Here is a 53,294-nt window from a genome sequence, read left to right on the forward strand (position 1 = left end):
GGAGATGCTCGACGCGATGACCAGCGTGTTCTCCGGCTTCAGCAGGCGCTCGTGGCCGCCGTCGGACAGGCGGGCGCCGTAGGTCTCGTTCAGCACGTAGAACGCGAACTCCACCGCCTGCAGCGTGAAGCTGCCCCAGTCCTTCTCGACGTTTTGACGCGAATGCGCATGCTTGAACGCAAAGCGGTTCGGCGTGGCGGCGTTGAAGGCCGCGAGGTCCGCCGCGGACAGGCCCGCATTGAACTGCGCGTTCTTGCCCGCCGCCGTGGCGCTGCTGCGCGTGCCGTCGATCAGCGGCACGGTGTCGTTGGCCAGGTCGTGCGGCGCGGCGCCGGTGCCCTTGTCGGTGTAGGCCACCGCGCAGCCCTTCTTCAGGCCCCACTCGCCGGTGGAGATGGCCCCGTACACCCCGCGCGAGCCCGAGGAGGTGGCGGTGACGATGCAGGCCGCGTCCGGGTTGAAGCTGGCCGGGATCTGCACCATCAGCGTGACGTTGCGGTTGCCGCTGCCGTCGTCGCTGTAGGCGATGGCCTCGAGGCCGGCGATGCGGCCTTCGCCGCTGCCGGCCACGCCGTTGGCATCGACGTTGGGCCCGAAGAACACGCCGTAGCCACCGGCGGTGGTGGTGTCGACGATGGCGCGGTAGCTGTTGTAGATGGCCAGCCGGCGCAGCTCGGCCGCGGTGGGCGTGGCCGAGGTGGTGGGCGCGGCGGCCGAGGCCAGGCCGGTCTTGCCCAGGCCGGCGGTCAGCAGGTCGTCGCTGACCCCGTCGTAGCGCGTGCTGCTGATGGTGCCGACATAGGCCGGCTTGACGTTGACCTCGATCGGGTCGGTGCCGAGCGAACAGCCGCCGAGCCCCGCCACCAGGGCGGTGGCCAGCGGCAGCGGCAGAACCTTCTTCTTCATCGGGAGCTTCCTCGTTGGAATGTCAACCGCGGCGTACCGCCATCGCGCGCAGGCGACCGACGACACCGCTGGGAAAGTGGTAGACCGACAGCACGAACAGCACGCCCAGCCACAGCAGCCAGCGGTCGGGCGAGACGATGCTGCCGAGCACCGGCACCTCGGCCAGCAGCCCCTGGCCGAGCTTGAGCAGGTCCTGCAGGTAGTTCTGCGCCAGCATGAACAGCGCCGCGCCGATCACCGCGCCATGCATCGTGCCCATGCCGCCGATCACGACGATCAGCAGGATGTCCAGCATGATCTCGAAGCTCAGCGTGGTGTCCGGCCCGGTGTAGCGCAGCCACAGCGCCAGCAGCGCGCCGGCCACGCAGGCGAACAGCGCGGCCAGCACGTTGCTGAGCGTGCGGTACACCACGGTGCGAAAGCCGATGGCCTCGGCCCGGAAGTCGTTCTCGCGGATGGCCTGCAGCACGCGGCCGAACGGCGAGTTGACGATGCGCAGCAGCGCCAGGAACAGCACCAGCACCGCCCCGAACAGCAGGTAGTAGGTGAACAGCTTGCCGTCGACCGTGACGCCGAACAGCGGGTTGTCGAAGGGCTCGAACGAGGGGCTCAGCACCTCCGGGTTCTTGAAGGTCAGCCCGTCCTCGCCGCCGGTGAAGTCCGACAGCTGCGAGGCCAGCGTCTGGAACGCCGCGGCCACCGCCAGCGTGATCATCGCGAAGAAGATCGCCTTCACCCGCAGCGAGAACAGGCCGATCACCAGCGACAGCGCCAGTGAGACCACCAGCGCCAGCGCCAGCCCCAGCAGCACGCCACCGAAGCCCGGCCCCAGCCGCGTGCTGGCAATCGCCACGCCGTAGGCGCCGATGCCGAAGAACATGGTGTGCGCGAAGCTGACGATGCCGGTGTAGCCCAGCAGCAGGTCGTAGCTGGCCACCAGCAGGATGAACACCAGCACCTTGGCCGCCACGCCCAGCGCCTTGCTGCCCGGGAACAGGAAGGGCGCGAAGGCCAGCGCAAAAAGGATCAGCAGCAGCGCGGCGGCCAGCCAGCGGCTGCGCGGCAGGTCATGCGAGAGGAGTCGGTTCATCATGCAAGGGGCTCCACCGTATTGCGCGCACCTCGACGCTTGGAACAGTTGCGCCGCCAAGGGCCTTTGTCAGCGGTAGTTCTCGGCCCGTTGCTGCGTTTCGCCTGCGGAGCTTGGCGCGCGATCAGGCCGCCGGGGCGCTCCACTCCGCTCATGTCCCCCGGGGCGGGCGGCGCCCACCCCTCCTCCTTTACTTCGCTCCGTGAAGCGCCCCACCGTCCTGATCCGAACCACTGTTGGCACGCGCCTGCCAGAGCGCCACGCGAGCCAAGGGCATCGGGTGTCCGGTGGAGCGAAGTAAAGGAGGAGGGCCAGGCGCAGCCTGGACCGGGGGACATGAGCGGAAGCGGACACCCGGTGGCCTTGGCCTGCTCGGTACATGCAAGCAGGGACCGGAACGGGTCGATTCGGTCCACTGCCATTTCGAACAACGGAAGCGCGCTCATCGGTTGGTCACCGGGTACAGACCCTGTGGCCGCCACAGCAGGATGGCGACCATCAGCCCGATGTTCGAGAACAGCGCCACCTTGGGCGCCAGGTAGCCGGTGTAGTTGGCGAGGATGCCCACCAGCAGCGCGCCGACGAAGCAGCCCAGCGTCGAGCCCAGGCCGCCGATGATGATGACGATGAAGATCAGCACGTTGACCTGGCCGCCGATCTGCGGCACCACGTTCTGCTGGAACAGGCCCCACATCACGCCGCCCAGCCCGGCCAGCGCCGAGCCGGCGACGAACACGCCGACGAAGAGGCGGCGGATGCGGTAGCCCAGCGACTCGACCATCTCGCGGTCCTGCACGCCGGCGCGGATCAGCAGGCCGATCTTGGTGCGGTTCAGCGTGTACAGCAGCGCCAGGAACACCAGGCCGCCGATGATCATCGCCAGCACGCGATAACGCTCTATCGCAGCGTCCCCGACGAACCAGGCACCGCGCAGCACGTCGGGCAGCGGCAGCGGAATCTGCTGCGGCCCCCAGATCACCTTGATGATCTCCTCGCCGACGATCATGCCGCCCATCGTGATGAGGATCTGCTTCAGGTGCAGGCCGTAGACCGGCCGCACGATCACGCGCTCGAAGGCCCAGCCGACGGCGCCGGCGGTGGCCATGGCCGCCAGCATCGCCAGGAACACCGCGCCCAGCTGGCCGGCGCCGCTGGTCCAGCCGACGGTGGCCCCCATCACGCTGGTGGCGACGAAGGCGCCCAGCGCGATGAACACGCCATGGCCGAAGTTCAGCACGTCCATCAGGCCGAACACCAGCGTCAGGCCCGAGGCGGTGATGAAGACGATCAGCCCCATCGCCAGGCCGGCGACGGTGAGCGTGAGCCAGGTGCTGCCGCTGTTGATGAGCGGCAGGCCGACGAGCACCAAGGCGGCGAGCAGCGCCAGCGGCTTCCAGTCGAAGCTGGCCTTCGGGATCGCCGTGGCGCTCATTGGTGCGCTCCCAGCGACAGCCCCAGCAGCCGCTGCTGCAGCGCTTCGTCCTCGGCCAGCTCGCGCATCGCGCCGGTGTGCACCACGCGGCCGTTGTCCATCACCGCGACCGAGTCGCCCAGGGCCTTGGCCATCATGAAGTTCTGCTCCACCAGGAGGATGGTCGTGCGCTGGCGCTTGAGTTCGCGGAACGCGGTGACCAGGTTCTGGATGATCGAGGGCGCCAGGCCCTTGCTCGGCTCGTCGATCAGGATCAGCGCGCGCGGCTCGCAGATCGCGCGCGCCACCGCCAGCATCTGCTTCTGCCCGCCCGAGAGCTTGCCGGCCGGGTAGAGCCAGAACTTCTGCAGCGCCGGGAACAGCGAGAAGATCCACTGCAGCCGGGCTTCGTCCAGCTCGCCGGCATGGCGCGCCGCGCGGGCGGCCAGCACCATGTTCTCCTTCACCGTCAGGTCGCTGAAGATGCCCATGTTCTCGGGCACGTAGGCGATGCCGCGGCTGGCGATGTCCGGCGTGGCCAGGCCTTTCAGCGAGCGGCCCTGGAAGCGCACGTCGCCGGCGCTGGCCTGCCACAGGCCCATGATCGTGCGCAGCGTGGTCGTCTTGCCGGCGCCGTTTCGGCCCAGCAGCATCGTCACCTCGCCCTCGGGCACCGCGAAGTCCACGCCATGCAGGATGTGGTACGCGCCGATGTGCGTGTGCACGCCGGTCAGTTCGAGCAACGGCGCGCTCATGCCGCCTCCTCGCTGGCCATGCCCAGGTAGGCCTGCTGCACGACGGGCGAGGCGATCACCGCGGCCGGCTCGCCGTCGGCCACCAGCTGGCCGTTGTGCAGCACGATGATGCGGTCGGACAGCTCGCGCACCACGTCCATCTTGTGCTCGACGAGCAGGATGGTGCAGTCGCGCCGTGTCTTGAGTGCGCGGATGAGGTCCAGGATCACTGGCACCTCGTCCACGCTCATGCCGGCGGTGGGTTCGTCGAACATGAACACCTGGGGGTCCAGCGCGATCAGCAGCGCGACCTCGAGCTTGCGCTGGTCGCCGTGCGGCAGCGCGCTGGCATGCACGTCGTGCTTGTCGGCCAGCCGCACCTGCTGCAGCAGCGCCTGCGCCTCGTCGACCCAGGCCTTGCGGTCCAGCCACACGCGCCACACGTCCAGCCCGCCCAGCGGCCCGCCGCGGCCGCGGCCGGCCTCGCGTGCCTGGATCGCCAGGCGCACGTTCTCGCGCACGGTGAGGTTCGGGAACAGCTGCGTCAGCTGGAAGGCCCGGCCCAGGCCGCGGCGCGTGCGCAGCGGCGCCGGCAGCGCGGTGATGTCCTCGCCACCCAGCAGCACCTGCCCTTCGCTGGCCGGCAGCTGGCCCGAGATCAGGTTGAAGTAGGTGGTCTTGCCGGCGCCGTTGGGGCCGACGATCGCCGTCAGCGTGCCCGGCTGGAAGGCACAGCTGACGTGATCGACGGCCACATGGCCGCCGAAGCGGATGGTGAGGTCGCGGGTTTCGAGCATGGACGATCAATTTGCAAGCTAGGGGCAGGTGCCGATGACGTAGTAGTTCGCCCCGGTCTGCTTCAGCGTGGTGGTGACGAACACGTTCCACAGGCCCATGTTCTGGTTCGAGCCGTTGGCCAGCGCGTAGCCGCCGCTCTGGTGTGCCCGCCCGGCGGTGGTGTGGGCGTAGTTGCTGGCCGTGTAGCAGGTGGCCGCCGCGCCGGTGGTGGTGCCGGTGGCGGGCGCCGAAGCCGCGCTCTCGACGTTGCTGCTGTCCAGGTCGGTGACGGTCCAGCTGTAGCTCGTGGCGGCGGCCAGGCCGCTGTCGACATAGCTGGTGCCGGTGACGGCCGCGGCGTTCACCTTGCTGCCGTTGCGGTAGACGTTGTAGCCGGTGGCGCCGCTCACCGCGTTCCAGCTGATCGTCATGCTGCTGGCGGTGGCGCCCGAGGTGGCGACGCCGGTGGGCGCGGGCAGCGCACCACCACCACCACCGCCGCCGCCACTGCCGGTGCCCGAGGCCACGCGGTCGACCATCGCCTTGATCGCCGCCGCCTGCACGCCGGCCTTCTGCGCGAAGTTGCTGCCGTACCAGCCGATCCAGTCCCAGCAGGCGTTCGGGTTGGCCACGGTGCCGCTGGTGGGCGTGGCATGCGTCGTGTTGTCCACCTTGGTCTGCGGGAACAGCACGATGATGTTGTTGGTGTCGGCCCAGCGCGTGTAGCCGGTGTTCTTGACGAACTTGTCGCCGATCTGGTCCTGGCTCTGCTGGCAGCCGTGCAGTGCGACATGCAGCTTGCACTGCGTGCCGCTGGCACAGCTGGCGGGCACGTAGATCCAGCCGGTGGCGTTCATGCCGGCGTTGCCGGCGGTGTACGGCGTCTGGTCGAACTGGATGTAGTTGGCCGCGGCCGGCGCGTTGTTGCGCGCGGTGAGCGTGCCGTAGAACTGCTGCAGCGCGGCCTTCGCGCCGTCATAGCCGCAGTTGCTGATGTAGGGCGACGCGGTGCTCGCGCAGCTGTTGTTGCCGGTCGAATCGAAGTCGGTCGGGAAGGTGTGCGCGGTGCTGGCGCGCTGCGTGTAGACCAGGTTCGCGCCCGTCACGCCGTTGTTGCCGTACTGCGTGTTCACCGCGTTCATCGGGTTCGGGCCGACCGTGGTGTCGCTGGTGCCGACGAACAGGAAGATCTTCTGGCCGGCCACCAGCGACTTGCTGTCGTTCGCGGTGCCGCTCCAGTTGTTGATGTCGGCCTGCATCGTGTTCAGCATGCCGCTGCTGATCGAGGCGTTGTACATGCAGGCGGTGTAGTTGCTGTGCCCCGCGCACATGTAGGGGCCGCCGGCGAACACGCCCACGCCCATGAAGGTCGACGCATACGCATAGCCCAGCTGGTTGGCCATGAAGCCGCCCGAGGACAGGCCCGACACGCTGATCTTGGTCTTGTCGACGTTCAGCTGCGGCAGCGCAGACGCCGCATGGACGCTGCCTTGGCACGTTATCGCCAGCCCGGCGAGGGCCATCACCATCTTCCAGTTCATCGACTTGTCTCCTGTGGTCGTTTCGAGGACGAACGAAACCCCGCCCCCGTGTGTCCCGGGGGTCGGCCAGTCAATGCGGATGGCGGGCCGGCTGGGCCCGCTTGCCTAGCGCTCGGCTAACGCTTGTTGCGGACGGGGACGTTCATCTCCTCCGCCTTGATCTCGCGCACCAGCTCCGGCACGCCCCACTCGAAGGCCGGGTCGACCTTGATCTTGAAGTGGTACATGTTCTGCATCGCCTGGTGGTCTTCCTTGCGGAAGGTCATCTTGCCCTTCGGCGTCTCGAAGCTCATGCCCTCCATCGTGCTGATGAGCTTGTTGGTGGCGGTGTCGCCCTTGGTCTTGTTCAGCGCGTCGACGATCGCGATCGCCGCGCTCATGCCACCGGCGGTGAAGAAGTCAGGCGGTGCCTTGTACTTCGAGTAGTGGTTGGACACCAGCCATTCGTTGACCGGGTTCTTCGGAATGCCGAAGTAGTAGTAGGTGGCGCCCTCCATGCCGGGGAAGTTGCGGTAGGCCACCATCGCCGGCAGGATGTTGCCGCCGGTGGCGGTCTCGATGCCCTGGCGCTTCAGGAACACCTCGGCCGCCTTCAGCGGATTGCCGGTGCCGGCCCAGATCACGAACAGCACCTTGCGGCCGGGCTTGTCCTTCATCGCGTCGACGATGCGCTGCATGCCGGCGGTGAAGTCGGTGGTGTTGGTCGGCAGGTACTCCTCGTGCACCAGCTTGGCCTTCTTCAGCGCTTCCTTGAAGGCCTTCACGCCGTCGCGGCCGAAGGCGTAGTCCTGCGCCAGCGTCGCGATCGTCACGCCTTCCTTGTCCAGCGCCACCGCGTTGGAAATGGCGTCCTGGCTCGAGTTGCGGCCGGTGCGGAAGATGTACTTGTTCCACTTCTCGCCGGTGATCGCGTCGGCCACGGCGGGCTCGACCAGCAGGATCTTCTTCGCCTCCTCGGCCACCGGCAGCATCGCCAGCGCCACCCCGGAAGAGGTCGGGCCGACGGCGATGTCGGCCTTGTCGTCGTTGTAGGCCGCGGCCAGCAGGCTCTTGCCCAGATCGGGCTTGCCCTGGTCGTCCTTCTCGATCACGACGAGCTTCTTGCCGGCCACCGTCATCGTGCCCTTGGTGGCGTAGTCCAGGCCCATCATGAAACCGATGGCCGTCTGCTTGCCATAGGCTTCGAGCGGGCCGGTCTTGCTGTAGACGTGGGCGATGCGGATCTCGCCGCCATCGGCCGCGGCCACCGGCAGCGCCAGCGCGGCAGCCAGTGCGGCGAGCGGGTACATCAACGAACGACGCTTCATCATGCGAGGGTCTCCTGTGCCTGTGATGTGCTGGGAAAGGGGCCGCGCGGTGGCCGCACGGCGAAGCAAGGCGCACAGGCGCAAAGCCCGTGCCAGGCGCACCAGCTCAGTTCTAACCCTGGGTTTTGGGGCAGATCGGCGGTGAAAACCGGCTGAAGCCGGCTGAATTGACTGACATTCGGACGGCCCGCGACTCGCTGAATGACTGAATCTCAGGCATTCAATGGGGAAATGACTGGATTTCAGTCAATCCGATGGGCCGGCCGGCCTGTCACCTGACGTTTGGCGGGTCATCGCGTCCCTGTCCCGATGGCTTCACCCGCCCTGACCCTGCCGCCGCCGCTTGTGGCATCGTGCCGCCACGATGCCGCGACACCGTATCGCCTCGCGCTGATGGACAGGGCGCACTTCATCACCGCGTGCCGCCGCGGCGGCCAGCCGCTGGCCGACGCGCTGCGCGTGCTGCAGCGCGACTACGGTCGCGCGCTGCTGGCCGAGGCCCACGCGGCACTGGGCGAGCTGGCCGCCGCGCAGGACCTGCTGCAGGACACGCTGATCAAGGCCTGGCAGCGCTGCGCCCAGTACCGCGGTGACGCCGAGCTCTACCCCTGGCTCAAGAGCGTGCTGCGGCACGGCGCGCTGGACCAGCTGCGGCGCCGCCACGACGAACAGCCGGTGAGCGACGCGCAGGGCCGCATCGCCGCGGAGGTCGAGCAGGCGCTGCAGCGCGAACGCGCCAACCCCGGCCCCGAGCAGCAGTCGCAGGCGCGCCAGCTCGAGGCGGTGTACCGCGCCTGCCAGGCCCGCTTCCAGCGCGAGCAGCCGGCCGCCGCCTGCGTCGTGCGCTGGATCGCCGAGGACGGGCTGACGCCCGACGAGCTGTCGCGGCTGCTGCAGCGCAGCCCGGGCGCGACGCGCGAGTACCTCTCGCAATGCCGCAAGAAGGCGCGCGTGTACTTCCATGACTGGTACCTGCTGGCGTCCCAGGCGGCCGAGCCGCCCGCCCCCACCGCGCCCCGCGCGCAGGAGCCCGAGACATGAACCGCCATCGCGAAGACCCGCAGCGCGACGACCTCGACGACTGGCTGCAGGCCCTGGCCGGACGCCCCGCCGCGCACGCCACGGCAGCCACGCGGCGTGAAGCGCAATGGCTGCGCGAGGCGATGCAGCGCTGGCCGACGCCGACGGCGACGCCGCTGCCGCCCGAGGCGGAAGCCGCCTGGCAGGCCCGCCTCGAAGAGACCTGGCATGCGCGGGCGGTGCAAGCCGGCCTGCTGCCGGCCGAAGGCAGCACCGCGCCGCACCGCGGGCAGCGCCCCTGGTGGCGCCGCGCCTGTGCCGGCTGCGCGGCGCGCGGCGAGCGCCTGCGCGCCTGGTTCGGCAGCCGCCCGGCTGCGGCCGGCCTGGCGCTGGCCGCGGTGGCCCTGCTGGTGGTCGGCCTGCTGCAGCTACAACCGCCGGCCGTGCCGCCCGGCGCGCCGCCGCTGCTGCGCGGCGCCCAGCACGACGGCAGCTGGCTGCTGCAGGCCGCCGATGCGCCAGGCCTGCGCGACGAGTGGGCCAGCCGCCTGGAGGCCACCGGCGCCAGCGTGCGCCGCTACCAGCGCCTGGGCCGCTTCGGCCTGGAAGCCGAATGGCCCACCCCAGCGCCCGGGCTCGATGCCCGCCTCGCCGCGCTGGGCCTGCAACGCGGCCCGGACGGCAGCCTGCGCATCGAGGTCGAAGCCGCGGGGAACCCGCAGCGATGAAAGGCCTCGCGCGCGCCGTCGCGCTGGCCGCCTTGACGCTCATGTTGAACGTCAGCACCCGGGCGGCCACCGACCCCTGCGACGGCCGGCCGCCGGCCGATGCCGCGACCCTGGCCGCCGAACCCGAGGCCCTGCTGCGCAACGACCCGGCGGCCGCGGTCGCCCGCGCCTGCAGCCTGCGCGCCGCCCACCCGGGCGTGCGCGCCACGCTGGCGCTGGTGCAGGCGCTGAGCGCCGAGGGGCGATTCGACGAGGCCGGCACGCTGCTGGCCAGCCTGCCCGCACCGCCGGCCGACCAGCCCGCGCTGGCGGCCGAGCAGGCCCTGGCGCACGCCGGGCTGGCCAGCGACCAGAACCGCTATGCCGAGGCCGGGCCGTGGTTCGAGCAGGCGATCGCGGCCCTGCAGCGCGCCGGCCTGACACGCAGCCTGCCCTATGCCCGGGCACTGCTGGGCCGCGAGCAGACCTTGCGCACCCTGCGCCAGACGCCCGATGCGCTGGCGCGCGCCAGCGCGGCGCTGGAGGAAGCCATCGGCGTGCTGGAACAAGGCGGCCACGCCGTCAGCCGCGACATGGGCGACGCGCTGAACCACCGCACGATGCTGGCCTACGCGCAGCAGGACCTGCCCGCGGCCATCGCCCATGCCCGCGCCGAGGTCACGCTGGCGCGCCGCCTCGACGGCCCCGACACGCCCGAGGCCTTCGACGCCCTGGCCAGCCTGGGCGCGATGCTGGCGCAGCTGCGCCGCTTCGACGAAGCCGAGGCCGCGCTCGACGACGGGCTGCGCCTGATGGCGCTGCACCCCGACATCGGCGCCAGCGGCCAGCTCGGCGTGCTGAACAACCTGGCCGCGCTGCAGCTGGACCGCGGCCGCTACGACGCGGCCCTGGCCCGCGCCGACCAGTCCCTCGCGCTGGCGCGCCGCGCCTTCCCCGGCAACGCGCTGCTGCTGCTGGTGCCGATGAGCCACCGCGCGCAGGCGCTGATGAGCCTGTCGCGCCTGGCCGAGGCCCAGGCCCAGTACGAAACCGCGCGCGCGCTGACCGCCGGCGATCCTTCGGTACCGGCGCTGCGCCGGCTGCGGCTGCTGGACAACCTGGCCGACCTGTACCTGCGGCTCAACGATGCCGAGGCTGCGCGCCAGGCCATCGCCGAAGGGCTGCAGGTGGCCGGCACGGACGCTCACTTCGGCTATTGGCGCGGCCGCCTGCTGCGCCAGCAGGCCACGCTGGCCGCGGCGCAGGGACGCTGGGCCGAGGTCGACGCGCTGCATGCCGAAGCCGCGCCGCTGATCGCCGCGGCCATTGGCGAGCAGCACCCGTATGTCGAGGATTCCACCGTCCAGCGCTGCCTGGCCCAGCTGCACGGTCCGCTGCCCGGCAATGCCTGCGCGGTGCTGCAGCAGCGCGCCGCCGCGGCGGACTCGGCGGCACCGGCGCAGCGCTTCCGCGTGCACAACGCGCTGGCGCTGGCCGATGAGCGTGCCGGCCGGCCCGACGGCGCGCTGCAGCACCACCTGCAGGCGCTGGCCGCCGCGCAGAGCGCCGGCACCGCACACCCGCTGTGGGTGGCCTACGACGCGCTGGCGCTGCACCTGCGCCAGGCCGGCACGCCGGGCCGCAAGGCGCTGGCCATCGCCTTCGGCAAGGCCGCGGTCGAGCAGATCGAACGCATGCGCCAGGACTTCCCGCCCGCGGCGCGCGAGAGCGAGCGCGGCTTCGTCGCCGACAAGTTGAGGGTCTACCGCCGCCTGGCCGACTGGCTGGCCGAAGACCAGCGGCTGGACGAAGCGCTGCAGACGTTGCGGCTGCTCAAGCGCGAGGAGTTCCAGGACTTCGTGCGCGGCGAGGGCGTGCCAGCCGTCGCGTTGCCGCGGCGCTGGCTGACGCCTGCGGAAGCGCAGTGGCGCGCACAGGCGCCGGCCGATGCCCCCGAGGCCGCGCAGCCCGCGACCGCACTGCCCTCGACTGCACAGCCCGAGGCTGTGCAACCCGAGGCCGCCCGCGTGGCCGCCTGGCAGGCGCTGCTGCGCGAGGCCAGCGCGGCGCCCGGCCCTGCGCCGCGGGCGGCCATGGCCACGCCCACGCCCCGCGCCGCGCCGGCCGCAGCACCCGTCCGCCGTGGCGAACTGCAGGCCTGGCTGTTCGCGGCCGACGGCCAGCTGCGCCTGCTGCTGGACAGCCGCGCCGGCCGCCGGGCCCAGGTGCTGCCGGTGGACCCGGCGGGCCTGGCGCGCCAGGTCGGCCAGGTGCTGGCACGCATCGCCGCGCGTGAAGACGCGCTGCCGCTGCTGCAGTCGCTGCATGCGCAGCTGGCCGCGCCCCTGGTGCAGGCCGCGCAGGCCGCCGGCGCGCAGCGCCTGGTGCTGCACCTGGACGGCGTGCTGCGCTACCTGCCCTTCGCCGCGCTGCATGACGGCCACCGCTACCTCGGCGAACGCTTCGCGATCGAACAGCGCGTGGCCGGCCTCGCCGACACCGCACCGGCGCTGCCGGCGGCCGACGCCACGCCCTACGTGCAGGCCTTCGGCGTCAGCCAGGCGCTGGCCGGCCTGCCGGCGCTGCAGGCGGTGGCCGACGAGGTCTGCGGCATCGTCGACGGCCAGGTGCAGGGCCTGGCCCCCGGCGACGGCCGCTGCGCCCGCGGTGCCGTGCCCGGCGCGGCCTGGCTCAACCAGGCCTTCACCGCCGAGCGCCTGCGCCGCGCGACCGAGTCCGCGCGCAGCGCGGCGCAGGGCCGGCGCCAGTGGCTGCACCTGGGCACGCACTTCGTGCTGCGGCCCGGCCACATCGGCAAGAGCTGGCTGCTGACCGGCGACGCCGGACGGCTGCAGCTCGACGAGCTGGCCGGCTACGACCTGCACGGCCAGGCGCTTGTCACGCTCTCGGCCTGCGAGACCGGCCTGGGCGGTGCCGAAGGCGCCGACGGCCGCGAGCTCGACGGCCTGGCCGGCGTGCTGGCGCGGCGCGGCGCGGCCGCCGTCGTCGCCAGCCTGTGGCGGGTGGAAGACCGCAGCACCAGCCTGCTGATGCGCAGCCTGTACCGCGCGCTGCGCCAGGGCAGCGACCCCGCGCAGGCGCTGCAGGCCGCCCAGCGCCGCGTGCGCGAGCAGCCCGGCGGCGCCTGGCGGCATCCGTTCTACTGGGCCGGCTTCGCGCTGACCCGCACCGAACCCTGATCGCAGCGGGCCTGATCGCGCCGGGCCCTGACGTTTCGGCGCAGACTGCGTCTCTCCCGCCGTCGGGCTGCGTCAGCCCGCCACGACCCGACCTGGAGCCACCATGCCCTACCTCCGCGCCACCCCCGTGGCCGCCGCCGAAGGCGCGGCTTTCATCGAATTCACCATCACGCTCGACCAGGCCTCGGGCAACGAGATCAAGGTCAACTACGACACGGTGAACGGCATCGCCAACTACAACAGCTCGGCGCCGGACTTCCAGCGCAACTACGGCACCCTGAGCTTCGCGGCCGGCGAGACCAGCAAGACCGTGCGCGTCAACCTGGTCAACAACACCACGCAGGAAGGCACCGAGCTGTTCTGGCTGGACCTGAACACGCCGGTCAATGCCAGCGTCGAGCAGCGCTACACGCCGGCGCTGATCTTCGACAACGACGGCACCGCCGGCACGCCCGCCATCAGCGTCAGCGACGCGGTGGTGGACGAGACCGCCCGTACCGCCAGCTTCTTCGTCTGGCTCAGCCGCCCCGCGACCGGCACCGTCAGCGTCAGCTACGCCAGCGCCGACGACACGGCCCAGGCCGGCAGCGACTACCGCAGCGTGGCCGGCACGCTGAGCTTCGCGCCCGGCGAGGTGGTGAAGACCGTCACCGTCGACATCCTCGACGACAGCCTGGCCGAGGCGGACGAGTTCCTGCAGCTGCGCCTGTCCAGCCCCGCCAATGCCACGCTGCTGGACGGCCTGGGCGTGGCGACGATCGCCGCCAACGACGCCGCGCCGGTGGGCGCGCCCTACGTCAGCGCGCACCCCATCGCCACCGACGAGGCCCAGCCCAGCGCCAGCTTCGTGGTGCAGCTCAGCGCCCCCTCGGGCAACCAGGTGTCGGTGAACTACGACCTGGTCAACGGCACCGCCAACTACAACAGCTCCGCACCGGACTTCCAGCGCAATTACGGCACGCTGGTGTTCGCGCCGGGCGAGACGGCCAAGGTCGTCACCGCGCCGGTGGTGGCCAACACCACGCTGGAAGGCAACGCGCTGTTCTGGCTGGACCTGAACGCGCCGGTCAACGCCATCGTCGAACAGCGCTACACGCCGGCGCTGATGATCGACAACGACGGCATCGCCGGCACGCCCGGGCTGCAGCTGAGCGAGCCGGTGGTCGACGAGAGCGCCGGCACGGCCCGCTTCTTCGTCTGGCTGAACCGGCCCTCGGCCAACGTGGTGACGGTGAACTACGCCACCGCCGACGACAGCGCCACCGCCGGCAGCGACTACCGCGCGGCCAGCGGCAGCCTGAGCTTCGCCCCCGGCGAGATGGTGAAGACCGTCACCGTCGACATCAGCGACGACACCCAGGCCGAAGGCGACGAGTTCTTCCGGCTGCAGCTCTCGGGCCCGGTCAATGCCACGCTGATCGACAGCCAGGGCGTGGCGCAGATCGGCCGCAACGACGGCGACGCGATCGGCGCGCCCTACGTCACGGCCCGCCCGCTGGCGATCGACGAAGCGCAGATGGCCGCTTACTTCGTCGTGCAGCTCGGCGCGCCGTCGAGCAACCAGGTGTCGGTGAACTACGACCTCGTCAACGGCACCGCCAACTACAACAGCTCGGCCCCCGACTTCCAGCGCAACTACGGCACGCTGGTGTTCGCGCCCGGCGAGACGACCCGGGTCGTCACCGCGCCGATCGTCGACAACACGACGGTCGAGACCAACGCGATGTTCTGGCTGGAACTGGACACGCCGGTCAACGCCATCGTCGAGCAGCGCTACACGCCGATCCTGATGATCGACAACGACGCGGTGGCCGGCACGCCGGGGCTGCAGGTCAGCGAGCCGGTGGTCGACGAAAGCACCGGCCAGGCCAGCTTCTTCGTCTGGCTCAACCGGCCGTCGGTGAACGTCGTGACGGTGGCCTACGCCACCGCCGACGGCACGGCGCAGGCCGGCAGCGACTACCGGGCGGCCAGCGGCACCCTGAGCTTCGCGCCCGGCGAGATGGTCAAGACCGTGCTCGTCGACATCGTCGACGACACCGTGCCCGAGGTCGACGAAGCCTTCCGGCTGCAGCTGAGCAACCCGGCCAATGCCACGCTGATCGACAGCGGCGCCCAGGCCCTCATCGGCCGCAACGACGCGCCCCCGGCCGGCGCGCCCTACGTCACGGCGCAGCCGGTGGCCACCGACGAGGCGCAGCCCTTGACCCAGTTCGTGGTGCAGCTCAGCGCGCCCTCGGGCAACCAGGTGTCGGTGAACTACGACCTGGTCAACGCCACCGCCAACTACAACAGCTCCGCGCCCGACTTCCAGCGCAACTACGGCACGCTGGTGTTCGCGCCGGGCGAGACCACCAAGCTGGTGACCGCGCCGGTGGTGGACAACACCACCGCCGAAGCCAACGCGATGTTCTGGCTCGACCTGAACGCGCCGGTCAACGCCGTCGTCGAGCAGCGCTACACGCCGGCGCTGATGATCGACAACGACGGCATCGCCGGCACGCCCGGGCTGCTGGTGAGCGACACGGTGGTCGACGAGACCGGCGGCCGCGCGTCCTTCTTCGTGCAGCTGGACAAGCCCTCGGCCAATGTGGTGACGGTGGCCTGGCGCACCGCCGACGTCAGCGCGCACGCCGGCAGCGACTACCGCGCCGCCAGCGGCACGCTGAGCTTCGCGCCCGGCGAGATGGTCAAGACCGTCGGCGTCGACATCTTCGACGACGCGCTGGCCGAGGGCAACGAGGCCTTCCAGGTGCTGCTGTCCAGCCCGGTCAACGCCACGCTGGTGGACGGCACCGGCGCCGCGCTGATCGGCCGCAACGACGGGCCGCTGGTGAGCCAGCCGCAGGTGCTGTCCTCGCCCGTCACGGCCAGCGAGGACGACGTGGCCGCGTACTTTGTCGTACAGCTCTCGGCGCCCTCGGGCAACGAGGTGCGGGTGAACTACGACTTCGCCAACGGCACCGCCAACTACAACAGCTCGGCACCGGACTTCCAGCGCCATTACGGCACGCTGGTGTTCGCGCCCGGTGAAACCACCAAGCTGCTGACCGCGCCGCTGGTCATCAGCAACAGCGCCGAGGGCAGCGAGACCTTCTCGCTCGAGCTCAGCAGCCCGGTCAACGCCACCGTGCCGCAGCGCTCGACCGGTGCCACCATCCTCGACCCCGACAGCGGCTTCAAGGTCTGGAGCTATGGGCTGGGCGACGACCTGTACACCGTGACCAGCGCGCAGGACCGCATCGCCGAGAGCCCGCTGGGCGGCATCGACACGGTGCGCGCCAGCGTCAGCTACACGCTGCCGGACAACGTGGAGAACCTGGTGCTCACCGGCAGCGCGCTGAACGGCATCGGCAATGCCGGCAACAACGTGTTCCGCGGCACCGCGGCCAACAACAGCTTCGACGGCCAGGCCGGCATCGACACCGCGGTGTTCAGCGGCCCGCGCGCGGCCTACACGCTCGGCGGCAATACCACGCAGCGCACGGTCAGCGGCGGGGCCGACGGCAGCGACACGCTGTACTCGGTGGAGCGGCTGCAGTTCGCCGACACCCTCCTGGCCAGCGACACCGCGCCCGGCGGCCATGTCTACCAGGCCTACGCGCTGTTCAATGCCGCCTTCGACCGCGCGCCCAGCACGGCCGAGCTGAGCCAATGGACCGCCACGCTGGACCGGTTGGGCAGCCTGGAGGACACCGCGGCCGAGTTCATCAACACCTACGCGCCGGGCGTGCCGGACGACGTGCTGGTGGCCTACCTCTGGAGCACGGTGATCGGCGGCGCGGTGCCTGCCGACGCGCTGGCGCTGTACAGCGGGCTGCTGGCCAACGGCAGCTACACGCAGGGCGCGCTGTTCGCGCTGGCCAGCACGCTGGACTTCAACACCGTGGAGATCGCCGGCATCGCCGGCCAGACGCTGGCGCTGGACCCGGCCTTCTTCGCGGTGCCCGCTTGAGCCGGGCTCAGCGCCGGCGCTGTGACAGCTCCGGGTAGCGCGCCAGCTTGTCGTAGAAGGCGGCGCGCGAGATCTGCAGCAGCCGGGCCGCGGCCACCCGGTTGCCGGCGGTGGCGCGCAGCGCCGCGCCGATGGCTGCGCGCTCGAGCTCGGCCACCTGCTCGGGCAGCGGCCGCGGCAGGCCGGGGGCCGCGGGCAGCGCCGGCGCGGCCGATGGCGGCGGCATCGGCTCGCCGGGCCGGGCGGCGGCCTCGGCCGGCGCGGCACGCAGCGCGGCCCGCGCGTCGGCATCCAGCTGCAGCGCGCTGGCGAAATGCTGCGGCGTCAGCTGCATGTCGTCGGTCATCAGCGCCGCCTGTTCGAGCACGTTGCGCAGCTCGCGGATGTTGCCGGGCCAGGGCTGGCGCACCAGCAGGTCCAGCGCGTCGGAGGACAGGCTCTTGTGCGGCAGCGCCCCGCGGCGCGCGATGTCGTCCAGCAGCGCATCGGCCAGCGCCTCGAGGTCGCCGATGCGCTCGCGCAGTGCCGGCAGGCGGATCGGCAGCACGTTGAGCCGGTAGTACAGGTCGGCGCGGAAGCGGCCTTCGGCCACCATGCGGCCGAGGTCGCGGCTGGTCGCGGCGATCACCCGCACGTTGACCTTGAGGACCTGGTTGCTGCCCAGCGGCTCGACCTCCTGCTCCTGCAGCGCGCGCAGCAGCTTGGCCTGCAGCGCCAGCGGCATGTCGCCGATCTCGTCGAGGAACAGCGTGCCGCCGTCGGCGAGCTTGAACTTGCCGTCGCGGCCGCGCCGGTCGGCGCCGGTGTAGGCGCCGGGCGCGACGCCGAAGAACTCGGCCTCCAGCAGCGTGTCGGGCACCGCGGCGATGTTGACGCCGACGAAGGGCCGCGCCGCGCGCGCCGAGGCGGCGTGGATCGCATGCGCCAGCAGTTCCTTGCCGGTGCCGGTCTCGCCCAGCAGCAGCACGGTGGACTCGGTGCCGGCGACGCGCCGCGCGTGGCGCTTGACCTCCATCGCCGCGGCGCTGGCGCCGATGTAGCCGGCGATCGTGTACTTGGGCCGCCGATTGCGCACCTGCTCGGCGGCGAGCTGGCGCTGCGCGTCCTCCAGCTCGTGTTGCAGCCGCACGAACTTGGTCATCAGCGGCTGCATCGTGCTTTCCGGGTGGTCCATCAGCACCATGCCCAGCGCGCCGATCACCTGGCCCGCGGCGTCGCGCAGCGGCACCCGGCTGACCAGGAAAGTACCGGCGCGGTTGGTCAGCAAATCGACCATGATCGGGCGACCCGTTTCGATGACCTGGGCCATCAACGTGTTGGGAACGACCTCCTCGACCCGCTTGCCGACGAAATCGGCCTCGGCTTCGAAGCCGAGCGCCGGCAGGAAGCGCTTGTAGCCTTCGCTGATCCACACGATGCGGTGCTCGCGGTCCACCACCATCATGCCCATCACGGTCTGGGCATACAGGTCGAACATCGACTGCGCCGCCAGCTTCAGCAGGCTGTCGGCATCCTGGGGCAGCTGCGGGTCGAGGGCCATGCGCCAGACTCTAACGCGGGGCAGCGCCCGGCCCCCGAAGGGGCCCTGATGGCCAGCCGCCCCGCCACCACCGGTGAAGCAGCGCTGCGCAGCGACATGCGGCGCGAGGTGGGCGGCCAGGCGGCGCGCGCGTTCTCGCTGTTCGGCGCGCTGGCCATGGCCGTCACGGCGCCGCTGCTGCTGCTGTACGACGGCATTGCGCCGCAGGTGCGCCTGCTGATGCAGGGGCTGCTGCTCGGGCTGGCGCTGGTGCTGCTGGGGCTGTATGGCCTGTCGGTGCGGGGGCACTCGCGGCTGGCCGTGGTGGTGGCCCTGCTGGCCGGCTCGCTGGCCAATGCCGGCCTGGCCGCGGCGATGGGCGTCGGTGTCCAGGGGCAGTCGCTCGGCCTGTTCGCGCTGATGGTGGCCCTGGCCGGCGTGCTGCTGGGCATGCGCGCGGCGGCGGCGCTGGCGCTGCTGTGCCTGGGCCTGGTGGCCGGGCTGTACCAGGCCGAGCTGATCGGCTGGATCCCCGGCCGCACCGCCGCCGCCGCGATGCCCTCGCTCAACCGCGCCTACACGCTGGCGGTGGTGATCCTGATCGGCCTGATCGCGGCGCTGGCGATGTCGCGGCTGTACCTGCGCGCCTACGAGGAGGCGGCGCTGCAGCGCGAACGCCTGCGCGGGCTGCTGCACATCGGCACCGACTGGATCTGGGAACAGGACGCCGCCGGCCGCTTCACCCATGTGTCGGAGGCCTTCCTGCAGCGCAGCGGCCTCGCGCCGGAGCGCCTGCTGGGCCATGCGCTGTGGGAGCTGCCCGACCTGCAGATGCCCGGCCACGACTGGCTGCCGCTGCGCGAGGCCTGCGCGCGCCAACAGCCGATGCGCGACCAGCTGGTGCGGCTGCGCGCCGCCGACGGCCGGCTGCTGCTGATCGCGTTCAATGCCGACCCCTGCCACGACGAACAGGGGCGCCTGACCGGCTGGCGCGGCGTCGGCCACGACGTGACACGGCTGATGCAGGAGGCCCAGCGCCGCCAGGAATCGGAGCAGCTGCTGCTGCGGGTGTTCAACACCTCGCCCGATGCAGTGGTGGTGAGCACGCTGCAGGAGGGCCGCATCGTGATGATCAACCACCAGATGGCGCGCAGCTTCGGGCTCGAGCCCGAGGCGGCGATCGGCCAGGACGTGCTGAGCCTGGGCCTGTGGGCCGACCCGGCCGACCGCGCACGGCTGAGCGAGCAGCTGCGCCGCGACGGCCAGGTGCACAACCTGCCGGTGCGGCTGCGCTCGTACGACGGGCGCGCCCTCTCGGTGCTGATGTCGGCCTCGCTGCTGCAGCTGGACGGCCGCGAGCACATGGTGTCGATCGCGCGCGACATCAGTGCGCTGGAGCAGGAGCGGCTGGACACCGAGAAGCTGCTGCAGCATGCCGCGGTGGGCCTGGCGCTGGTGCGCAACCAGCACTTCGTGCGCGTGAACCCGATGTACGAGCAGCTGCTCGGCTTCGCGGTCGGCTCGCTGGCCGGCCAGCACACCCGGGTGATCTTCACCAGCGACAGCGCCTACGCGCGCTTTCGCGAGCAGATGGCCGCCGGCATCGGCGAGATCGACCAGGAGACCATGGTGCCGCGGCGCGACGGCAGCCGCTTCCCGGGCCGCCTGCGCGGCCGGGCGGTCGATCCACGCCAGCCCACCGAGGCCGGCATGATCTGGGTGCTGGAAGACATCAGCGAACGCCGCCGCAGCGAGCGCGCGCTGGCCGAGGCCAAGCGTCAGGCCGAGGCCGCCAGCCAGGCCAAGAGCGCCTTCCTCGCGACGATGAGCCACGAGATGCGCACGCCGCTGAACGGCGTGCTGGGCATGATCCGCCTGGCGCGCGAGGAGCCGGCCGAATCGGCCCGCCATGCCGAGTACCTGCAGCATGCCCAGGCCAGCGGCGAGACCCTGGCGCAGATCATTTCGGACATCCTCGACCTCTCGCGCGTCGAGGCGGGCCGCCTGCAGCTGGAGAACGCGGTGTTCGACCTGCATGCGCTGGTGCGCGCCCTGCACGAGCTGCACGCGCCGCAGGCCGGCGCGAAGGGCCTGCAGCTGACGCTGGCCATCGGCGACGGCGTGCCGCAGCATGTCGACGGCGATGCGGTGCGGGTGCGGCAGATCCTCGTCAACTACCTCGTCAACGCGATCAAGTTCACCGAGACCGGCCGCGTCGATCTGGTGCTGTCGACCGCGGCCATGTCGGACGCCGGCCCGGCCCGCCTGCGCTTCGAGGTGCGCGACACCGGCGTCGGCATCGCGCCGGAGCAGCAAGCCCGGCTGTTCCAGCCCTTCGTGCAGGCCGACAGCTCGACCACCCGCCGCTTCGGCGGCACGGGCCTGGGGCTGTCGATCTGCCGTGAGCTGGCCCAGCTGATGGGGGGCTCGGTGGGCATGCACAGCACGCCCGGCGGCGGCAGCCGCTTCTGGGCCGAGCTGCCGCTGCGGCCCGCTGCCGACGAGGCCATGGCCCCCGCACCGGCCCCGGCCGCGGCGCAGCCGCTGGCCGGCCTGCGCGTGCTGGTGGCCGAGGACCATCCGGTGAACATGCTGATCGCCGCCGAGATGCTGCGCCGCTGGGGCGCCGAGGTCGACGAGGCCGTCGATGGCGTCGCGGCCATCGCTTGCGTCGAGGCCGCGCAGGCCGCGGGACGGCCCTACGACCGGGTGCTGATGGACATGCACATGCCGCGGCTCAGCGGCCTGGAGGCCACGCGCCAGCTGCGCGCACGGTTCAGCCCGCAGCAGTTGCCGATCATCGCGCTCACCGCCGCCGCGCTGGCCAGCGAACAGCGCCTGGCGCTCGATGCGGGCATGAACGACTTCGTCTCCAAGCCCATCGTCGCGCCGCAATTGCTGGCGGCCCTGTGCCGCACGACGACCCGCACGCCTAGCGCCTGAAGTACGCGTCGTCTTCCGCGGCCCGGCAAGCTGTCGAGAAACTTGACAGTCGGCGCCCTCACGGGTGCACCCCGTCTTCTCAAGCCCTTGATCCACAAGCGATTTCCGCCCACGGCACGAAGCTTGCTCGATCGACGACAGTTTTGCCGTTTCCAATATTTCACGAGGGGTTTCCGATGTTCAAGCCGTTGTCCCACGCCCGCAAGCTGCTGGCCGCCCTGTTCGCCGCCGGCACCGCGCTGTCGGCCCAGGCCGCGTTCGTCACCACCAACGAAGCCGGCATGGACGCGATCTTTTCGCAGTCCACGTTCGACGGCCGCAACATCGACATCCGCTTCAATGCCACCGTCGAAGTGCACAACACGGCGCTGCTGGTGATCGACTCGTCGGCCGAGTTCGATGTCACCTTCCGCCCCAGCACCACCAAGGCGATCGCGATGTACTTCGTCGACGACATCCAGTGGTGCGGCGGCCCGACGACCTCGACCATCGGCTGCGGCTGGATCGGTGCCAACGGCATCGCGGTGAATTCCAGCTGGGCCGGCGACGCCAGCTACGGCGCCAACCTGATGGCGCACGAACTCGGCCACAACCTGGGGCTGGGCCATTCCTCGGGCGACAACCAGAACCTGATGGCGCCGATCATCATGACCGGCATGGGCACGCTGACCAGCGCGCAGGTGTCGAGCATCCTCAGCAGCACCTTCGTGCAGACCGACACCTCGGGCCAGCGCTTCGTCGAAATCACGCCCTACCTCGTGCTGCCCGACCTGGTGATCACCGTGCCCGAGCCGGGCTCGCTGGCCCTGGTCGGTCTGGCGCTGGGCCTGGCCGCATGGCGCGGCCGCCGCGCAAGCCGGGCCTGAGCGCCCGTCCGGCGCGTCGCGCGCTGGCGCTGGGCCTGCTGCTGGCGGCGTTCGTCCCCAGCAGCATGGCCGCCGAAGCTTGCCAGCCGCGCGATTTCGGCGCCTTTTCGCTCTGCATTCCGCCCGCGTGGCGGATCGAAGCCACGGCCGGCACTGCTGTCGATTCAGCAGCCGGCCGTTGGTCCGTCAGCGGCCCGGGCGCGGCGTTGCTGGTCGAGCACGACTACGGCCTCTACAGCGACCCGTTGCAGCAGCTGCCCGATGGCGCGCGCGTGCTCGCCGACACCCCGCTGCAGCTGGACGGCCGCGCCGCGCGCCTGCTGCGCTACACCGTGCCTGGCCGCGACGGCGGCCCGCTGATGCACCAGCTGGGCCTGCATGTGCCGGTGGTCCACCCCGGCGGCCGCATGGGCCCGATCCGCCTGACCTTGCTGGCGCGCAGCGCCGACCCGAAGCGCCTGGCCGAAGCCGACGCTGCGTTCCGCAGCCTGCGCTTCAAGCCGCCGCGCTGAGGCGGACCTCGGTCCCGCCCGCATCGCCCAGCACCACGCAGCTGCCCTCGGCCGGCAGGCGCAGCAGCAAGGCATCGCCCTCGGCGAGCAGGCGGCCGCCTTGCAGGTCGCGCCAGGCACGCACCGGCAACGGCAGCGCGGCCAGCGGGATGCGCGCCTCCGCGGCGGGGCCCCGGTTCACGGCGATCAGGCTCATCGACTCGCCGGTGTAGCGTGCGAAGGCCACCCATTCGTTGCCCTGCGCCAGCCACTGCAGCGCACCGTCGCGCCATTCGGCCCGTTCGCGGCGCAGCGCGGCCAGCGCCTGCACATGGGCCAGCAGATCGTGGTGCCAGCCGGCTTCGGTCCAGTCCATGCAGCGCCGGCAATCGGGGTCGCCGCCGCCTTCCATGCCCACCTCGTCGCCGTAATACAGGCAGGGCACGCCGGGGTAGGCGAACAGCAGCGTCATGCCCAGCCTGGCGCGCGCCACGTTGCCCCGCAGCCGGGTCATGAAGCGCGGCGTGTCGTGGCTGCCGAGCAGGTTGAACTGCACCAGCTGGGTCTCGTGCGCGATGGCCGCGCGCGCGCGGTCGAGCCAGGCGCGGAACTCGGCGGTCGAGAGTTCGGTGGCATGGCCGTTGACGTCCTCGCCGGCCAGCCAGGCCCACACCGGCTGCGCGAAGCCGTAGTAGTTCATCGAGCCGTCTTCCTGGTCGCCCTGCAGCCAGCGCGTGGCTTCGCTGAAGTGCTCGCCCAGCACGTAGGCCTGCTCGTTCACCTGCTTGATGGCCTGGCGCATGCCACGCACATAATGCGCGTTATTGCGGGCGCCCGCGCCTTCGCCGACCATGTGGATCACGTCCAGGCGCCAGCCGTCGATGGCATACGGCGCCCGCAGCCAGCGCTTGAGGATGGCGTCCTCACCCTCGTACACCGCGGCGCGCAGCCCGGGGTTCGAGAAATCCAGCACCGGCAGCGAATCGTGGCCCTTCCAGTACATCGGCTGGCCGTCGCGGTTGAAGGCGTACCAGTCGCGCCAGCGCGAGGCCGGTGACTGCGCGGCGCCGGGCTCGGCATGGCGGCCCCAGCGGTTGAACCACGGGTGGTTGGTGCCGGTGTGGTTGACCACCGCATCGAGCATCAGCCGCATGCCACGGCCGCGCATCTCGGCCGCCAGCCGCTCCAAGGCCGCGTTACCACCGAGGTGCGGATCGACGTTGTCGTAGTCCTCGGTGTCGTAGCGGTGGTTGCTGCCGCTGGTGAACACCGGGTTCAGGTAGATGGCACTGGCGCCGACGCGCTGCTGCACGTGGTCGAGCTGCTCGCGCACGCCATCCAGGTCGCCGCCGTGGAAGCTGGTGTTGGCATGCGCCGGGTCCAGCGCCGCGCCCCAGGGCAGCTGCTGCGCCGGCTGCGGCCGGCTGCCGTACACCGTCTCGCCGTGGCGGTCGGTCGTGCTGCCGGTACCGCGCGCGAAGCGGTCGGGGAACACCTGGTAGAAGACCTGATCGCGCACCCAGGCCGGCGGCGCCTCGCGCGGCACGCGGAAGTGCTGGGCCTCGGGCGGCACGTGGGCATGCGTGCCGTCGGCCGCCAGCCAGTGCTGGCGCCCCTGGTGCAGCAGCTTGAAGGCATACAGCGTGGCCGGGTTGCCGGCGTCCCAGGGCACCAGCAGCTCCCAGCGCTGCAGCGCGCCCCACGCGCCGGCGTGGCGCATCGGCAGCAGCGTCTCCTCGTTGTCCGGCAAGGTGCGCAGGTAGACGGCCGTGGGCTCGGTGCAATCGGTCAGCAGGCTCACGCGGCAGCCCTCGGGCGTGCGGACGAGCCAGGGCGCGACGGGCGGATGCAGCAGCAGCATGGTGTTGTTCGAATCGTTGGCAGGAGTGGCCGCGATTCTTCGCAGCCCGGTCGGGCTTGCCATCCACCGGGGGGGTGGATGCGCGCGGTGGAGCCACCCGCCCGCGGGCTGGGGCTTTCCCTAGCGCAGGTGATGCGCCCGCTGCACCGCCTCGGCCCGCGAGCCGATCGCCAGCTTGCCGTAGATGCGGTTGATGTGCGTCTTGACGGTGGCGATCGAGACGTTCAGCTGCGCGGCGATCTGCTCGTTGGTGAAGTGCTGGCCGATCAGCTGCAGGATCTCCCACTCGCGCTGGGTCAGGTCGGCCGGCGGTGGCGGCGCGGCCTGCGGACTGTCCGCCGGTGCGGCCGCGGGTGCCGCCGGCGCCGCCTGCATGTGCTGGTACAGGCGCTGCGCGAGCTGGCGTTCGGCCGGATGGCGCACGATGGCCACCGAACCCAGCAGGGCCTCGAGCGCGGCGGCGAGCTTGGGCGCGAGCCACAACGCGTCGAGCAACTGGCCGTCCACCGTGGCCAGCGTCAGCCAGGCCAGCAGCGCCTCGGGGTCGACCGGCGGGCCGATGCCGCGCAGCAGCTGCAGGCGCCGCTGCAGCGCGATCAGCCCCCGCGCGGCCAGCTTCTGCTGCAGGCCCAGAAGCAGCGGGGCTGGCCAGGGCTTGCCGGCCAGCACCGCGGCCGCGGCCTGCAGCACGGCCTGGTGCAGCTCCACCAGCGTGGCATCGGCCGCTGGCGCCTGGGCCGGCTGCAGCAGGGCCTGCAGCGCACTGCCATCGGGTCGGCGCGCCAGCCACCACAGGCGTGCATACAGGTGGCTGTTGCGCCACTTCGCGCAATGGAAGGCCAGCGCCAGGCGCTGCGACAGGGCTTCGAGCTGCTCGCCCGCGCGCTCGTGCGCACCCTGCAGCTGCAGCGCCACGGCATCGATCACCAGGCTCGGGAAGGCCTCGTAGGCCTCCGGCGACGGGTCGGGCGCCAGCGGGGCCGCGGGCTCGGCGTCGCTGAACACGCAGCGCAGCTGGCGCAGGCGCTGCAGGCGCTGCAGGCTGGACAGCACCGGCACCAGCGCCACCGGGCACGGCGCTGCCGTGGCCATCAGGCCGCGCGCAGCCTGCAGCGTGGCGTCCAGCGTCGCCGCATCGTCGAGCTCCTCGCAGGCGCGCGCCCGCACGGCCAGCACGTCCAGCGCCAGCAGCGGCAGCTCGTCGCGCGCGGCAGCGCGCACCACGTCGGCCAGCGGCGCCAGCGCCTCGCGGGGCAGGCCGGCGTCGAGCAGCGCGAAGCCCAGCGCGTACTGCGCCATCAGCGCCTGCGGCTGCAGGTCGTTGGCGAAGCCGGCCACCGCCTCGCGCGCCAGCGCCAGCGCGCCGCGCGCGTCGTCGAAGATCTGCGCGATGCGGGCGCGGAACATCGCCTGCTCGGCGGCCGACAGCGGCGTGCCCTGCTGCAGCCGGCGGTCGGCCACATGCGGCACGCGCTCGACCTCGATCCACCAGGCCAGGCGCAACGCCAGCACCGGGGCGCTGTCGGCCTCGGGCTCCATCGCCACGCTGTCCAGCAGCTGGCCCAGCGCGGCGCGCGCCGGCCGCCACAGCAGCGCCCAGCCCGCTTCGCGCAGCAGCGCCAGCCGCTGCGCGGCGCTGCCGAAGCCGAGCGCGATCGGCGCCGCGAGCTCGACGCGGCCATGCTGCAGGTGAAAGGCGATCGCCCGCGCCACCGCGCTGGCGGCGTCCTCGGGCGCCTGCGCGAACCAGGCCGCCACGGGCGCCAGCGGGTCGCGTGCGTCGGCCGCGGGCAGCCCCTCGGCCGGCCAGGCCGCGCGCAGCGCGTGCGCCGGCCAGCCCAGCAGCGCGGCCAGGCGCGCCGGCTCGTCGCTGCCGGCCAGCGCCATCGCGGCCTGCAAGGCCAGCACGCGCAGCGCAGGCGCTGGCGTGGCGGTGGTGGAGGGGTCGGCAGACATGGGCGGCGAACGGAGGACGGCGGCAGGCGCGGCGCCGGGTGCCAAGTCTATCGGGCAGTATGCTCGCCGCATGTACGTGCAACGCTTCGGGCTGGCCAGCGAGCCGTTCTCGATTGCGCCCGATCCCCGCTTCCTGTTCATGAGCGAGCGCCACCGCGAGGCGCTGGCGCACCTGCTCTACGGGCTGCAGGGCGGCGGCGGCTTCGTGCTGCTGACCGGCGAGATCGGCGCGGGCAAGACCACCGTCTGCCGCTGCTTCCTGGAACGCGTGCCGGCCAGCTGCAACGTGGCCTACATCTTCAACCCGCGCCTCACCGACACCGAGCTGCTGAAGACCATCTGCGACGAGTTCCACCTCGCGCTGCCCGAACCCGCCGGCGCGCCGACGGTCAAGCACTACCTCGACCCGCTGAACGCCTTCCTGCTGCAGGCCCATGCGCAGGGCCGCAACAACGTGCTGATCATCGACGAGGCGCAGAACCTCTCGGCCACGCTGCTGGAGCAGTTGCGCCTGCTGACCAACCTGGAGACCGCCGAGCGCAAGCTGCTGCAGATCATCCTGATCGGCCAGCCCGAGCTGCGCGAGATGCTGGCGCGGCCGGAGCTCGAGCCGCTGGCGCAGCGGGTGATCGCGCGCTACCACCTGCAGGCGCTGACGGCCGACGAGGGCGAGGCCTACATCCGCCACCGCCTGGGCGTGGCCGGCCTGCACGGCGAGCTGCCCTTCGAGCCCGCGGCGCTGCGCCGCATCCATGCGCTGGCGCGCGGCGTGCCGCGGCGCATCAACCTGCTGTGCGACCGTGCGCTGCTGGGCGCCTACGCCGGCGGCCATGCGCGGGTGGACCGGCGCATCGTGGCGCAGGCGGCGCGCGAGGTGTTCGACGATGGCGCGGCCAGCGCACAGCGCCTGCCACGCGAACGCCTGCTGCTGGCCGGCGCGGCCGGCGTGCTGCTGGGCGCCTTGGGGCTGGCCGCTGCGGCAGGCTGGTGGCGAGCGCCGGGTGCCACGGCAGTGGCCGGTGCGGCGGCGGCCGCGAGTGCGGCGGCCAGCGCCCCCGCGGGCAGGCCCTTCGCGGCCGCAAGCGCCGGCGCGGCTGCCTCGGTCCCCGCGACGGCCGCCGCCCGGCCGGCGCCGACACCGATCGACCTGGCGGCCTTGCTGCCGCTGCTGTCGCGCGAAGAAGCCCCCGCCTGGCGCGAACTCGCCGCGCTGTGGCCCGAGGGCGCCGCGCTGACGGCTCCGCCCTGCAGCGCCGGCCAGCCCTTGCGCTGCCACCGCGCGACGCTGACCCTGGCGCAGATCCGCCAGCTCGCCCGGCCCGGCCTGCTGCCGCTGCGCGACGACGGCGGTCGGCCGGCTTACGCGCTGCTGCTGGGCCTGGGCGAACGCGATGCACTGCTGCAGGTGGACGGCCGGCCACGCACGCTGCCGCTGGCGGCCCTGGCGCAGCGCTGGCAGGGCGAATTCGCGACGCTGTGGCGGGCGCCCGACGGCCTGCCCGATGGCGGGTCCCCCGAGCGCCGCGACCTGCCCGCCGCCCAGCAGCAGGCGCTGGCCGACTGGCTCGGCGCCCAGCTGCGGAAGCTGTCCGCCGATAGTGCGGAAAATGAGCGGCCACTGCGCCAGCGCATCGCCGCCTTCCAGCTGGCCCAGGGCCTGAAGCCCGACGGCCTGGCCGGCCCGATGACGCTGATGCAGCTGAACCGGGCCGCCGGCATCGACGAGCCGCGGCTGCGGCAGGAGAACTGACAGCGCATGTCCTACGTGCTCGATGCCTTGCGGCGCGCCGACGCCGAACGCAGCCGCGGTGCGGTGCCCGACCTGCATGCGCAGCCGGTGCCGCTGGCGCCGCCATCTGCCGCAGCACCCGGCGCCCGGCGCGGCCTGCGCCTGGTGGGGCTGGCGGTCGCCGCGCTGGCCGCCGGCGCCGCCGGCGCGTGGTGGCTGCTGCGCCCCGCCTCCACTCCCGCAGCCGGCGTCGCGGCCGGCGTCACGGCCGAGGTCGCACCGGCATCGGCTCCCGCCAGCGGGGGGGTGCTGGCGCCGCCCGCGGTCGCAGCGGCCGCGACCAGCGCAGCCGCGGTCCCGTCGGCAGCGGCGCTGTCGCTGCCCCCCGTGCCGGCGCCAGCGCCAGCGCCGGCGCCCGCGCCGGTGGCCGTGCCGGCCGCCGCGCGGCCGGCCGCGTCCGTGGCATCGGCCTCGGCCGCGCCGATGCCGAGGCCGGCCCTGGCCAGCGCGTCGGCGCCGGTGGCCGCCTCGGCGCCAGCCAGCACCGGGGCCGCGCCGGCACGCCTGCCGCAGCTGAAGGAACTGCCCGACGCGCTGCGCCGCGAATTGCCGGCCCTGAGCTTCGGCGGCGCGATGGATTCGCCGCAGCCCGCGGCGCGCATGCTGATCGTCAATGGCCAGTTGCTGCACGAAGGCGAGGCCGCCGCGCCCGGGCTGGTGCTGCAGACGATCCGCCTGCGCAGCGCGGTGTTCGAGTACAAGGGCACCCGCTTCGAAGTGAGCTATTGAGGCCGCCCGCGGCGTGATGCCCGGCTCATGGCGCGGCTCATGGCGCGGTTCAGGACGCGGCCAGCCGGAACCGCTCGCGCCACTGCCGCTCACCCGGCGGCGTGAACACCACCACGCGGGAATCCTTCGCGCGCCGGGCCCAGCCCAGTGCGTACAGGCGTTGCAGCAGGGCCGCGCCGATCGCGCCGCCGAGGTGGTGGCGGCGCTCGCTCCAGTCCAGGCAGCGGCGGCACAGCGGGCGGCGCTGCGTGGCCAGGGTCGCCACGTCGATGCCGAAGTCCTCGAAGAAGCGCGCCCCCGCCCGGGTGGGCTGCAGCGCCTGGGCGTCGTCGCCCGCCGCGGCGACCAGCCGGTGCCTCAGCAGGCTCTCGAACAGCTGCACGCCATGGTCGCCGGCCAGGTGGTCGTAGCAGACGCGGGCGCTGCGCAGCGCCGGCTCGCGCGGGCTCGAACGCAGGCGCAGTGCGCCGGCGCGCCAGGCCACGCCCATCAGGCTTTCGAGCAGGCGCGCCACGTCCTCGTCGGCCAGCTGGTAGTAGCGGTGGCGGCCCTGGGCCTGCAGGGCCAGCAGCCGCGCATCGACCAGCTTGGCCAGGTGCGCGCTGGCGGTCTGTCGGGTGACGCCGGCCACCGCGGCCAGCTCGGTGGCGGTGAGGGCCTGGCCGCCCATCAGCGCCGTCAGCATCTCGGCCCGGGCCAGGTCGCCGATCAGCGCGGCGATGCGCGCGATGTGGGGTCCGTCTTTCATGGTTCGATGGTAGACGAAGCATTGATGGTGGCGCAGGCCCTACGCTGCGTGCGTCGGATCAGCAATTCCAGGACCATGAATCTCACCGTCTTCATCCGCTACCAGATCGACCCGTTCCAGCGCGACGCCTTCCAGTCCTATGCCGAGGCCTGGGGCCGCATCATCCCGCGCTGCGGCGGCGAACTGCTCGGCTACTTCCTGCCGCACGAGGGCACCAACGACATCGCCTGGGGCCTGATCGGCTTCGCCAGCCTGGCCGACTACGAGGCCTACCGCACGCGGCTGAGGGCCGACGCAGAGGGCCAGGCGAACTTCGGCTTCGCGCAGCAGCGGCGCTTCATCCTGCGCGAGGAACGGACGTTCCTGGCCGGCGTCGAAGGCACGCTGAACCGACCGGCGCAGCGCTGAAGCGAAGTTCTGGCGCGGGATCGCGCCCGCCATGCCTCAGGGCGCCGGGTCGCGGCCGAAGGCCGCCGCCAGCAGGTAGCGTTCGGCCTGGCGCCGGCTGCCGAGCTTCAGCGCGCCGCGCTGGGCCAGCAGCAGCAGGCCGTGCGCGGTGGCCCAGCTGCGGATCACGCGGTCGCGCGTCTGCGCCGCGCTGTCGCCGGCATCGGCGAACAGCCGCGCCGCCAGCTTGATCAGGCGCCGCACCTGCAGGCCGACGGCGGTCTCGGCATCGAGGTCGTCGCGCAGCGGCAGCGAGAACACCAGCTCGTACAGGCGCGGCTGGTCGAGCGCATGGCCGATGTAGGCGGCCATCATCGCCTCGCGCTGGCGCAGCGGCTGCGGCTCGGCCTGCGCCGCCTGCTCCATCGCGTCGACCAGGCCGGCCAGCTCGGCGGCGGCCACCTGGTGGATCAGCGCGCCGCGGTCGGGGAAATGCCGGTACAGCGCACGGTGGTTGACCCCCAGCGCCGTGGCCAGCTCGCGCAGCCCCAGGCTGTCGGGTCCCTGCGCGGCCAGCCGTTGGCGCGCCGCCGCCAGCGCCTGCGCCTTCAGGTCGCCGTGGTGGAAGGTGCTGCGCGGCGACGGCGGTGCGGGCATGCGGGCTTCAGCGGGTCATCAGTCGGGCGTGCCACTCTACGGTCATTTCGGCCACCGGCTCGCCGGCCGCGTCGCTCAAGGCCACCTGCACCTCGAAGCGCAGGCGGCCCTGCTCACGCAGCTGCTGCACCAGCGTGTCGGGATCCTGCGGCACCCGGGCCTCGGCCCTTACCAGGCCGCGGGCCGCGTTGAGGTAGCGGATGCGCGCCTCGCTGGCCACCGGGCGCAGCTGCAGGATCAGCGGCGCCAGCGCGCCGGCCATCGCCGCGCCGGAAGCCGCTTCGCCCAGCGCGAACAGCGCCGCGGCGTGCAAGGTGCCGACGTGGTTCGACACCTCGTCGCGCTGCTGCAGCGAGGCGCGGCTGCGGCCGCGGGCCACCTCGTCGATCACCACGCCGGCCAGGCGCGCGAAGGGCACGGCGTCGATCGCCTGCTGCCGGATCTGCTCGAAAACCATGGAATGCTCCTGCTCGGTGCCGAAATGTCTCCATTGGAGACATACCGAGCATAGCACGCCGGGGCGCTCGCATCCGTTTACGGGCGCTTTCCTCCTGTCACCATTCCGTGCTCAGGGCACGGCTGGCGGCGGCCGAAACACCGGACGTCACCCCAGGAGAGTCCGCATGAACGCGCCCGCCCCCAAGTCCGGCTTCAGCACCGCCAACCCGCATGCGCTGGCCACCATCCTCGAGGCCAGCCAGACGAAGAGCATCATCGCGTCGCGCGACATCTTCGACATCACCGGCACCAAGCTGTGGGCGCGCGACATGCCGGTGTCCGGCGCGCTGCAGCGCAAGCTGCTCGACCGCAAGCTGCGCCACCCGCTGGAGAGCTGCCTGGTGGCCGAGGACGGCGTGACGCCGATGGCGCTGGTGCAGGCCACCGAGAAGATGCTGGCCAGGGACACGCCGGTGTCCGCGCTGCTGAGCCGCCATGCCGCGCGCCTGCTGCAGGAGGCCGCCCACCTGCCGCTGCACCCGGTGGCGCAGCTGCTGCTGACGGCCGGCCAGGCCTCGCGGCCCGAGAGCTTCGAGCACGCGCTGCAGGCCATGGCGCTGAACGGCGCGTTGATGATCGCCCACGGCGGCGGCATCGCCGAGCTGCGCGTGGCCATGCTCTGCGGCCTGCTGCACGACCTGGGCGAGATGTACATCGACCCGCTGTACGGCGAGCTGGACGCCGACCGCACGCTGGACTTCCAGAGCTACCAGCAGCTGGTGGTGCACCCGCATGTCGGCAGCCTGCTGATCAGCCAGCTCACCAGCTACCCGGCCACCGTGGCGCGCGCGATCGCCGAGCACCACGAGCGACTGGACGGTTCCGGCTACCCGCATGGGCTGCGCTCGGAGCAGGTGTCGCCGCAGGGCAAGCTGCTGGCGGTGACCGAAGCCGCGCTGGGCGTGCTGCGCGGCGGCCATCCGCAGCTGGCGCGCGCCAGCGTCGCGCTGCGCGTGGTGCCCGGTGAATTCGACCTGAGCTGGGTCGGCCGCATCGCGCAGGCCGCGCGCCAGCAGCCGCTGCCCGAGGCCACGCTGAGCCCCGCCGCCATCCACCACCGACTGATCGCGCTGGACGGCGCGCTGCAGGCGGCCGAGAACAGCGTCAACGAGCTGGCGGAGGCCACGCAGACGCCGACGCTGGTCGACGCCCTGGGCCTGGCCCAGCACCTGCTGCGCCGGCTGCGCACCGGCTGGTACGCCAGCGGCCTGTGGGCGCAGGCCGATGTCAGCGCGCAGGACGCGGCCGAGGTCGAAGCCGTGGAAGACGAGCTGCTGTTCCGCCTGCGCGCGATCCAGCGCGCCACCCTGCTGCGCGCCGGCGAGCTGCCGGCCGACGAGGCCGCCCGGCTGCACGCGCTGTGCGAGGGGCTGGTGGCCGATATCGTCTGATCGACGCGGCCAGCACTCTCCATCGCCCTGGGGATGCCGCCGCCCGGCGGCCCGGCCGATCATCGCTGCCAGCACCGGCCGCTCCGGTGCGCGGGAGACGACGATGGCCACCCCCTATGCCCATGCGATGCCGATGCGCATCCAGGCCCGCCCCGGCTCGAAGGCCGAGGCGCTGTACCGCAAGTATTCGGCGCTGCCCGGCGGCGGCTGGGCACGGCCCAAGGCCATCGCCCCCGGCATCAGCCCGGCGCCGCTGGAGGACCTGGTCTTCCACGGCGGCCGCGTCATCCCGCAGATCGAGTTCCAGAACGTCTACCTGGGCGGGCAGGCTTCGTGGCAGGCCGCCGACGTCGCCTCGATCGACAACGCGATCAACCGGGCGATGCGCCACAAGCACCTGAACAACGTGCTGCTGCAGTACTTCCCGGGCGCCAAGCCCGGCTGCGACATGCGCGCCTCCTTCGTGCTGGACCAGCCCCGGCCCAAGCAGCTGGACGAGCCGGCGGTGCAGGCCCAGGTGACCGCGCTGTTCGACGCCGGGCTGATCGCCAGGAGCGACCTCGACAGCTGCATCTTCAACCTGCTGCTGCCGCCCGGCACGGTGCTGAAGCTGGATGATTCCAGCTCGCTCAACGGCCTGGGCGGCTACCACGGCTCGCTGCACATCCAGCGCGGCGGCAAGCGCATCACGCTGTACTACTCGGCCAACGTCTTCTCGCAGTTCGGGGCCAACGGGCGCGAGAACGGCATCGTCGTCTTCGACAAGCCCTGGAAGAACGTCGTCGGCACGCTGTACCACGAGATCAACGAGTTCCGCACCGATGCCGATGTCAACGATGCGATCACCCATGGCAGCAACGACTTCCTCGGCTGGACCTCGCGCGCCGGCCAGGAGGTCGGCGACCAGCCGATCTTCCAGGCCGGCGACGAAGGCAACCTGAAGCTCGTGTTCAAGGAAGTCAGCGACCCGCCGCGCAAGGTGAAGCTGCCGGTGCAGTTCCTGTACTCGAACGCGGTGCACGGCGCCGAGGGCCCGATCAGCAAACCCCACGCCTGACGCGCGCGGAGCCCGCGATGCCGATCGACCTGAGCCAACCGCTGGCCTGGCGCCAGGCCTCGCCCGAGGAACGCCAGCTGCTGCAGGACCTGCAGGCCAACATCCTGAAGGGCCACGGCCGGCGCCACACGGCGCAGCTGTTCCTGCGCTTCGACGAACCCGTGGCCGCACGCGCCTGGGTGCACCGCACGGCGCGCCAGGTGACCAGCGCCCTGAAGCAGCTGAAGGACAGCCAGGCCTTCCAGCGCAGCGGCAAGCCCGCCGGGCTGGTGACCTTGCTATGCCTGTCGCACGCCGGCTACCAGGCGCTGGCCGTGGCCGACAAGAAGATCCCGCACGACCCGGCCTTCATCGAAGGCATGGCCGCGCGCCGCGCGGCGCTGAACGACCCCGCCCCCCGGTCCTGGGACGAACACCTGCGCGGTCCGCTGCACGCGCTGGTGCTGCTGGCCGATGCCACGCCGGCGGCGCTGCAGCGCGGCCGCAAGGCGCTGCTGGCCAGCCTGCCGGCCGGCGTGGTGCTGGCAGGCGAAGAGAGCGGCAGCGGCATGGCCTCGCAGCTGAGCCCCGGCGAAGGCGTCGAGCATTTCGGCTATGTCGACGGCCGCAGCCAGCCGCTGATGCTGCAGGAGGACATCGAGCGCGAGCGCGACCGCCGCGACGGCAGCTCGGTGTGGGACCCCGCGGTCGGGCTCGACATCGCGCTGGTCAAGGACCCCGGCGGCGGCTCGCCGCACAGCTTCGGCAGCTACCTGGTGTTCCGCAAGCTCGAGCAGAACGTGCGCGCCTTCCACCAGGCCGAGGCCCGCGTGGCCCAGGCGCTGGGCTTGAAGGGCGATGGCCTCGCTCGCGCCGGCGCGATGATGGTCGGCCGCTTCCGCGACGGCACGCCGCTGGTGCTGCAGGGTGCGCCCGGCATGAACCACCCGGTGCCGAACAACTTCGACTTCCTCGACGATCCCGAGGGCGCCAAGTGCCCGTTCCATGCGCATGTGCGCAAGGCGAACCCACGCGGAGAAACCGGCGCCTTGGGCGCGACGATCGAGCAGGAACGCGCGCACCTGATGCCGCGCCGCGGCATCCCCTACGGCCGCCGCAGCCACGCGCCCGACGATCCCCAGCTCAAGCCCGCCGACCTGCCCACCGCCGGCGTCGGACTGCTGTTCATGGCCTACCAGGCCAACATCGCGCGCCAGTTCGAATTCACGCAGGCCAGCTGGGCCAACAACCCGCTGTTCGCGCATGCCACGCCGCGCACCGGCATCGACCCCGTCATCGGCCAGGCACGCAGCGGCGGCGGCCAGCGCTGCCCGCTGCAGTGGGGCGGCGGCGCGGCCACCCCGCGCCGCGCGGTCGACTTCCACGGCTTCGTCACGCTCAAGGGCGGCGAGTATTTCTTCGCGCCGTCGATCTCGGCGTTGAAGTCGCTGTAGGCAACACGCGGGGTCCGGTGCGCGTCGCGCTGGGCTCACGGTTCGGCTGCTTGCGCGCCGCCGGACCTCCCCCTGAGCCGCGCGATGTAGGCGTCGGGATCGCGGGACAGCGAGGCTGCGATGCGGCTGAAGGTGGCGTTGGTGCGCGCCACCAGCGAGCGGCTGAAGCGGTAGCTCAGCGAGTGCCAGATGGCCGCCGCCCTGCCGACGAACCAGCCATGACGGCGCATCAAGGCTTCCACGGCGTCCAGCAGGCGCAAGACCGCGACGCCTTGCCGATCACCCCGAAAGTCGCGGTCCGCCCACGACATGGCCCCCAGATGAAAGACGATGTCGCCGTAGACCCCGGCCATCAGGTAGTGGTCGTCGATCGCATTCGTGCGCGTCAGGCGGGTCCACGGCAGGCCCTCGCTCCACAGCAGCCAGCCCAGCCCGATCCCGGAGTCGGGTCGCTGGCCCGTGGCAGACAGGAACTCGCCCAGCGAGCCACTGAACAGCGCCGCAGGCTCTGGCAGGAAGGTCAGGCCGTGCCGCCGGACCAGCTCCGCCGGGAACCAGCAGCAACTCGGATGCGGCAGGGCGGTGTCGCCGTTCTCGGCCCGGAAGACGGCCACAGCCCACTGCCCGCGTGCGATTTCGGAAGCCAGCACCTCGTCCCAGGCATCCACCACCGGAAAGGCGTCGACATCCATGGTGCACAGTTGCTCGCAGCCATCGCTGATGGCCTGGCGAACCAGTTGGTCCAACAGGGCCGAGTGCTCTCGTGAACCGGTGAGCCCATCGGCGCGAAAGTCGAACAGGCGAAGCTGTGGCTGTTCCATCAGCCGCTGTCGAATGCGCTCACTGACCCGGGGAGCCGCCGCGTAGATGACATACGGCCTTCTGGTGCGGCGCGCGATCGCGTCCAGATGCAGGTTCAGGATCGGCAGCGTGGCCTCGTCGAGGAAGTAGACGACTAGGATCGCGAGGGGCATAGCAACTCCTGATTCGCGTTTCAGCTCATCCAGCGGGAACTGCCAAGATGCCTGGCACAAGCAAAATCTCTGCCGGCACGCATGCGCAACCTCGGGCACCACGCCCTGCACGTTATGAAGCCTACACCCGAAGCGTGGGGCGGCCGATGACTTGCCGCAAGAGTTCCCGGCGCGATGGCCGCGTTCGAATGACTTCGATGGGAACGGGGTGGATCACGAAAGCCAGGCCTTGCCTGGAACCCACCTAACGCGCTTTCAGTGCGGCCTGGTAGGCCTCGATGCGGGGCAGCAGGGCCTGCCGGCGGGCCAGGCTCTCCGCGGGCCAGTGCTGCTCGCGGTCGTAGTACTCGGCCACCGCCGGCGTGCCGGGCGGCAGCACGACCCAGGGCTGCTTGCTCGCGGTGAAGATGTGGATGTCCGGCGGGCACTGGTCGGGATCATCGAGCGTGCCCACGCGCACGAAGCTCAGCAGCGGGCCGGCGCCGGCATAGTGGCTCCACACGGCGATGCGGCAACTCGGGCAGCGGGCGATCTGCTGGCCCAGGCCGCTTTCGGACGGCGTGTGCACCAGCTCGGGCGCTTCGGCCAGCAGTGCCACACGGTCGGCCTCGATCATCGCGTTCAGCGCGAACGAGGCGCCGCTCTCGCGCTGGCACCAGCGGCAGTGGCAGCAGTGCACGAACAGCGGCCGCGAGGCCAGGCGGTAGCGCACGCGGCGGCAGTCGCAGCCGCCTTCGAGCATGACCGTCGCGCTGGCGGCAGCCGACGTGGCAGACGGGCTCATCGTGAGGCGCCTCAGCGCGCCGCGGACAGCGCGGCGGCCCGTGGCTCGACGGGCGCAGATGCCGGCGCGGCGCCAGGCGCCGCTGCCAGCGCCTGGCGCCGGTACTCGCTGGGCGTGAGGCCGGTGTCGGCCTTGAACGCGCGATTGAAAGGCCCGAGCGACTGGAAGCCGGCGTCCATCGCGATCGTCAGCACCGGCACCTCGGCCCGTTGCGGATCGGCCAGCGCGGCCTTGGCATCGGCCAGCCGGTAGGCATTGAGGTACTGGTTGAAGTTGCGCCAGCCCAGCTGCTGGTTGATGAGCCGCCGCAGCTTGTGCTCGGCCAGGCCCAGCCGCTCGGCCAGTGCGCCGATGCTCAGGCCCTCTTCGCGGTAGACGCGGTCGTGCTCCATCAGGCGCTGCAGCGCGGCCACCCGGCGCAGGTCGGCCGCGTCGAGCGCCGGCGCGACCGTGCCGTCGTCTCGCGCCGGCTCGACCGCGCTGGGCACCAGCGGCACCGGCACCCCCGGCGCTGGCGGCAGCTCGAACAGTTCGGCCCGCACGCTGCCCAGCAGGCGCCACGCGATCGGCAGCACCACCAGCGCGAGGCCGACCGCGTCGACCAGGCTGGCCCATTCGGCCGCCGCGGGCCGGTCGTGCAGGACCAGCTTGGTGCCGGTGTTCAGCAAGGTGTAGGCCGCGCCGGCCGCGACGATGAACACGCGCAGCCGCCGCCGGCCTTCGACCAGGTCGCCGCGCCAGGTGGCCAGCGACTGCATCACCGCCATCAGCGAGCAGCCCAGCGTAATGACCAGGATCGCGCCGCCCAGCGCCTCGGCCAGCGGCTGCTGCGGCGCCAGCGCATAGCAGTTGACCAGCCCGGCCCCGGCCAGCAGGCCCCAGGCCGCGCCATGCCAGGGCTTCAGGCGGAAGGGTTCGGCGAACAGCGCACGCGACAGCAGCCAGAACACCACCGCGTTGCCGGTGCTCAGCGCCGCGATCGGCAGCTGCCACACCTGCGGCGGTTCGGCAAAGCCCGGCAGCAGATACAGCGCATAGGCCGCGACACCCAGCGCGCAGGCCGTGCCCAGCCGCGCCGCCACCGAGCGCCGGTGGTCGCGCCACAACACCAGCGCCACCAGCAGCAGCACGGCCACCAGGCCGGCGCGCAGCGCCAGGTTCAGGCTGTGCAAGGTGTGCGGATCGGTCGCCATCGTGGCGGGGATGCTACCCCCGCGCGGCCTGCGCCAGGCCCCTATCCGCCCGAGCGCTTGACCACCCAGCCCTTCGCGCGCAGCAACGCCATCACGGTGTCGACATGCTCACCCTGCACCTCGATCACGCCGTCCTTCAGGCTGCCGCCGGCGCCGCAGGCGGTCTTCAGCTGCTTGGCCAGCGCAGCCAGCTCTGGCCCGGCCAAGGGCACGCCGCGCACCACCGTCGCCGCCTTGCCGCGCCGACCGGCCACCTCGCGCGCGACGCGCACGACCCCGTCGCCCGCCGGCGCGGCCGCGGCCGCCTGCTTGCAGCGGCAGCTGGCCAGCGGCTGCCGGCACTGCGGGCACATGCGCCCGCCACTGTCGGTGGAATAGACCAGGCCCATCGGTGCGCCGCAGCCCTGGCTACTGCAGCAGGTCGAACACGCTGCGCGCGACGACCTTGGTGGCGCGGCGCAGGTCTTCCAGCACCAGGTGCTCGTCGGCGCGCTTGGCATTGCTTTCGAACACCGTGCGCGGCCCGGCGCCGTAGATCGCCGCCGGCACACCGGCCGCGGCGTACAGCCGCACGTCGGTGTACAGCGGCGTGCCGGAGGTGGGAATCGGCTCGCCGAACACCGCTTCGCCATGACGCTGCAGCGCCTGCACCAGCGGCGCGCTGCGCGCATCGGGCTGCCAGGAGGTGGCCAGCAGCAGGCGCCGGATCTCCACCCGCAGGCCGGGCACCGCGGCGGCGGCCTCGGCGATCACGCGGCGCACGTCGGCCTCCACCTCGGCCGGGTTCTCCTCGGGGATCATGCGCCGGTCGAGCTTGAACACCACCAGCCCGGGCACGACGTTGGTGTTGGTGCCGCCCTCGATGCGGCCGACGTTCAGGTACGGATGGTTGATGCCCGCCACCTGCGAGGTGACCGATCGATAACGCCGATTCTGCTCGTACAGCGCGTTCAGGATGTGCACCGCGCCCTGCAGTGCGTCGAGCCCGGTGTCGGGAATCGCCGCATGCGCCATGCGGCCGTGCACCGCCACCTCCATCTGCAGGCAGCCGTTGTGCGCGGTGATCACCTGGTAGCTGAAGCCGGCGGCCAGCAGGTAGTCCGGCTTCGTCAGCTGGTTGGCCAGCAGCCAGCCGGGGCCCAGCTCGCCGCCGAATTCCTCGTCGTAGGTGAAGTGCAGCTCCACCGTGCCCTTCAGCGGCAGGCCCAGCGCCTGCAGCGCACGCAGGGCAAAGGTGTAGCTGGCGAAGTCGCTCTTGCTCACCGCGGCGGCGCGGCCGTAGAGCTTGCCGTCCTCGATCTCGGCGCCGTAGGGGTCGTGCTGCCAGCCATCGCCCGGTGGCACCACGTCGCCATGCGCGTTCAGCGCCACGGTCGGCCCGGCGCCGAAGCGCTGGCGCACGATCAGGTTGGTGATCGACTGCAGGCCGTAGGCCTTGACCTGCTGCGCCGGCACCGGGTGCTTCTCGGCCTGCAGGCCGAAGTCCTGCAGCAGCTCGGCGGTGCGCTCGGCATGCGGCGCGTTGTTGCCCGGCGGCGTGTCGGTGGGCACGCGCACCAGGGCCTGCAGGAACTTCACCTCGTCTTCGAAGTGGGCGTCGATCCAGGCATCCAGCTGTTCGTAGGCATTCATGGCATGTCGCTCATTTCATCGGATAGTAGTGCCTGGAAGGCCCGCACCGCGAGCTCGATGTCGTCGTTGGTCGACGATTCCAGCGGGTTGTGGCTGATGCCGGCGTTCAGGCCGCGCACGAACAGCATGGCCTGCGGCATCACCTCGTGCAGCTTCATCGCGTCGTGGCCGGCACCGCTGGGCATGCGGTGCACGGCCAGGCCCAGCGATTGCACCGCCGCTTCCCAGCGCCGCTGCCAGCGCGGGTCGCTGGGCGCGGCGGCGGCGCACATGGTCTCCTCCAGCCGGTGCTGCAGGCCGCGGCGGACGCACAGGGCCTGCAGTTCGGCCAGCACGTCGGCCACGCAGGCGTCGCGCACCGCGTCGGTGGTGGCACGGATGTCCAGGCTGAAGCGGCAGCGGCCCGGCACCACGTTGATCGAGCCGCCGGGCACGTCCAGCAGGCCCACCGTGCCCACCAGGTGCGGCTGGCTGGCCGCTCTCTTTTCAAGGTAGAGGATCAGCTCGGCGACGCCGGCCGCGGCATCGCGCCGGCGGTCCATCGGCGTGGTGCCGGCATGGCTGGCCATGCCGATCATCTCGCCCACGAAGCGCCGGCCGCCGTTGATCGAGGTGACGATGCCCAGCGGCAGGTCGATCTCGCTGAGCACCGGGCCCTGCTCGATGTGGACCTCGACGAAGCCGCGGTAGCGCGCGGGGTCGCGCTTCAGCGCCCCGATGTCGGCCACGCGCAGGCCGGCGGCGGCCATCGCGTCGCGCATCGTCACGCCGTCGGCGTCCTGCTGGTCGAGCCAGCGCGGGTCGAAGTGGCCGGTGATCGCGCCGGAGCCGAGGAAGGTGGCCTTGTAACGCTGGCCTTCCTCTTCCGCGAAGCCGATCACCTCGATGCCGAAGGGCAGGCGCCGGCCGGCCTGGTGCAGCGCGCGCACGCAGGCCATCGGCACCAGGATGCCCAGGCGCCCGTCGTACTTGCCGCCGTTGCGCACGGTGTCGTAGTGGCTGCCGGTGAGCAGCCGCGGCGCGGCGGGGTCGCTGCCTTCGTAGACGCCGACCACGTTGCCGACCGCGTCGATCTCCACCCGGTCGAAGCCGCACTCGTCGCGCATCCAGCCTGCCAGCTGCCGCGCGCAGGCGCGGTGCGCGTCGGTCAGGTAGGTCACGGTCAGCTGGCCCTGCTCGGCGAAGCCGGGGTCGCTGTGCGCGGCCAGCGCCTCGGCCCAGTCCCACACCCGGTTGCCTTCGGCCGGCACGTGGCCGAACTTGTCGTTCAGGCGGATCTCGGCAATGCGGTGGATGTTGCGCAGGCATTCCTCGCGCTCGTAGTCCACCGGATGCGCCAGGCGCCGCGCGAAGGTGGCGATGATCTCGTGCCGGTGCAGCCCCAGCCCGCGCGGGCCGCGCACCGCCAGGATGAACGGGAAGCCGAAACGCGCGTTGTAGTCGGCGTTCAGTTGCTGCAGCTGCGCGAACTCCTCCGGCGTGCAGTCGGTCAGGCCCGCCTTGCCCTGCTCGTTCGTCGACTCGGCGGTGAGCGTCTTGCTCACCATCGCCTTGCCGGCCAGTTCCGGGTGGGCGCGGATCAGCTTCAGCTGCGCGTCGACGCCGGCCTCGCGCACCACCTGCACCAGCGCCAGCTTCAGCTGCGCCAGCGTGCGGAACGGCCGCTGCGCCGCGGCGCGCTCGGCGATCCACGGCGAGTGTTCGTAGGTGCCGTCCAGCAAGGCGGCGAACGCGGCCGCGCTGGCGGCCTGGTTGAGCTGGTCGAGGGTCAGCATGGCGCTCATTCCCAGACGAAGGCGTTGGCGGGGTCGAAGGGGTGCGTGGCCTTCCAGTGCCGCGCGATGTCGATGCGGCGCGTGATCCACACCCGGTCGTGGCGCTGCACATGGTCGAGGAAGCGCTGCAGCGCACGCAGGCGGCCCGGGCGGCCGAGCAGGCGGCAGTGCATGCCGATGCTCATCATCGCCGGGCGCTCGTCGCCTTCGTCGTAGTGCACGTCGAAGGCGTCGCGCAGGTACTCGAAGAATTCGTCGCCATGGCTGTAGCCCTGCGGCAGCGCGAAGCGCATGTCGTTGCAGTCCAGCGTGTAGGGCACCACGAGGTGCGGCGCCAGTTCGCCGCTGCTCGTCTTCACCTGCAGCCAGAACGGCAGGTCGTCGCCGTAGTAGTCGCTGTCGTATTCGAAGCCGCCGTGCTCGACCACCAGCCGGCGCGTGTTCGGGCTGTCGCGGCCGGTGTACCAGCCCAGGCCGTGGTCACCCCCTGTGCCGGCCAGCCGCCGCAGGATGGCCATGCCGCGCTGCAGGTGCTCGCGCTCGGTGGCCGCGTCCATTGTCTGATAGTGGATCCAGCGCCAGCCGTGGCAGGCGATCTCGTGGCCCAGCTCGACGAAGGCGGCGGTGACCTCGGGGCAGCGTTCCAGCGCCATCGACACGCCGAACACCGTGAGCGGCAGGCCGCGGCGCTCGAACTCGCGCAGGATGCGCCAGACGCCGACGCGCGCACCGTACTCGTAGATGCCCTCCATGCTCAGGTGCCGCGCCGGGTAGGCCGCGGGGTTGAACATCTCCGAGAGGAACTGCTCGCTGCCGGCGTCGCCGTGCAGCACCGAGTTCTCGCCGCCCTCCTCGTAGTTCAGCACGAACTGCAGCGCCACGCGGGCCTGGCCGGGCCAGCGGGCCTGTGGCGGCTGGCGGCCGTAGCCTTTCAGGTCGCGCGGGTAGCGGGGCAGCGGAAGGTTCATCGATCGGGCTTTCTCGAAGGGCGGCGAAGGACGTCGACAGGTGGCTCGCGGCGGCGCGCTCAATCGACCGGCCGCAGCGCGGCGGCCAGGTCCGGCGTGCGCGGGTTCAGGCGCAGGTTGCGTTCGACGCTGTGCAGGTGCTGGGCCATCAGCTTCACCGCGGCCCGCGCGTCGCGCCGCGCCAGCGCCTCGACGATCTGCTCGTGCTCGGCCTGCGAGGCCTCGGCCGAATGCGAGGACTGGTACATCAGCGCGATCAGCGAAGACCGGTTCAGCAGGTCGGCCAGCAGCTGCGCCAGCACCTCGTTGCCGAAGATCTGCGCCAGCACCACGTGGAAGTCGGCCAGCAGCCGGGTGCGGCCGGGCACGTCGGTGCGTGCCACGGCCTCGCGTTCCTGCGCGAGGTGGGCGCGCAGCTGCCGGATCTGCGCATCGTCGATGCGGGTGCAGAGCTGCCGCACCATCGCGCTCTCGATCATCTCGCGCAGCTCGAACACCTGGCGCGCTTCCTCCACGCTGGGCGTGGCCACGTAGGCGCCGCGCGCCGGCGTCAGGGTGACCAGCCGGTCGCGGGCCAGCTGGTTCAGCGCCTGGCGCACGATGGTGCGCGAGACGGCGAACAGGTCGGCGATCTTCTGCTCGGCGAGCTTGGTGCCGGGCATCAGCCGGCGCTCGACGATGGCGGTGGTGATGGCCTCGACGATGCGCTGCGTGCTGCCCGCCGCGGTGGCGGGTGCCACGGCCTTGGCGGCAGGGGACGAGCGGGCGGCGCGGCGCGGCATGCGGGTCGGGGTCGGTTGACGGACGACACAAAGTGTATACACTTTTCCGCATCCCACCAACCGAAAGCCCCCGCAATGGGACACCTCAGCACCCATGTGCTCGACACGATGAACGGCTGCCCCGCCGCGGGCATGCAGGTGACGCTGCAGCGGCTGGACGGCGCGCAGCCCACCACGCTGAAGTCGCTGCGCCTGAACGGCGACGGCCGGGCGCCGGACGGCCCGCTGCTCGATGCCGCGGCGATGGCCGTCGGCCGCTACCGCCTGCTGTTCGAGGTGGCGCCCTACTTCGCCGCGCGCGGCGTGGCGCTGCCGCAGCCGCCCTTCATCGACACCGTGACGCTGGACTTCGGCATTGCCGATGCCGCCGGCCACTACCACGTGCCGCTGCTGGTCAGCCCCTGGGCGTACTCCACCTACCGCGGTTCCTGATTCCGGCATCGCGGGCACGGCGGTTGCATCGCCGCCCGCATTCACCCTCGACGATGGAGACACGCATGCGTCCTTCCCCGCAACCCGAGCGCCGCCCCCTGCTGCGCGCAGCGCTGGCGCTGGCCGCCGCGGCCACGCTGGCCGGCCCGGCCTGGGCCGCCTGGCCCGAGAAGCCGATCCGCATCATCGTCACCTTCGCGCCCGGCGGTGCCAGCGACATCGTCGCCCGCGTGATCGCCGATCCGCTGGGCAAGGCCCTGGGCCAGGTGGTGGTGGTGGACAACAAGCCCGGCGCCGGCGGCACCATCGGCGGCCTGGAAGTGGTGCGCGCGGCGCCCGACGGCTACACGCTGATGCTGTCGAACTCCACGCCCACCTCGATCGGCCCGTTCACGGTGCCCAAGCAACCCTACGACCCGGTCAAACAGTTCACCCATGTCGAGATGATCGGCGTGGCGCCGGTGCTGATCATGGCCAACCCGAAGACCGGCCCGGCCAGCCTGAAGGACCTGCCCAAGGCCGCCGCCGCGCCGGGCTACACCTTCGGCTCCGGCGGGCCGGGCTCGATCGGCCACATCGTCGGCGAGATGGCCAAGGCCGCGATGAAGATCCAGATGCAGCACGTGCCGTACCGCGGTGGTGCGCCGATGACCACCGACCTGATCGCCGGCACCATTCCGGTGGGCATCGACGTGATCACCGCCTTCGTGCCGATGGTCAAGGCCGGCCAGATCAAGGGCCTGGCAGTGACCACGCGGGTGCGCTCGCCGCTGCTGCCCGAGGTGCCCACCACCACCGAGCTGGGCTTCCCGCAGTTGGTGGCCGAGAACTACTTCGGCGTCTCCGGCCCGGCCGGCCTGCCGAAGGAGGTGACCGACAAGCTGGCGAAGGCGCTGAGCGAGATCGTGGCCGACCCCGCCATCGTCAAGAAGCTCGAGGAGCTGGGCATCACGCCGCACAAGGCCGGCCCGGCCGAGTTCACCAGCTTCGTTGCCAGCCAGGTGGCCGACTGGGGCCCGGCCATCAAGGCCGCCGACATCAAACCCTGAGATCCCAGGCGCGATAGACTGTATACACTTCCGACCACGTCGCCGCGGCGCCCGGGCGGCCGGCCCCCACCTGCCGGCCCCCGTGCTTGCGACCTTCACACCTCACAGAGCCCGCTGTGGTGAGGGATCGTCCCCGATGCCAATGACGTGATGGACACCACCTACCTGCTCGACTGGGCCAACCTGCTGCTGCGCTGGGCGCACGTGATCGTCGCGATCGCGTGGATCGGCTCCTCGTTCTACTTCGTCTTCCTCGACAACAGCCTGACGCCGCCGACCGCGCCGGACCTGAAATCCAAGGGGGTCGACGGCGAACTCTGGGCCGTGCACGGCGGCGGCTTCTACCACCCGCAGAAGTACATGGTGGCGCCCAAGGCGCTGCCGGAGCACCTGCACTGGTTCTACTGGGAAAGCTACAGCACCTGGCTCACCGGCTTCGGGCTGTTCACCGCGCTGTACCTGTTCAACGCCGGCAGCTTCCTGGTCGACAAGAGCGTGCACGACTGGGCACCGGCCACCGCCATTGCCGCGGCGCTGGGCTTCCTGGCCGCGTTCTGGTTCGTCTACGACGCGATCTGCCGCGCCTTCGGCCAGCGCGCCGGCGGCGACCGCATCGTCGCGGCCGGCGTGCTGGTGTTCGTCATCGCCGCGGCCTGGCTGGCCTGCCAGCTGTTCGCCGGCCGCGCCGCCTTCCTGCTGGTGGGCGCGATGCTGGCCACCGCGATGAGCGCCAACGTGTTCTTCTGGATCATCCCCGGCCAGCGCACGGTGATTGCGCAGATGAAGGCCGGCCAGGCGGTGGACCCGGTGCACGGCCAGCGCGCCAAGCAGCGCAGCGTGCACAACACCTACTTCACGCTGCCGGTGCTGGTGGCGATGCTGTCGAACCACTACGGCTGGCTGTACCAGGGCCAGCACAACTGGCTCGTGCTGGTGCTGCTGATGCTGGCCGGCGCGCTGATCCGCCACAGCTTCGTCGCCCGCCACAAGGCGCTGGTGCAGGGCAAGCGCGTGCCCTGGGAGCATGCCGTCGCCGGCACCGCGGTGCTGATCGGCCTGGCCGTCTGGCTCGCGCCAGCGCCGCCCTCGGCCGCCGCGCGGGCCGCGGCCGCGAAGCCGGTGCGGTTCGCCGACGTGAAGGCGGTGATCGACCAGCGCTGCACGCTGTGCCACAACGCCACGCTGCAGCAGAAGGGCGTGGCGCTGCACACGCCGGAGCTGGTGAAGCAGCATGCGCAGCAGCTGTACCAGCAGGCGGTGCTGCTGAAGCTGATGCCGCTGAACAACGCGACGCAGATCACCGACGACGAGCGTGCCGTGCTCAAGCGCTGGTACGAGGCGGGCGCACCTCTGAACTGAGCTCGACGCTGCAGGCCTCGCGCACGAACTTCACCAGCTCGCGGGCGCTGCGCGGCGCGATGGCCGGCGGCAGCGTCAGGGCCTGCACCAGCTCGCCCTCGGCCACCGGCAGCTGCCAGCCGGGCAGCAGGTCGACCAGGCGGCCGGCCTGCAGGTCGGCCTGCACGCAGTAGTCCGGCGCGAACACCACGCCGGCGCCGGCGCGGGCCAGCGTGACCAGGGCTTCCATGTCGTCGCTCCAGATGGCGGGCTGGACCTCGACCCGCACGCTGTCGGACCCGTCGTCGTGGCCGCTTCTTTTGCGCCATAGCAGCGGCACGCTGTCGGCCGACACGCCCAGCAGCAGCCCGGGCCAGTCGGCCAGCGCGGCCGGGCCGGCCAGCGGCTGCGCGCCCATCGCAGGCGCGGCGAAGGCGCCGACGCGGTAGGCCATCACCGGCTGCGCCAGCCAGTCCGGTGGCGGCTTGCGCGTGAGCCGGAAGGCGATGTCGATGCCTTCCTTCAGCAGGTCGACCTGCCGGTCGGTGAACAGCAGCTCGAAGCGCAGGCTACGGTGCTTGTGCTGGAAGCGCGCCAGCAACGGTGCCAGCACCAGCCGGCCGAAGGTGGGCACCGCGGTGATGCGCAGCCGCCCTTCCAGCGCAGCGCGCCCGCTGCGCACGCTGCGGCGCGCCGCGTCGGCCGCTTCCTGCACGCCGCGCGCATGCGCCGCCAGCCGCCGCCCGGCTTCGGTGAGCCCGAGCGAGCGCGTGGTGCGCGCCAGCAGCGTCACGCCGGCCTGGGCCTCGATCGCGGCGATGCGGCGGCTCACCGCCGCGCGCGTCTGCCCCAGCCGGCGCGCGGCTTCGGCAAAACTGCCGGCCGCCACCACGCGGGCGAACAGCTCCAGCGCATTGGCGTCCAGCGCCAGCAGCGCCTCGCGGCCGCGCTGCACCTGGCTGGGCAGCGCGGCCGTCGACGCGCGCGAAGCGGTGCCACGCGGCTTGATTGGTGAGCTCATGGAAGCAATATGTCAACCCTGTGGCGCCTAGTCAATGCCGGATTGACTGTCTAGAGTGGCTGCATGGATGCCCTGCCCCCCAATGCCTCGCCCGACCTCGCTGCGCTGGAAGCCGCCTTCGAAGCCCCGGTCCATCCGCCGGCCGCCGATGCGCTGCCGCCGCTGCTGACACTGCACTGTGCCGACGGCACGCCGATCGCCGCCCGCTGGTACGAGCCGGCGGCGCCGGCGCGTGCGGTGGCGATGATCAGCGCAGCCACCGGCGTGCCGCAGCGCTACTACCGCCACTTCGCGGCCTGGCTGGCGCAGCGCGGCTATGCGGTGCTGAGCTACGACTACCGCGGCATTGCCGAATCACGCCGCGGCCCGGTGCACCGCGATGGCAGCCGCATGCGCGACTGGGCGCTGCAGGACATGCGCGCCGCGCTGGCCGAGGCCGAACTCCGCCGCGGCAGCGGCGCGCAGCGCCTGCCGCTGCTGCTGATCGGCCACTCCTTCGGCGGCAACGCGGCCGGCCTGGCGCCCGGCCTGGTGCAGGCCGACGCGCTGCTGACCCTGGGCGCGCAAAGCGGCGACTGGCGCCATTGGCCCGGCCTGCAGCGCTGGATCACCTTCGCATACTTCCACGGCCTGCTGCCGCTGGTGAGCCACCTGCTCGGCAAGGCGCCCGGCTGGGCGCTGGGCGGCCGCGGCGACGGGCTGCCCAAGCAGGTGGCGCTGGAATGGGCACGCTGGGGCCGCCGCCGTGGCTACCTGTTCACCGACCCGACACTGGCCGCCGACATCGAGAGTTATCGCGCCTTCCGCGGCGTGGCCCATGTCTGGAACATCAGCGACGACCTGACCTACGGGCCCGCCCGCGCGGTCGACGCGCTGGCCGCGCAGTTCAGTGCCGCGCGGGTCGAGCGCCACGAACTGGTGCCGCAGGCGCTGGGCCTGAAGCGCCTGGGCCACTTCGGCGCCTTCCGCGCGCAGGTGGGTGCGCGGGTGTGGCCGCGCTTGCTGGCGCCGATCGAGGCGGCGACGCCGGCGCTGGCGCAGGCCCTGCGCTAGGGTCTGCTGCCGGCTTCGCCGCCGAGCGTGCCCAGGAAGCGCACCAGGTCGGCCACTTCGGCATCGGTCAGCTCGATCGGTGCGCGCTCGTCGTGCCGGGCCGCGGACGCATCGCCGGCATGGCGGTGCGTCAGCTCCGAATGCCCCACGGCCGCGTGCGGTGCAGCGACGTAGTGGCGCACCACCTGCTACAGCGTGGCCAGCTGGCCGGCGTGCATGTAGGGCGCGCGCTGGGCCACGCCGCGCAGCCCCGGCGTCTTGAACGCGCCGAGCAGCGCCGGATCGTCTTCCACCATGAAGCGCAATTCCTGGCACTGGGCCGGCGCGGCATCGCTGAAGGCGCCGAGGCAGTTGAACTCGTCGGCGCGCACCTTGGCCGTCGCGTCGGCCCGGCCCCGGTCGGGACGCGCCGGGTCGCGTGGCGGCACGCCGGTGTTGTGGAACTGCCGGTCGCTGAACAGGGGCCCGTTGTGGCAGCTGACGCACTGGCCCTTGCCGATGAACAGGCGCAGGCCGCGCAACTCGTCGGGCTGCAGCACGCCGGCATCGGCCGTGCGGCCGGCGACCACGGCATCGACATAGCGGTCCAGGCGCGTGGGTTCGTGCTGCAGCGACTTCTCGTATGCGGCGATGGCCTTGCCGATGTTCGCGAACACGCGCGACACCGCTGCGCGCTGGCGCTCGCTCATCGCGGCCCAGGCCGCCTGCTCGGCCACCGCGCCGTGCGGTCCGGCATCGGGCGGCAGGCCATCGAGCGGCGGCATCGTTCCGAACACCGCCTCGTACGGCGCGCGGTAGTGCGCGGCGACCAGCTGCGCATAGCGCGTGCGGTTGCCGCCATGCTCCACCGCGTCTTCCAGCGGTCCGAGGGCCTGCGACCACAGGCTGTCCTTGCGGCCGTCCCAGAACAGCCAGGGGCTGTGGCCGGCGCCGACGATGGGCATGGCCCGCCGCGCGCCGGTGCCCACGCCACGGCTGACGGGCAACCCGTCCTGGAACTGCCGCTGCGGGTCGTGGCAGCTCGCGCATGACACCTTGCCGTTGGCGCTGAAGCGTGCGTCGCTGAACAGGCGCCGGCCCAGTTCCACCGCGGCCGGCCGTCGTTCGACCGCGTTGGAGGGGTCGACGGGCGCGGGCGGCAGGCGCTGCAGGCTGAGCGTGGCCAGCACCGCCAGTTCCCGCTCCGACCAGCCTTCGGCGCCGGTCGACCGGGGGCCCGCATGCGCCAGGGTCACCAGCACGGCGGCGCTCGCCGCGAACAGGCTGCCCAGCAGCCAGCTTGCGTTCCATGGGTGGCGCATCGCCGTCTCCTTGCTCGACATGACACCCAAGATCAGCGGCCAGCGCCGGGCTCGACGACGACGGTGTTGAACGTCACCTTGTCGGAGCCCTGCGCGCCGTCGATGGCGAGCTTGATCTCCCACCAGCCGGTCATGCTGAACTTCATGCCGTCGATCACGTAGGTGCCGTCGGCCAGTTCCTGCGTCACCTGGGGCCGCGTCGGCAGGCCATGGCCATGCTGCGGCATGCCGCCGTCGACCAGGATGCGCGCATGCGCCACCGGCACGCCCGCCGGCGTGGCCAGCTTCACCTGCCAGCGGTGCAACTGATGGAGGGCCGCGGGCGTGGCGGGCGGCTGCAGCGTGACGACGTATTTCTGGTCGAGCGTCGGCCGGGTCAGCGACAGGTCGAGGTTCGTCGGCGGCGACATGCAGCCGGCGGTGCTGGCCAGCAGGGTCAGGGCGAAGGCGGTGAGCGCGAAGCGGCGGTTCATGGTGTGGTCCTGTGCGGTGGGGTGTGCGGTTGAAGTGCTGGTTCACCGCAGGTGCGATGAAGCAGTGCACGCACTGTCGGGGACCGTCGCCCGGCAGGACAGCCGCTTGCGATCGACGGTGCGCCGGCGTCCGCCAGCGGTCGGCCCGGTCGACCGAGCGGTGGGCCGCTTACATCGGGCGGAAGAGGTGGCCGAAGGCCCGGCTGACCTTCAAGGGCCTTTGCAGCCCGCGGACGTTCAGGCTGTAGTGCCCGTTCTCGTCGCGCGTGGCGCTGAGGATCGCGTTCGCGTTGACCATCACGCTGCGATGGACCTGGATGAAGTCGGTCGACGCGATGCGCGCCATCAGCTCGCGCAGGCTCATGCGCACCAGCGCCTCGCCGGTGGGCGTCACGACATTGACGTACTTCTCGGTGGCCTCGAAGCAGACCACCTCGGCCACCGGGATCATCCGCACGGTGTTGCCCACGCCGGCGCGGATGACCTTGATGCGCTCCTGCGCCGGCCCGTCGGGCGCTTCGTCCTGCCGCGCCGTGGCAGCAGGCGCGGCCAGCGACTGCATGCGCTGCATCAGCGTGGCCATGTCGCCGGCCTGCGGCGACGCCGCGCGCTGCGCCAGCCTGGCCTTCAGGCGATCCACGCTGTGCTGGAGCCGATCGGCGGTGGCGGGCTTGAGCAGGTAGTCGACGGCCGCGCGCTCGAAGGCCGGCACCGCGTAGTGGTCGTAGGCCGTGACGAAGACGAACAGCGGCTCGGGCCGGTCGTCGGGCCAGTCGTCGGCGACCACTTCGGCCACCTCGATGCCGGTGCGGCCCGGCATCTTGATGTCGAGGAACATCACGTCCGGCTGCAGCTGCAGCGCCAGCTCGGTGGCCTGCAGGCCATCGTCGGCCACGCCGACGACGCGCAGCTCGGGCCACAGCTGTTCGAGCAGGCGGTGCAGCGTGCGCGCGAGCACGGGTTCGTCTTCGGCGATCACGGCGGTGGGCGGGTGGCTCGGGCTCATGCCAGTCTCCTGGATTCATTGGCAGGGACGAACACCACGGCGCAGACGCCGGTGGGCTCGCGGCGTTCGAGGTCCAGCCGGGCCGCGGGGCCGTAGATCACGCGCAGGCGGTCCCGCACATGCTGCAGGCCGTAGCTGGCGCCGGCCGGGCGCGCGCCGGGTTCGTCGCCCTCGTCGGGCGGCAGGCCGAGGCCGGTGTCGCTGACGCGGATCTCGATGCCGCCGTGCAGCGCCCGCGCCACCACGTCGATGCTGCCATGACCGACCTTCGGTTCCAGCCCGTGCTTGATGGCGTTCTCCACCAGCGGCTGCAGCAGCATCGGCGGCACCAGGCTGCGCTCCAGCGCGGCGGGCAGCTCGAGCCGGTAGCGCAGGCGCGGCCCCATGCGCAAGGCCATGATGTCCAGGTAGGCGCGCAGTTGCGCGAACTCGCGGCTCAGGGCCACCGCATCGGTCTGCGAAGCGGCCAGCGCGCTGCGCAGGTACACGATGAGCTGATCGATCATCGACTCGGCCCGGTCGACGTCCTCGCGCACCAGCGAGCGCACGTTGGCCAGCGAATTGAACAGCATGTGCGGGTCCAGCTGCGCGCGCAGCAGCCGCAGCTGCGCCTCGACGGCCAGGCGCTGGGCTTCGGAACGCGCGGTCGCTTCCCGGGCCAGGGTTTCGCGGGTCGCGAAGTAGTTCAAGGCAATGCCCCCCACCAGCACGGTGAAGAGGATGGGGATCAGGCTGATCTGCTGGTGGCCCACCATGCGCATCGGCTCGCCCAGGGCAATGAACGCGAACTGGTGACCCAGGAAGTAGCCCACGGGAATGGCGATCAGGCCGATCAGCAGCCAGCGCAGCGCCGGCCTGAAGCGGTCGAACCGGCCGCTGCGCAGCAGGACGAACACGCAGGCCATCATCGTCAGGCCCACGCATTCATGGAACACCAGCAGGCGCGGATAGGTTTCGATGCCGGGCACCAGGAAGTACAGCAGCGTCGACGCCAGGGCCCAGAAGACCACGGCGGCGCCGACGAACGACGCCGAGCCGATGAGGCTGCGGGGCCAGAGGCTGGCGATGCGGGGGCTGGTGGCGGACATGGCGGGCAGCGGTGGGGGGACGGGAACCGGACCGAAGCGACTCTAGGGCCGGGGTGGCCTGCCGCCAAGCGGCGGCGGCGGCGGGCGGCCGGGTTTGTCCGCGAACCGTCGATCCGGTCGACCGAACGGTCGCCACGGCCGGGCGCGCCGACGTCGTCCGACCTACAGCCAGCGGCCGCCCCACGCCATGACGGCCCCGACGCCGAGGCCATAGGGAATGTGCGAGAGCGGGCTCGCCAGCAGCGCATTGGCACCCCGCGGGCCGCGCCGGCCGAACCAGCCCCAGCCGAAGGCCGGCAGCAACAGCAGCCAGGGCAGCAGCGAGGTGGCCAGGCCGAAGGCCAGGCCCCCCAGCAGGCGATGGGTTGGCAGCGTCCAGCCCGTGGCCTGGAGCACCCCGGCATACAGCAGCGCCACGCCGCCACCGCCGACGAGCAGGTGGAACGCCCAGCCCATGCGCCGTTCGCCCGGCTGCGCCGGCGAGCGGGCAATGTCGGCATGAGCCCATTGCCCGCGCAGCAGGCCTCGCGCCCAGCGACCCACGAGGGCGACGTTGACGCCGCTGGTCAGGCCGGCGCGGGCGGCCAGCGTCTCGGTGATGTCCATCAGGACGGCGCCGACGATGCCGCCGGCAAAGGCGAGGACGAACGCCGCCGGCAAGGCGAGGACGAACTCGTTCACGGGGCCCGCGCAGCAGGCCTCGCGCCCAGCGACCCACGAGGGCGACGTTGACGCCGCTGGTCAGGCCGGCGCGGGCGGCCAGCGTCTCGGTGATGTCCATCAGGACGGCGCCGACGATGCCGCCGGCAAAGGCGAGGACGAACTCGTTCACGGGCAGGCGCACTGCGGGCCGCAGGCGCAGGCCATCGGGGCGACGGCGCGTTGGCAGCCGCAGGTGCACGCGGCGCCGGGGCATGGCGTGCAGGGACAGGGCAATGGCTGAGGGGTGTTCATGGTGCGTTCCTTCGGGTTGCATCGACGACGGGATGTCTTCGATGGCTGCACTGTCGCGGCGCCGGGCTTGGCGTCACAGGCGATTGCGACGAGGGGTCGTCGCCGGGGGGGGAAGGGTCGCGGTCGTCGACCGGACGGTGGCGCGGCAGTGGCGCAAAGGGGGCGCGGCGTCAGGCGGCGGGGTCGGCCCCCGCGGACGCCAGCTCGCGCAGCGTCAGCCACAGGCGCAGGTCGAACTCCAGCTGGTGGTAGCCGGGCTCCATGTGCTCGCACAGCGCGTAGAACGCGCGGTCGTGCTCGGGCTGCTTCAGGTGCGCCAGCTCGTGCACGACGATCATGCGCAGGAAGTCGGCCGGCGCGTCCTTGAACAGCGTGGCGATGCGGATCTCGCGCTTGGCCTTCAGCTGCGCGCCCTGCACCCGCGACACGCGCGTGTGCATGCCCAGCACGTTCTTCAGCAGGTTCAGCTTCGGGTCGTAGGCCACCTTGGCCAGCGGC

At 71.9% G+C, this 53,294-nt stretch carries 46 protein-coding genes (1 of these 46 cut by a window edge); 17 read left to right on the plus strand and 29 right to left on the minus strand.

Annotation, left to right across the window (positions count from 1 at the left end; all coding sequences use genetic code 11):
- The 7 genes from ACILR4_RS08310 to ACILR4_RS08340 all read right to left on the minus strand — a co-directional run.
- Positions 1 to 906 carry the start of a 3-hydroxybutyrate oligomer hydrolase family protein gene (locus tag ACILR4_RS08310; protein WP_395700372.1) on the minus strand. Its footprint begins 1,194 nt before the window's first position, so only the first 906 of its 2,100 coding nucleotides appear in the window; the start codon lies at positions 904 to 906; the stop codon falls past the left edge of the window.
- A gap of 22 nt (positions 907 to 928) precedes the next feature.
- Entirely contained in the window at positions 929 to 1,999 is a 1,071-nt protein-coding gene (locus ACILR4_RS08315) for a branched-chain amino acid ABC transporter permease (protein WP_395700373.1), read from the minus strand.
- Positions 2,000 to 2,438: 439 nt separating this feature from the next.
- Positions 2,439 to 3,428, minus strand: coding sequence for a branched-chain amino acid ABC transporter permease (locus ACILR4_RS08320; RefSeq protein WP_395700374.1), 990 nt, complete (start codon positions 3,426 to 3,428; stop codon positions 2,439 to 2,441).
- The gene (locus tag ACILR4_RS08325) at positions 3,425 to 4,162 is read right to left on the minus strand and encodes an ABC transporter ATP-binding protein (protein ID WP_395700375.1); all 738 of its coding nucleotides are present in this window, start codon (positions 4,160 to 4,162) and stop codon (positions 3,425 to 3,427) included. The genes ACILR4_RS08320 and ACILR4_RS08325 overlap by 4 nt, the downstream gene beginning before the upstream one ends.
- Positions 4,159 to 4,938 (minus strand): ABC transporter ATP-binding protein, encoded by a 780-nt coding sequence (locus tag ACILR4_RS08330; protein ID WP_395700376.1) that lies wholly within the window; start codon positions 4,936 to 4,938, stop codon positions 4,159 to 4,161. The genes ACILR4_RS08325 and ACILR4_RS08330 overlap by 4 nt, the downstream gene beginning before the upstream one ends.
- Before the next feature lie 18 nt (positions 4,939 to 4,956).
- A complete protein-coding gene (locus tag ACILR4_RS08335) occupies positions 4,957 to 6,459 on the minus strand; it encodes a hypothetical protein (protein ID WP_395700377.1) in 1,503 nt (500 codons plus the stop codon).
- 116 nt (positions 6,460 to 6,575) lie between these two features.
- On the minus strand, positions 6,576 to 7,766 hold the full coding sequence (locus tag ACILR4_RS08340) for a substrate-binding domain-containing protein (protein WP_395700422.1): 1,191 nt from the start codon (positions 7,764 to 7,766) through the stop codon (positions 6,576 to 6,578).
- Positions 7,767 to 8,075: 309 nt separating this feature from the next.
- On the opposite strand from ACILR4_RS08340, the gene ACILR4_RS08345 reads away from it, so the two are divergent.
- The 4 genes from ACILR4_RS08345 (at position 8,076) to ACILR4_RS08360 (ending at position 16,648) form a co-directional block, all read left to right on the plus strand.
- Positions 8,076 to 8,807, plus strand: a complete 732-nt coding sequence (locus ACILR4_RS08345) for an RNA polymerase sigma factor (protein WP_395700378.1) — start codon at positions 8,076 to 8,078, stop codon at positions 8,805 to 8,807.
- Entirely contained in the window at positions 8,804 to 9,514 is a 711-nt protein-coding gene (locus ACILR4_RS08350; protein ID WP_395700379.1) for a hypothetical protein, read from the plus strand. The genes ACILR4_RS08345 and ACILR4_RS08350 overlap by 4 nt, the downstream gene beginning before the upstream one ends.
- A complete protein-coding gene (locus ACILR4_RS08355; protein ID WP_395700380.1) occupies positions 9,511 to 12,693 on the plus strand; it encodes a CHAT domain-containing protein in 3,183 nt (1,060 codons plus the stop codon). The genes ACILR4_RS08350 and ACILR4_RS08355 overlap by 4 nt, the downstream gene beginning before the upstream one ends.
- Positions 12,694 to 12,796: 103 nt before the next feature.
- Positions 12,797 to 16,648 (plus strand): Calx-beta domain-containing protein, encoded by a 3,852-nt coding sequence (locus tag ACILR4_RS08360; protein ID WP_395700381.1) that lies wholly within the window; start codon positions 12,797 to 12,799, stop codon positions 16,646 to 16,648.
- Between the two features lie 7 nt (positions 16,649 to 16,655).
- Here the strand turns inward: ACILR4_RS08360 and ACILR4_RS08365 are convergent, their stop codons facing one another.
- Positions 16,656 to 18,188, minus strand: a complete 1,533-nt coding sequence (locus ACILR4_RS08365) for a sigma-54 interaction domain-containing protein (protein ID WP_395700382.1) — start codon at positions 18,186 to 18,188, stop codon at positions 16,656 to 16,658.
- Positions 18,189 to 18,236: 48 nt separating this feature from the next.
- Here ACILR4_RS08365 and ACILR4_RS08370 point away from each other — a divergent pair, with 48 nt between their 5' ends.
- The 3 genes from ACILR4_RS08370 to ACILR4_RS08380 all read left to right on the plus strand — a co-directional run bounded on the left by ACILR4_RS08370 (position 18,237) and on the right by ACILR4_RS08380 (position 22,488).
- Positions 18,237 to 21,110 carry a PAS domain S-box protein gene (locus ACILR4_RS08370; RefSeq protein WP_395700383.1) on the plus strand — a complete coding sequence of 958 codons (2,874 nt, stop codon included), beginning with the start codon at positions 18,237 to 18,239 and terminating at the stop codon, positions 21,108 to 21,110.
- Between the two features lie 176 nt (positions 21,111 to 21,286).
- Positions 21,287 to 21,976, plus strand: a complete 690-nt coding sequence (locus ACILR4_RS08375) for a matrixin family metalloprotease (protein WP_395700384.1) — start codon at positions 21,287 to 21,289, stop codon at positions 21,974 to 21,976.
- On the plus strand, positions 21,946 to 22,488 hold the full coding sequence (locus ACILR4_RS08380) for a hypothetical protein (RefSeq protein ID WP_395700385.1): 543 nt from the start codon (positions 21,946 to 21,948) through the stop codon (positions 22,486 to 22,488). The genes ACILR4_RS08375 and ACILR4_RS08380 overlap by 31 nt, the downstream gene beginning before the upstream one ends.
- On the opposite strand, the gene malZ is transcribed toward ACILR4_RS08380, so the two are convergent.
- Entirely contained in the window at positions 22,472 to 24,328 is a 1,857-nt protein-coding gene (gene malZ, locus ACILR4_RS08385) for a maltodextrin glucosidase (RefSeq protein WP_395700386.1), read from the minus strand. The genes ACILR4_RS08380 and malZ overlap by 17 nt on opposite strands.
- Positions 24,329 to 24,448: 120 nt before the next feature.
- Positions 24,449 to 26,284, minus strand: a complete 1,836-nt coding sequence (locus tag ACILR4_RS08390) for a LuxR C-terminal-related transcriptional regulator (protein ID WP_395700387.1) — start codon at positions 26,282 to 26,284, stop codon at positions 24,449 to 24,451.
- A 70-nt stretch (positions 26,285 to 26,354) separates the two neighbouring features.
- On the opposite strand from ACILR4_RS08390, the gene ACILR4_RS08395 reads away from it, so the two are divergent.
- Positions 26,355 to 28,034, plus strand: coding sequence for an AAA family ATPase (locus ACILR4_RS08395; RefSeq protein WP_395700388.1), 1,680 nt, complete (start codon positions 26,355 to 26,357; stop codon positions 28,032 to 28,034).
- Between the two features lie 6 nt (positions 28,035 to 28,040).
- Positions 28,041 to 28,802 (plus strand): general secretion pathway protein GspB, encoded by a 762-nt coding sequence (locus tag ACILR4_RS08400; RefSeq protein ID WP_395700389.1) that lies wholly within the window; start codon positions 28,041 to 28,043, stop codon positions 28,800 to 28,802.
- Between the two features lie 49 nt (positions 28,803 to 28,851).
- Here the strand turns inward: ACILR4_RS08400 and ACILR4_RS08405 are convergent, their stop codons facing one another.
- The gene (locus tag ACILR4_RS08405) at positions 28,852 to 29,550 is read right to left on the minus strand and encodes an ArsR/SmtB family transcription factor (protein WP_395700390.1); all 699 of its coding nucleotides are present in this window, start codon (positions 29,548 to 29,550) and stop codon (positions 28,852 to 28,854) included.
- A 75-nt stretch (positions 29,551 to 29,625) separates the two neighbouring features.
- Between ACILR4_RS08405 and ACILR4_RS08410 the strand changes: the two genes are divergently transcribed.
- Positions 29,626 to 29,958 (plus strand): NIPSNAP family protein, encoded by a 333-nt coding sequence (locus ACILR4_RS08410; RefSeq protein WP_395700391.1) that lies wholly within the window; start codon positions 29,626 to 29,628, stop codon positions 29,956 to 29,958.
- A 36-nt stretch (positions 29,959 to 29,994) separates the two neighbouring features.
- On the opposite strand, the gene ACILR4_RS08415 is transcribed toward ACILR4_RS08410, so the two are convergent.
- Entirely contained in the window at positions 29,995 to 30,594 is a 600-nt protein-coding gene (locus ACILR4_RS08415; RefSeq protein WP_395700392.1) for a TetR/AcrR family transcriptional regulator, read from the minus strand.
- Between the two features lie 7 nt (positions 30,595 to 30,601).
- Positions 30,602 to 31,051 carry a PaaI family thioesterase gene (locus ACILR4_RS08420; RefSeq protein WP_395700393.1) on the minus strand — a complete coding sequence of 150 codons (450 nt, stop codon included), beginning with the start codon at positions 31,049 to 31,051 and terminating at the stop codon, positions 30,602 to 30,604.
- Between the two features lie 166 nt (positions 31,052 to 31,217).
- Between ACILR4_RS08420 and ACILR4_RS08425 the strand changes: the two genes are divergently transcribed.
- The 3 genes from ACILR4_RS08425 to ACILR4_RS08435 all read left to right on the plus strand — a co-directional run bounded on the left by ACILR4_RS08425 (position 31,218) and on the right by ACILR4_RS08435 (position 34,973).
- Positions 31,218 to 32,483 (plus strand): HD-GYP domain-containing protein, encoded by a 1,266-nt coding sequence (locus ACILR4_RS08425; RefSeq protein WP_395700394.1) that lies wholly within the window; start codon positions 31,218 to 31,220, stop codon positions 32,481 to 32,483.
- A gap of 103 nt (positions 32,484 to 32,586) precedes the next feature.
- On the plus strand, positions 32,587 to 33,540 hold the full coding sequence (locus ACILR4_RS08430; RefSeq protein WP_395700395.1) for a hypothetical protein: 954 nt from the start codon (positions 32,587 to 32,589) through the stop codon (positions 33,538 to 33,540).
- A gap of 17 nt (positions 33,541 to 33,557) precedes the next feature.
- Positions 33,558 to 34,973 (plus strand): Dyp-type peroxidase, encoded by a 1,416-nt coding sequence (locus tag ACILR4_RS08435; protein ID WP_395700396.1) that lies wholly within the window; start codon positions 33,558 to 33,560, stop codon positions 34,971 to 34,973.
- 35 nt (positions 34,974 to 35,008) lie between these two features.
- Here ACILR4_RS08435 and ACILR4_RS08440 read toward each other — a convergent pair whose 3' ends face one another.
- The 8 genes from ACILR4_RS08440 to ACILR4_RS08475 all read right to left on the minus strand — a co-directional run bounded on the left by ACILR4_RS08440 (position 35,009) and on the right by ACILR4_RS08475 (position 43,081).
- Positions 35,009 to 35,947 (minus strand): hypothetical protein, encoded by a 939-nt coding sequence (locus tag ACILR4_RS08440; RefSeq protein ID WP_395700397.1) that lies wholly within the window; start codon positions 35,945 to 35,947, stop codon positions 35,009 to 35,011.
- A 244-nt stretch (positions 35,948 to 36,191) separates the two neighbouring features.
- Positions 36,192 to 36,731, minus strand: coding sequence for a GFA family protein (locus tag ACILR4_RS08445; RefSeq protein WP_395700398.1), 540 nt, complete (start codon positions 36,729 to 36,731; stop codon positions 36,192 to 36,194).
- A gap of 11 nt (positions 36,732 to 36,742) precedes the next feature.
- Positions 36,743 to 37,924: a helix-turn-helix domain-containing protein gene (locus ACILR4_RS08450; RefSeq protein ID WP_395700399.1), complete on the minus strand. Its 1,182-nt coding sequence runs from the start codon at positions 37,922 to 37,924 to the stop codon at positions 36,743 to 36,745.
- 41 nt (positions 37,925 to 37,965) lie between these two features.
- Entirely contained in the window at positions 37,966 to 38,313 is a 348-nt protein-coding gene (locus tag ACILR4_RS08455; RefSeq protein ID WP_395700400.1) for a translation initiation factor Sui1, read from the minus strand.
- A 19-nt stretch (positions 38,314 to 38,332) separates the two neighbouring features.
- Positions 38,333 to 39,556: a M20 family metallopeptidase gene (locus ACILR4_RS08460; RefSeq protein ID WP_395700401.1), complete on the minus strand. Its 1,224-nt coding sequence runs from the start codon at positions 39,554 to 39,556 to the stop codon at positions 38,333 to 38,335.
- Positions 39,553 to 41,331 carry a 2-oxo-4-hydroxy-4-carboxy-5-ureidoimidazoline decarboxylase gene (gene uraD / locus ACILR4_RS08465; protein ID WP_395700402.1) on the minus strand — a complete coding sequence of 593 codons (1,779 nt, stop codon included), beginning with the start codon at positions 41,329 to 41,331 and terminating at the stop codon, positions 39,553 to 39,555. The genes ACILR4_RS08460 and uraD overlap by 4 nt, the downstream gene beginning before the upstream one ends.
- A 5-nt stretch (positions 41,332 to 41,336) precedes the next feature.
- Entirely contained in the window at positions 41,337 to 42,299 is a 963-nt protein-coding gene (gene puuE, locus ACILR4_RS08470) for an allantoinase PuuE (protein ID WP_395700403.1), read from the minus strand.
- A 59-nt stretch (positions 42,300 to 42,358) separates the two neighbouring features.
- A complete protein-coding gene (locus ACILR4_RS08475; RefSeq protein WP_395700404.1) occupies positions 42,359 to 43,081 on the minus strand; it encodes a GntR family transcriptional regulator in 723 nt (240 codons plus the stop codon).
- Positions 43,082 to 43,156: 75 nt separating this feature from the next.
- On the opposite strand from ACILR4_RS08475, the gene uraH reads away from it, so the two are divergent.
- The 3 genes from uraH (at position 43,157) to ACILR4_RS08490 (ending at position 45,921) form a co-directional block, all read left to right on the plus strand.
- The gene (gene uraH, locus ACILR4_RS08480; RefSeq protein WP_395700405.1) at positions 43,157 to 43,513 is read left to right on the plus strand and encodes a hydroxyisourate hydrolase; all 357 of its coding nucleotides are present in this window, start codon (positions 43,157 to 43,159) and stop codon (positions 43,511 to 43,513) included.
- Between the two features lie 65 nt (positions 43,514 to 43,578).
- On the plus strand, positions 43,579 to 44,562 hold the full coding sequence (locus ACILR4_RS08485) for a Bug family tripartite tricarboxylate transporter substrate binding protein (RefSeq protein WP_395700406.1): 984 nt from the start codon (positions 43,579 to 43,581) through the stop codon (positions 44,560 to 44,562).
- Positions 44,563 to 44,712: 150 nt separating this feature from the next.
- A complete protein-coding gene (locus ACILR4_RS08490) occupies positions 44,713 to 45,921 on the plus strand; it encodes a urate hydroxylase PuuD (RefSeq protein WP_395700407.1) in 1,209 nt (402 codons plus the stop codon).
- Here ACILR4_RS08490 and ACILR4_RS08495 read toward each other — a convergent pair.
- A complete protein-coding gene (locus ACILR4_RS08495; protein WP_395700408.1) occupies positions 45,884 to 46,921 on the minus strand; it encodes a LysR family transcriptional regulator in 1,038 nt (345 codons plus the stop codon). The two genes, ACILR4_RS08490 and ACILR4_RS08495, sit on opposite strands and share 38 nt — an antisense overlap.
- Before the next feature lie 63 nt (positions 46,922 to 46,984).
- Here ACILR4_RS08495 and ACILR4_RS08500 point away from each other — a divergent pair, with 63 nt between their 5' ends.
- The gene (locus ACILR4_RS08500; RefSeq protein WP_395700409.1) at positions 46,985 to 47,974 is read left to right on the plus strand and encodes a serine aminopeptidase domain-containing protein; all 990 of its coding nucleotides are present in this window, start codon (positions 46,985 to 46,987) and stop codon (positions 47,972 to 47,974) included.
- On the opposite strand, the gene ACILR4_RS08505 is transcribed toward ACILR4_RS08500, so the two are convergent.
- From ACILR4_RS08505 to ACILR4_RS08535, 7 genes are all read right to left on the minus strand, one after another.
- On the minus strand, positions 47,971 to 48,159 hold the full coding sequence (locus tag ACILR4_RS08505) for a hypothetical protein (RefSeq protein ID WP_395700410.1): 189 nt from the start codon (positions 48,157 to 48,159) through the stop codon (positions 47,971 to 47,973). The two genes, ACILR4_RS08500 and ACILR4_RS08505, sit on opposite strands and share 4 nt — an antisense overlap.
- Positions 48,160 to 48,162: 3 nt before the next feature.
- Positions 48,163 to 49,275: a cytochrome-c peroxidase gene (locus ACILR4_RS08510; RefSeq protein WP_395700411.1), complete on the minus strand. Its 1,113-nt coding sequence runs from the start codon at positions 49,273 to 49,275 to the stop codon at positions 48,163 to 48,165.
- Between the two features lie 32 nt (positions 49,276 to 49,307).
- Positions 49,308 to 49,748 carry a FixH family protein gene (locus ACILR4_RS08515; RefSeq protein WP_395700412.1) on the minus strand — a complete coding sequence of 147 codons (441 nt, stop codon included), beginning with the start codon at positions 49,746 to 49,748 and terminating at the stop codon, positions 49,308 to 49,310.
- A gap of 169 nt (positions 49,749 to 49,917) precedes the next feature.
- Positions 49,918 to 50,754: a LytR/AlgR family response regulator transcription factor gene (locus tag ACILR4_RS08520; protein ID WP_395700413.1), complete on the minus strand. Its 837-nt coding sequence runs from the start codon at positions 50,752 to 50,754 to the stop codon at positions 49,918 to 49,920.
- Complete coding sequence (locus ACILR4_RS08525; protein ID WP_395700414.1) at positions 50,751 to 51,842, minus strand: sensor histidine kinase; 1,092 nt, start codon at positions 51,840 to 51,842, stop codon at positions 50,751 to 50,753. Before ACILR4_RS08525 ends, ACILR4_RS08520 begins: the two co-directional genes overlap by 4 nt.
- 162 nt (positions 51,843 to 52,004) lie before the next feature.
- The gene (locus ACILR4_RS08530; protein ID WP_395700415.1) at positions 52,005 to 52,523 is read right to left on the minus strand and encodes a DUF2938 family protein; all 519 of its coding nucleotides are present in this window, start codon (positions 52,521 to 52,523) and stop codon (positions 52,005 to 52,007) included.
- Between the two features lie 443 nt (positions 52,524 to 52,966).
- Positions 52,967 to 53,294, minus strand: a 328-nt coding sequence (locus ACILR4_RS08535; protein WP_395700416.1) for a YgjP-like metallopeptidase domain-containing protein, incomplete at its 5' end; no start/stop codon positions are given.

It is taken from the genome of Aquabacterium sp. (genome assembly GCF_044226965.1).
Lineage (GTDB): Bacteria > Pseudomonadota > Gammaproteobacteria > Burkholderiales > Burkholderiaceae_C > Pseudaquabacterium.

Bases quoted from the DNA above. Each gene is read 5' to 3' on its own strand.
- ACILR4_RS08315 (WP_395700373.1), bottom strand. From the start codon at position 1,999: ATGATGAACCGACTCCTCTCGCATGACCTGCCGCGCAGCCGCTGGCTG.
- ACILR4_RS08320 (WP_395700374.1), bottom strand. From the start codon at position 3,428: ATGAGCGCCACGGCGATCCCGAAGGCCAGCTTCGACTGGAAGCCGCTG.
- ACILR4_RS08325 (WP_395700375.1), bottom strand. From the start codon at position 4,162: ATGAGCGCGCCGTTGCTCGAACTGACCGGCGTGCACACGCACATCGGC.
- ACILR4_RS08330 (WP_395700376.1), bottom strand. From the start codon at position 4,938: ATGCTCGAAACCCGCGACCTCACCATCCGCTTCGGCGGCCATGTGGCC.
- ACILR4_RS08335 (WP_395700377.1), bottom strand. From the start codon at position 6,459: ATGAACTGGAAGATGGTGATGGCCCTCGCCGGGCTGGCGATAACGTGC.
- ACILR4_RS08340 (WP_395700422.1), bottom strand. From the start codon at position 7,766: ATGAAGCGTCGTTCGTTGATGTACCCGCTCGCCGCACTGGCTGCCGCG.
- ACILR4_RS08345 (WP_395700378.1), top strand. From the start codon at position 8,076: ATGGCTTCACCCGCCCTGACCCTGCCGCCGCCGCTTGTGGCATCGTGC.
- ACILR4_RS08350 (WP_395700379.1), top strand. From the start codon at position 8,804: ATGAACCGCCATCGCGAAGACCCGCAGCGCGACGACCTCGACGACTGG.
- ACILR4_RS08355 (WP_395700380.1), top strand. From the start codon at position 9,511: ATGAAAGGCCTCGCGCGCGCCGTCGCGCTGGCCGCCTTGACGCTCATG.
- ACILR4_RS08360 (WP_395700381.1), top strand. From the start codon at position 12,797: ATGCCCTACCTCCGCGCCACCCCCGTGGCCGCCGCCGAAGGCGCGGCT.
- ACILR4_RS08365 (WP_395700382.1), bottom strand. From the start codon at position 18,188: ATGGCCCTCGACCCGCAGCTGCCCCAGGATGCCGACAGCCTGCTGAAG.
- ACILR4_RS08370 (WP_395700383.1), top strand. From the start codon at position 18,237: ATGGCCAGCCGCCCCGCCACCACCGGTGAAGCAGCGCTGCGCAGCGAC.
- ACILR4_RS08375 (WP_395700384.1), top strand. From the start codon at position 21,287: ATGTTCAAGCCGTTGTCCCACGCCCGCAAGCTGCTGGCCGCCCTGTTC.
- ACILR4_RS08380 (WP_395700385.1), top strand. From the start codon at position 21,946: ATGGCGCGGCCGCCGCGCAAGCCGGGCCTGAGCGCCCGTCCGGCGCGT.
- malZ (WP_395700386.1), bottom strand. From the start codon at position 24,328: ATGCTGCTGCTGCATCCGCCCGTCGCGCCCTGGCTCGTCCGCACGCCC.
- ACILR4_RS08390 (WP_395700387.1), bottom strand. From the start codon at position 26,284: ATGTCTGCCGACCCCTCCACCACCGCCACGCCAGCGCCTGCGCTGCGC.
- ACILR4_RS08395 (WP_395700388.1), top strand. From the start codon at position 26,355: ATGTACGTGCAACGCTTCGGGCTGGCCAGCGAGCCGTTCTCGATTGCG.
- ACILR4_RS08400 (WP_395700389.1), top strand. From the start codon at position 28,041: ATGTCCTACGTGCTCGATGCCTTGCGGCGCGCCGACGCCGAACGCAGC.
- ACILR4_RS08405 (WP_395700390.1), bottom strand. From the start codon at position 29,550: ATGAAAGACGGACCCCACATCGCGCGCATCGCCGCGCTGATCGGCGAC.
- ACILR4_RS08410 (WP_395700391.1), top strand. From the start codon at position 29,626: ATGAATCTCACCGTCTTCATCCGCTACCAGATCGACCCGTTCCAGCGC.
- ACILR4_RS08415 (WP_395700392.1), bottom strand. From the start codon at position 30,594: ATGCCCGCACCGCCGTCGCCGCGCAGCACCTTCCACCACGGCGACCTG.
- ACILR4_RS08420 (WP_395700393.1), bottom strand. From the start codon at position 31,051: ATGGTTTTCGAGCAGATCCGGCAGCAGGCGATCGACGCCGTGCCCTTC.
- ACILR4_RS08425 (WP_395700394.1), top strand. From the start codon at position 31,218: ATGAACGCGCCCGCCCCCAAGTCCGGCTTCAGCACCGCCAACCCGCAT.
- ACILR4_RS08430 (WP_395700395.1), top strand. From the start codon at position 32,587: ATGGCCACCCCCTATGCCCATGCGATGCCGATGCGCATCCAGGCCCGC.
- ACILR4_RS08435 (WP_395700396.1), top strand. From the start codon at position 33,558: ATGCCGATCGACCTGAGCCAACCGCTGGCCTGGCGCCAGGCCTCGCCC.
- ACILR4_RS08440 (WP_395700397.1), bottom strand. From the start codon at position 35,947: ATGCCCCTCGCGATCCTAGTCGTCTACTTCCTCGACGAGGCCACGCTG.
- ACILR4_RS08445 (WP_395700398.1), bottom strand. From the start codon at position 36,731: ATGAGCCCGTCTGCCACGTCGGCTGCCGCCAGCGCGACGGTCATGCTC.
- ACILR4_RS08450 (WP_395700399.1), bottom strand. From the start codon at position 37,924: ATGGCGACCGATCCGCACACCTTGCACAGCCTGAACCTGGCGCTGCGC.
- ACILR4_RS08455 (WP_395700400.1), bottom strand. From the start codon at position 38,313: ATGGGCCTGGTCTATTCCACCGACAGTGGCGGGCGCATGTGCCCGCAG.
- ACILR4_RS08460 (WP_395700401.1), bottom strand. From the start codon at position 39,556: ATGAATGCCTACGAACAGCTGGATGCCTGGATCGACGCCCACTTCGAA.
- uraD (WP_395700402.1), bottom strand. From the start codon at position 41,331: ATGCTGACCCTCGACCAGCTCAACCAGGCCGCCAGCGCGGCCGCGTTC.
- puuE (WP_395700403.1), bottom strand. From the start codon at position 42,299: ATGAACCTTCCGCTGCCCCGCTACCCGCGCGACCTGAAAGGCTACGGC.
- ACILR4_RS08475 (WP_395700404.1), bottom strand. From the start codon at position 43,081: ATGCCGCGCCGCGCCGCCCGCTCGTCCCCTGCCGCCAAGGCCGTGGCA.
- uraH (WP_395700405.1), top strand. From the start codon at position 43,157: ATGGGACACCTCAGCACCCATGTGCTCGACACGATGAACGGCTGCCCC.
- ACILR4_RS08485 (WP_395700406.1), top strand. From the start codon at position 43,579: ATGCGTCCTTCCCCGCAACCCGAGCGCCGCCCCCTGCTGCGCGCAGCG.
- ACILR4_RS08490 (WP_395700407.1), top strand. From the start codon at position 44,713: ATGGACACCACCTACCTGCTCGACTGGGCCAACCTGCTGCTGCGCTGG.
- ACILR4_RS08495 (WP_395700408.1), bottom strand. From the start codon at position 46,921: ATGAGCTCACCAATCAAGCCGCGTGGCACCGCTTCGCGCGCGTCGACG.
- ACILR4_RS08500 (WP_395700409.1), top strand. From the start codon at position 46,985: ATGGATGCCCTGCCCCCCAATGCCTCGCCCGACCTCGCTGCGCTGGAA.
- ACILR4_RS08510 (WP_395700411.1), bottom strand. From the start codon at position 49,275: ATGCGCCACCCATGGAACGCAAGCTGGCTGCTGGGCAGCCTGTTCGCG.
- ACILR4_RS08515 (WP_395700412.1), bottom strand. From the start codon at position 49,748: ATGAACCGCCGCTTCGCGCTCACCGCCTTCGCCCTGACCCTGCTGGCC.
- ACILR4_RS08520 (WP_395700413.1), bottom strand. From the start codon at position 50,754: ATGAGCCCGAGCCACCCGCCCACCGCCGTGATCGCCGAAGACGAACCC.
- ACILR4_RS08525 (WP_395700414.1), bottom strand. From the start codon at position 51,842: ATGTCCGCCACCAGCCCCCGCATCGCCAGCCTCTGGCCCCGCAGCCTC.